Source organism: Variovorax sp. PAMC28562 (genome assembly GCF_014303735.1).
Lineage (GTDB): Bacteria > Pseudomonadota > Gammaproteobacteria > Burkholderiales > Burkholderiaceae_C > Variovorax.
The window spans coordinates 4,280,648-4,337,117 of record NZ_CP060296.1; the positions used below are offsets into that span (position 1 = coordinate 4,280,648).

At 63.6% G+C, this 56,470-nt stretch carries 54 protein-coding genes (2 of these 54 cut by a window edge); 17 read left to right on the plus strand and 37 right to left on the minus strand.

Going from position 1 to position 56,470, the window contains the following annotated elements:
* Positions 1-258: the end of a response regulator transcription factor gene (locus tag H7F36_RS20040; protein WP_187052423.1), read on the plus strand. The gene continues 636 nt to the left of window position 1, outside the view; 258 of the gene's 894 nt are visible here — the last part of the coding sequence; the start codon falls outside the window, past its left edge; its stop codon occupies positions 256-258.
* 17 nt (positions 259-275) lie between these two features.
* Here H7F36_RS20040 and H7F36_RS20045 read toward each other — a convergent pair whose 3' ends face one another.
* A complete protein-coding gene (locus H7F36_RS20045) occupies positions 276-1,184 on the minus strand; it encodes a LysR family transcriptional regulator (RefSeq protein ID WP_187052424.1) in 909 nt (302 codons plus the stop codon).
* A 114-nt stretch (positions 1,185-1,298) separates the two neighbouring features.
* On the opposite strand from H7F36_RS20045, the gene H7F36_RS20050 reads away from it, so the two are divergent.
* Entirely contained in the window at positions 1,299-1,622 is a 324-nt protein-coding gene (locus H7F36_RS20050; RefSeq protein WP_187052425.1) for an antibiotic biosynthesis monooxygenase family protein, read from the plus strand.
* A 72-nt stretch (positions 1,623-1,694) separates the two neighbouring features.
* Here H7F36_RS20050 and H7F36_RS20055 read toward each other — a convergent pair whose 3' ends face one another.
* On the minus strand, positions 1,695-1,901 hold the full coding sequence (locus H7F36_RS20055) for a hypothetical protein (protein ID WP_187052426.1): 207 nt from the start codon (positions 1,899-1,901) through the stop codon (positions 1,695-1,697).
* 124 nt (positions 1,902-2,025) lie between these two features.
* Between H7F36_RS20055 and H7F36_RS20060 the strand changes: the two genes are divergently transcribed.
* Together H7F36_RS20060 and H7F36_RS20065 are read left to right on the plus strand one after the other, a co-directional pair.
* Positions 2,026-3,093 carry a catalase family peroxidase gene (locus tag H7F36_RS20060; RefSeq protein ID WP_187052427.1) on the plus strand — a complete coding sequence of 356 codons (1,068 nt, stop codon included), beginning with the start codon at positions 2,026-2,028 and terminating at the stop codon, positions 3,091-3,093.
* Entirely contained in the window at positions 3,090-3,662 is a 573-nt protein-coding gene (locus H7F36_RS20065; protein WP_187052428.1) for a cytochrome b, read from the plus strand. The genes H7F36_RS20060 and H7F36_RS20065 overlap by 4 nt, the downstream gene beginning before the upstream one ends.
* A 146-nt stretch (positions 3,663-3,808) precedes the next feature.
* Here H7F36_RS20065 and H7F36_RS20070 read toward each other — a convergent pair whose 3' ends face one another.
* Positions 3,809-4,282 carry a surface-adhesin E family protein gene (locus H7F36_RS20070; RefSeq protein ID WP_261802414.1) on the minus strand — a complete coding sequence of 158 codons (474 nt, stop codon included), beginning with the start codon at positions 4,280-4,282 and terminating at the stop codon, positions 3,809-3,811.
* A 393-nt stretch (positions 4,283-4,675) separates the two neighbouring features.
* Between H7F36_RS20070 and H7F36_RS20075 the strand changes: the two genes are divergently transcribed.
* The 4 genes from H7F36_RS20075 to H7F36_RS20090 all read left to right on the plus strand — a co-directional run bounded on the left by H7F36_RS20075 (position 4,676) and on the right by H7F36_RS20090 (position 7,646).
* Complete coding sequence (locus H7F36_RS20075) at positions 4,676-5,281, plus strand: HD domain-containing protein (protein ID WP_187052429.1); 606 nt, start codon at positions 4,676-4,678, stop codon at positions 5,279-5,281.
* Positions 5,282-5,292: 11 nt separating this feature from the next.
* On the plus strand, positions 5,293-6,057 hold the full coding sequence (locus tag H7F36_RS20080; protein ID WP_187052430.1) for a class II aldolase/adducin family protein: 765 nt from the start codon (positions 5,293-5,295) through the stop codon (positions 6,055-6,057).
* Positions 6,058-6,163: 106 nt separating this feature from the next.
* A complete protein-coding gene (locus H7F36_RS20085) occupies positions 6,164-6,844 on the plus strand; it encodes a class I SAM-dependent methyltransferase (RefSeq protein WP_187052431.1) in 681 nt (226 codons plus the stop codon).
* 43 nt (positions 6,845-6,887) lie between these two features.
* Positions 6,888-7,646 (plus strand): ABC transporter substrate-binding protein, encoded by a 759-nt coding sequence (locus H7F36_RS20090; protein ID WP_187052432.1) that lies wholly within the window; start codon positions 6,888-6,890, stop codon positions 7,644-7,646.
* Positions 7,647-7,813: 167 nt separating this feature from the next.
* On the opposite strand, the gene H7F36_RS20095 is transcribed toward H7F36_RS20090, so the two are convergent.
* From H7F36_RS20095 to alaS, 3 genes are read right to left on the minus strand one after another with little or no spacing between them, the layout of a single operon-like run.
* On the minus strand, positions 7,814-9,067 hold the full coding sequence (locus H7F36_RS20095; RefSeq protein WP_187052433.1) for a D-amino acid dehydrogenase: 1,254 nt from the start codon (positions 9,065-9,067) through the stop codon (positions 7,814-7,816).
* A gap of 19 nt (positions 9,068-9,086) precedes the next feature.
* Positions 9,087-10,151 (minus strand): 2-dehydropantoate 2-reductase, encoded by a 1,065-nt coding sequence (locus H7F36_RS20100; protein ID WP_187052434.1) that lies wholly within the window; start codon positions 10,149-10,151, stop codon positions 9,087-9,089.
* Between the two features lie 14 nt (positions 10,152-10,165).
* On the minus strand, positions 10,166-12,817 hold the full coding sequence (gene alaS / locus H7F36_RS20105) for an alanine--tRNA ligase (protein ID WP_187052435.1): 2,652 nt from the start codon (positions 12,815-12,817) through the stop codon (positions 10,166-10,168).
* Between the two features lie 231 nt (positions 12,818-13,048).
* Between alaS and H7F36_RS20110 the strand changes: the two genes are divergently transcribed.
* From H7F36_RS20110 to H7F36_RS20130, 5 genes are read left to right on the plus strand one after another with little or no spacing between them, the layout of a single operon-like run.
* Positions 13,049-14,149, plus strand: coding sequence for an ABC transporter ATP-binding protein (locus H7F36_RS20110; protein ID WP_261802687.1), 1,101 nt, complete (start codon positions 13,049-13,051; stop codon positions 14,147-14,149).
* Positions 14,150-14,207: 58 nt separating this feature from the next.
* Positions 14,208-15,242, plus strand: a complete 1,035-nt coding sequence (locus tag H7F36_RS20115; RefSeq protein WP_187052437.1) for an ABC transporter substrate-binding protein — start codon at positions 14,208-14,210, stop codon at positions 15,240-15,242.
* A 28-nt stretch (positions 15,243-15,270) separates the two neighbouring features.
* Positions 15,271-16,533: an ABC transporter permease gene (locus tag H7F36_RS20120; RefSeq protein WP_187052438.1), complete on the plus strand. Its 1,263-nt coding sequence runs from the start codon at positions 15,271-15,273 to the stop codon at positions 16,531-16,533.
* 34 nt (positions 16,534-16,567) lie between these two features.
* Entirely contained in the window at positions 16,568-17,404 is an 837-nt protein-coding gene (locus H7F36_RS20125) for an ABC transporter permease (RefSeq protein ID WP_187052439.1), read from the plus strand.
* A 16-nt stretch (positions 17,405-17,420) separates the two neighbouring features.
* Positions 17,421-17,798 carry a DUF2784 domain-containing protein gene (locus H7F36_RS20130; protein ID WP_187052440.1) on the plus strand — a complete coding sequence of 126 codons (378 nt, stop codon included), beginning with the start codon at positions 17,421-17,423 and terminating at the stop codon, positions 17,796-17,798.
* A gap of 7 nt (positions 17,799-17,805) precedes the next feature.
* Here H7F36_RS20130 and H7F36_RS20135 read toward each other — a convergent pair whose 3' ends face one another.
* The 20 genes from H7F36_RS20135 to H7F36_RS20230 form a co-directional block, all read right to left on the minus strand.
* Positions 17,806-18,330 (minus strand): phosphoribosyltransferase, encoded by a 525-nt coding sequence (locus H7F36_RS20135; RefSeq protein WP_187052441.1) that lies wholly within the window; start codon positions 18,328-18,330, stop codon positions 17,806-17,808.
* Positions 18,331-18,348: 18 nt separating this feature from the next.
* Entirely contained in the window at positions 18,349-19,680 is a 1,332-nt protein-coding gene (locus H7F36_RS20140) for an adenylosuccinate synthase (RefSeq protein ID WP_187052442.1), read from the minus strand.
* 14 nt (positions 19,681-19,694) lie between these two features.
* The gene (locus H7F36_RS20145) at positions 19,695-20,846 is read right to left on the minus strand and encodes an ATP phosphoribosyltransferase regulatory subunit (protein ID WP_187052443.1); all 1,152 of its coding nucleotides are present in this window, start codon (positions 20,844-20,846) and stop codon (positions 19,695-19,697) included.
* Between the two features lie 84 nt (positions 20,847-20,930).
* Positions 20,931-21,119, minus strand: a complete 189-nt coding sequence (locus H7F36_RS20150) for a DUF2065 domain-containing protein (protein WP_187052444.1) — start codon at positions 21,117-21,119, stop codon at positions 20,931-20,933.
* Between the two features lie 56 nt (positions 21,120-21,175).
* A complete protein-coding gene (gene hflC / locus H7F36_RS20155; protein ID WP_187055116.1) occupies positions 21,176-22,084 on the minus strand; it encodes a protease modulator HflC in 909 nt (302 codons plus the stop codon).
* Positions 22,085-22,098: 14 nt separating this feature from the next.
* Positions 22,099-23,463, minus strand: a complete 1,365-nt coding sequence (gene hflK, locus H7F36_RS20160; RefSeq protein ID WP_187052445.1) for an FtsH protease activity modulator HflK — start codon at positions 23,461-23,463, stop codon at positions 22,099-22,101.
* A 75-nt stretch (positions 23,464-23,538) separates the two neighbouring features.
* Complete coding sequence (gene hflX / locus H7F36_RS20165; protein WP_187052446.1) at positions 23,539-24,711, minus strand: GTPase HflX; 1,173 nt, start codon at positions 24,709-24,711, stop codon at positions 23,539-23,541.
* A 49-nt stretch (positions 24,712-24,760) separates the two neighbouring features.
* Positions 24,761-25,006, minus strand: coding sequence for an RNA chaperone Hfq (hfq, locus tag H7F36_RS20170; RefSeq protein WP_261802415.1), 246 nt, complete (start codon positions 25,004-25,006; stop codon positions 24,761-24,763).
* 161 nt (positions 25,007-25,167) lie between these two features.
* Positions 25,168-26,514, minus strand: a complete 1,347-nt coding sequence (gene der, locus H7F36_RS20175; RefSeq protein WP_187052448.1) for a ribosome biogenesis GTPase Der — start codon at positions 26,512-26,514, stop codon at positions 25,168-25,170.
* A gap of 17 nt (positions 26,515-26,531) precedes the next feature.
* On the minus strand, positions 26,532-27,674 hold the full coding sequence (gene bamB / locus H7F36_RS20180) for an outer membrane protein assembly factor BamB (protein ID WP_187052449.1): 1,143 nt from the start codon (positions 27,672-27,674) through the stop codon (positions 26,532-26,534).
* Positions 27,671-28,360, minus strand: coding sequence for a YfgM family protein (locus H7F36_RS20185; RefSeq protein WP_187052450.1), 690 nt, complete (start codon positions 28,358-28,360; stop codon positions 27,671-27,673). The genes bamB and H7F36_RS20185 overlap by 4 nt, the downstream gene beginning before the upstream one ends.
* A gap of 6 nt (positions 28,361-28,366) precedes the next feature.
* Positions 28,367-29,665, minus strand: coding sequence for a histidine--tRNA ligase (gene hisS / locus H7F36_RS20190; RefSeq protein WP_187052451.1), 1,299 nt, complete (start codon positions 29,663-29,665; stop codon positions 28,367-28,369).
* Between the two features lie 13 nt (positions 29,666-29,678).
* Positions 29,679-30,950 carry a flavodoxin-dependent (E)-4-hydroxy-3-methylbut-2-enyl-diphosphate synthase gene (gene ispG / locus H7F36_RS20195; RefSeq protein WP_187052452.1) on the minus strand — a complete coding sequence of 424 codons (1,272 nt, stop codon included), beginning with the start codon at positions 30,948-30,950 and terminating at the stop codon, positions 29,679-29,681.
* On the minus strand, positions 30,947-31,885 hold the full coding sequence (locus H7F36_RS20200; RefSeq protein WP_187052453.1) for a RodZ domain-containing protein: 939 nt from the start codon (positions 31,883-31,885) through the stop codon (positions 30,947-30,949). The genes ispG and H7F36_RS20200 overlap by 4 nt, the downstream gene beginning before the upstream one ends.
* Positions 31,878-32,705 carry a type IV pilus biogenesis/stability protein PilW gene (pilW, locus tag H7F36_RS20205; protein ID WP_410003050.1) on the minus strand — a complete coding sequence of 276 codons (828 nt, stop codon included), beginning with the start codon at positions 32,703-32,705 and terminating at the stop codon, positions 31,878-31,880. The genes H7F36_RS20200 and pilW overlap by 8 nt, the downstream gene beginning before the upstream one ends.
* A gap of 22 nt (positions 32,706-32,727) precedes the next feature.
* On the minus strand, positions 32,728-33,954 hold the full coding sequence (rlmN, locus tag H7F36_RS20210; protein ID WP_261802416.1) for a 23S rRNA (adenine(2503)-C(2))-methyltransferase RlmN: 1,227 nt from the start codon (positions 33,952-33,954) through the stop codon (positions 32,728-32,730).
* Between the two features lie 21 nt (positions 33,955-33,975).
* Positions 33,976-34,401, minus strand: coding sequence for a nucleoside-diphosphate kinase (gene ndk, locus H7F36_RS20215; RefSeq protein WP_187052455.1), 426 nt, complete (start codon positions 34,399-34,401; stop codon positions 33,976-33,978).
* Positions 34,402-34,545: 144 nt separating this feature from the next.
* On the minus strand, positions 34,546-36,375 hold the full coding sequence (locus H7F36_RS20220; RefSeq protein ID WP_187052456.1) for a pseudouridine synthase: 1,830 nt from the start codon (positions 36,373-36,375) through the stop codon (positions 34,546-34,548).
* On the minus strand, positions 36,372-37,082 hold the full coding sequence (gene scpB / locus H7F36_RS20225; RefSeq protein ID WP_187052457.1) for an SMC-Scp complex subunit ScpB: 711 nt from the start codon (positions 37,080-37,082) through the stop codon (positions 36,372-36,374). The genes H7F36_RS20220 and scpB overlap by 4 nt, the downstream gene beginning before the upstream one ends.
* Before the next feature lie 128 nt (positions 37,083-37,210).
* The gene (locus tag H7F36_RS20230) at positions 37,211-38,254 is read right to left on the minus strand and encodes an RluA family pseudouridine synthase (RefSeq protein ID WP_410003094.1); all 1,044 of its coding nucleotides are present in this window, start codon (positions 38,252-38,254) and stop codon (positions 37,211-37,213) included.
* 23 nt (positions 38,255-38,277) lie between these two features.
* Here H7F36_RS20230 and H7F36_RS20235 point away from each other — a divergent pair, with 23 nt between their 5' ends.
* Positions 38,278-39,087, plus strand: a complete 810-nt coding sequence (locus H7F36_RS20235) for an outer membrane protein assembly factor BamD (protein ID WP_187052458.1) — start codon at positions 38,278-38,280, stop codon at positions 39,085-39,087.
* 61 nt (positions 39,088-39,148) lie between these two features.
* Here H7F36_RS20235 and H7F36_RS20240 read toward each other — a convergent pair whose 3' ends face one another.
* A complete protein-coding gene (locus H7F36_RS20240) occupies positions 39,149-41,224 on the minus strand; it encodes an ATP-dependent DNA helicase (protein WP_410003051.1) in 2,076 nt (691 codons plus the stop codon).
* Positions 41,224-41,430 carry a DUF465 domain-containing protein gene (locus H7F36_RS20245; protein WP_187052459.1) on the minus strand — a complete coding sequence of 69 codons (207 nt, stop codon included), beginning with the start codon at positions 41,428-41,430 and terminating at the stop codon, positions 41,224-41,226. The genes H7F36_RS20240 and H7F36_RS20245 overlap by 1 nt, the downstream gene beginning before the upstream one ends.
* A gap of 88 nt (positions 41,431-41,518) precedes the next feature.
* On the opposite strand from H7F36_RS20245, the gene H7F36_RS20250 reads away from it, so the two are divergent.
* On the plus strand, positions 41,519-42,283 hold the full coding sequence (locus H7F36_RS20250; RefSeq protein WP_187052460.1) for a PP2C family protein-serine/threonine phosphatase: 765 nt from the start codon (positions 41,519-41,521) through the stop codon (positions 42,281-42,283).
* Positions 42,284-42,340: 57 nt separating this feature from the next.
* Here the strand turns inward: H7F36_RS20250 and H7F36_RS20255 are convergent, their stop codons facing one another.
* The 8 genes from H7F36_RS20255 to H7F36_RS20290 all read right to left on the minus strand — a co-directional run bounded on the left by H7F36_RS20255 (position 42,341) and on the right by H7F36_RS20290 (position 53,172).
* Positions 42,341-43,000 (minus strand): hypothetical protein, encoded by a 660-nt coding sequence (locus H7F36_RS20255; RefSeq protein ID WP_187052461.1) that lies wholly within the window; start codon positions 42,998-43,000, stop codon positions 42,341-42,343.
* Positions 42,997-44,094, minus strand: a complete 1,098-nt coding sequence (gene zapE, locus H7F36_RS20260; protein ID WP_187052462.1) for a cell division protein ZapE — start codon at positions 44,092-44,094, stop codon at positions 42,997-42,999. The genes H7F36_RS20255 and zapE overlap by 4 nt, the downstream gene beginning before the upstream one ends.
* 4 nt (positions 44,095-44,098) lie before the next feature.
* Positions 44,099-45,532 carry a dihydrolipoyl dehydrogenase gene (gene lpdA / locus H7F36_RS20265; RefSeq protein WP_187052463.1) on the minus strand — a complete coding sequence of 478 codons (1,434 nt, stop codon included), beginning with the start codon at positions 45,530-45,532 and terminating at the stop codon, positions 44,099-44,101.
* Between the two features lie 14 nt (positions 45,533-45,546).
* Complete coding sequence (odhB, locus tag H7F36_RS20270; protein WP_187052464.1) at positions 45,547-46,824, minus strand: 2-oxoglutarate dehydrogenase complex dihydrolipoyllysine-residue succinyltransferase; 1,278 nt, start codon at positions 46,822-46,824, stop codon at positions 45,547-45,549.
* Positions 46,825-46,843: 19 nt separating this feature from the next.
* Complete coding sequence (locus H7F36_RS20275) at positions 46,844-49,720, minus strand: 2-oxoglutarate dehydrogenase E1 component (protein ID WP_187052465.1); 2,877 nt, start codon at positions 49,718-49,720, stop codon at positions 46,844-46,846.
* A gap of 165 nt (positions 49,721-49,885) precedes the next feature.
* Positions 49,886-51,796, minus strand: a complete 1,911-nt coding sequence (locus tag H7F36_RS20280; RefSeq protein WP_187052466.1) for a propionate--CoA ligase — start codon at positions 51,794-51,796, stop codon at positions 49,886-49,888.
* Positions 51,797-51,888: 92 nt separating this feature from the next.
* Positions 51,889-52,500 carry an isochorismatase family protein gene (locus tag H7F36_RS20285; protein WP_187052467.1) on the minus strand — a complete coding sequence of 204 codons (612 nt, stop codon included), beginning with the start codon at positions 52,498-52,500 and terminating at the stop codon, positions 51,889-51,891.
* Positions 52,501-52,524: 24 nt separating this feature from the next.
* Positions 52,525-53,172, minus strand: coding sequence for a TetR/AcrR family transcriptional regulator (locus H7F36_RS20290; RefSeq protein WP_187052468.1), 648 nt, complete (start codon positions 53,170-53,172; stop codon positions 52,525-52,527).
* Between the two features lie 131 nt (positions 53,173-53,303).
* Here H7F36_RS20290 and H7F36_RS20295 point away from each other — a divergent pair, with 131 nt between their 5' ends.
* Both H7F36_RS20295 and H7F36_RS20300 read left to right on the plus strand, forming a co-directional pair.
* On the plus strand, positions 53,304-54,944 hold the full coding sequence (locus tag H7F36_RS20295; RefSeq protein ID WP_187052469.1) for a 4-hydroxyphenylacetate 3-hydroxylase family protein: 1,641 nt from the start codon (positions 53,304-53,306) through the stop codon (positions 54,942-54,944).
* 10 nt (positions 54,945-54,954) lie between these two features.
* Positions 54,955-55,776 (plus strand): alpha/beta hydrolase, encoded by an 822-nt coding sequence (locus H7F36_RS20300; RefSeq protein ID WP_261802417.1) that lies wholly within the window; start codon positions 54,955-54,957, stop codon positions 55,774-55,776.
* A 5-nt stretch (positions 55,777-55,781) separates the two neighbouring features.
* Here H7F36_RS20300 and H7F36_RS20305 read toward each other — a convergent pair whose 3' ends face one another.
* Positions 55,782-56,470, minus strand: partial view of an SDR family oxidoreductase gene (locus tag H7F36_RS20305; protein WP_187052470.1) — the 3' portion only. 49 nt of this gene lie beyond the right edge of the window; the window shows 689 of its 738 coding nt (coding positions 50-738); the start codon falls outside the window, past its right edge — the gene reads right to left on this strand; it ends in the stop codon at positions 55,782-55,784.

Consider the following 56,470-nt stretch of genomic DNA (forward strand, 5'->3'; position numbering starts at 1 on the left):
CTGGGCGAAACCATGCTGCTGCTGGCCTTGCACAAAGAAGGCCCCGCCGCATTGGCGCGCCTCACCGAAGCCGCGCTCACGCCGCGCGAGACCGAGGTGCTGTCATGGCTCGCCAAGGGCAAGACCAACCGCGACATCGGAGACATCCTGGGCATGAGCCCGCGCACGGTGAACAAGCACCTGGAACACATCTTCGAGAAGCTGGGGGTGGAGACGCGTTCTGCTGCGGCGGCGTTGGCGAGTGGGCATCTGGTGTGATGCGAAATGAGGCGCCCTCAAGCAGTCTTGCGCTTGATGATCTGCGCCGATGATTTTGGCCGGCCGCGCTGCTTCTCCCGGATCAGGTCTGCCAATAGCTTTACTTTGGGCTGCGGCGAGTCCTTGCGCCAAATGAGCATGGTCCTCACCGTCCGGAAATCACCCTTGAGCTTGTGCTCCGAAAGCCTCGCGCGCTCGGTGTAGGTGTCCAACACGGCCGCCGGAATGAGCGCGACGCCCATGCCCGCTACGCAACACCCAAGGATGGCGTGGTAAGAGCCGACCTCGATGATCCGACGCGGCGCCATGTTGTCTCGAGCGCACCATGCTTCCAGTCGTTGACGATGTGGACAGTCGGGCTCGAAAACCAACAGCGTGCCGTTTCGGATGTCGTGAGCAGAGCGAATCGGCGGGTGACCGGCAGGACCAATGATGACCAGTTGCTCCGTACACACTGCAAGACTGTCCAACCGCGGATCGGAGACTGGTTCAGCGACCAGTGCTGCGTCGAGTTCCCCCGACAACACGCGGATCGTCAGCGGACGCGGCGCGCCCGTCCGAAGTTCTATCGACAGCTCCGGGTAGCGCTCGTGGATTTGCCCGAGAAGCGCCGGTAGACGGATGGCCGCTGTGCTTTCCATAGAGCCCAGATGAAGTACACCGCGCGGCATTTGTTCATGCATGGCACCACGCGCATCTTCGGCTAGCAAAAGCAGGCGGTTAGCGAATTCAAGAAGCACCTTGCCCTGCGGTGACAACTGGAGACGCCTGCCCTCCCGGCCGAAGAGTGCGACACCGAGGTCGTCTTCAAGATTCTTGATGCGCGTCGTGACATTAGACGGAACACGATGCAGGAGCGCGGCCGCCCGCGTGATACCGCCGGCCGTAGCGACGGCTTGGAAAACGCGCAAATCGGACAAGTCCATATTCTGAATTTGAGAATGAAATAGTTTTAATTATTCACTTTATAAGACAGCATCAGATTCCTAAACTGCGATCACTTCATTGCCGAAGTCTCACCGCTCCTTGAAAGACGCCCCATGATCCTGACCGTTTTCAGATCCAGACTGAACGCCGAATCCCAGAACGAATACCAACAATCTGCCGCACGGATGAGTGAACTCGCCAAGGGCATTGCCGGCTACATCTCGCACAAGGGATTCACCGCCGCAGATGGCGAACGTGTGACGATTGTTGAGTTTGATTCCGAGGAAGGCCTGCGGGCCTGGGCGACCCATCCCGAGCACGTGGAGGCCAAGAAAATGGGGCGGCAGGTGTTCTTCTCGGAGTACCGCGTGCAGGTTTGCAACGTCGTTCGGGACACCGCGAACAGAAAGCCCGCCACGCATCGCGTCGATGCTTGAATGCGAAAAGGATGTCGATGCGGATGCGATCGTTCGCAACGCGGAGCGATCCAGCGACAAGCCACGTCAACTTCAGGGGTCCTGGACCAAGGCGGCGATGCTGGCAGCCGTTGGCGTCGATTGCGCGATTTCCAATAACATGCTGCCCCGCCAGAAAAGGCCGCGATTATTGCGCAACGATCGGTCGGGCTGGAGCGGCGGCTTCTGGCCGATCAGCCACACGATGGCACGTCGATAGTCTGATTCAGAAGTCTTGCCCTCGACCACATCGTCCGTCATGACCGCCCGATGACCCGGCGGCACAAGGCGTCAGCCGACTCGGCTTGCCAGTAACCACCGACACGAACTATCGCGCTAACCGTTAGAGTTTTTAGCGAGGTTCACCTCGCACAACAAAGACTCGATGAACAACCAACAGCTCCCACCTGACCGATCCACCGGCTCGACCCCGCTTCGACTGGCGCTGATCGCCGCCGTCGTCGCAGTGATCGCAGCCGCGTTCGCCTACACCGCGGGCTGGCTTTCGCCCGACCGCGTCACGCAGACCAAAATCGTCGACAACCTCGCGCCACCCGGCGGTGCAGCATTGGGTTTCCGCCGCAATCATTCGAAAGGCATCTGCTTCACCGGCACCTTCGACTCCAATGGTGCAGGCGCTGCGTTGTCCAAGGCGCAGGTCCTTTCGCCCGGCAGCTTTCCGGTGACTGGCCGCTTCAATCTTGCAGTCGCCGACCCGAACACCGAAGACGCGACCTCGCGCGTGCGAGGCCTGAGTCTGCGCATTCAATCGCCAGACGGGCAGGAGTGGCGCTCCGCCATGATCGATGCGCCGTTTTTTCCGGTCGCGAGTCCGCAGGCTTTCTACGAGCTGCAGTTGGCACAACAGTCGAAGGCTCCGGGCGCGATGAAGAACTTTGTCGGCACGCATCCAGAGCTGGCAGTGTTCGGCCAATGGGCGGGCAGTGCGCCCTTCACAGGCTCCTATGCCGAGAACCCCTACAACAGCCTGAACAGCTTCATTTTTACCAACGCGCAGGGTCAAGATCAGGCGATACGCTGGTCGTTCATCCCAGCCGCGTCGGCAGTCGCCGTGCCGGTAGACGAGCTCAAGAAACGCGGCCCCGATTTTCTGGGCAAGGACATCACGGATCGCGTCGCGCAGTCGCCTCAACGCTGGAGCTTGATGGTCACCGCGGCCAACCCGGGCGACCCCACCGCAGACCCGAGCAAGGCCTGGCCTGACGACCGACGCAAGATCGACGTGGGCGCACTCGTCGTGCGCAAGATCGAGCCCGAAGCCGACGGCCCCTGCCGCGACATCAACTTCGATCCGGTCGTGCTGCCCGCGGGCATGCGCACTTCAGACGACCCGTTTCCGGCCGCGCGCTCCGCTGCTTACTCGGTGTCTTACAACCGCCGGACCGCCGAAGAAAGCAGCTATCCGCGCACCGCTTCGGGAGCCAAGCAATGATTGCCAACACGAGCCCGATCAAGCATCGATTCACGCCACTCCAGCGTGCACTGCACTGGCTGATGGCGATCTGCATCATCGCGATGCTCTTCATCGGTGTCGGCATGGTCTCGACGATCAAGCCGCAGTACCTCACGCTGGTGTCGATACACAAGCCACTGGGCATCGCCATCCTCGTGCTCGCACTCATCAGGCTGATCGTTCGCTGGCGTGACGGTGCGCCGCCGCTGCCGGTCGGCATGCCCGAGCCGATGAAGATTGCAGCGCGCCTGTCGCATGTCGTTTTCTACCTGCTGATGATCGCGATGCCGCTGATCGGCTGGGCGATGTTGTCGGCAGCCGACTATCCGGTGATCGTTGCCGGCCTGCATCTGCCGGCCATCGTGCCGCCGAACCCAGGCTTGCACAGCGTGTTGTGGAAGACGCACCAGTTCCTTGCGTTTGCCTTCTTCGCGCTGATCTTGGTCCATTTGGCTGCGGCACTGCTCCACAAGCTCGTGCGACGCGATGGCGTGTACGAGGCGATGGGGCCGTCCGGTGGATCAGTCGCTGCAAGTCGCGCTGATTGAGCGGTCGTAACTCGAGCCTGTTGAACCAGCTGAGAACCGTCTTCCCCGTGCGTCGCGCCACAGTGCTGGTCGGCGCCTTTCTGCTGGCCGAGCGGTCCAGTTTCGTTGTGAAGGCTGCCACCGAAGTCATGTAGCACCGCACCGCATCATCCAGCCTTCAACCGACACGCCGCCCGAACAATCCTGTTCACTGGATTCGGCTCCATGTCCCGAAACAACATCGGCCGCGGGTTGCCGCCGTAGTCGGCCACAGTGTGCGGCTCGCCTTGCCACAGCGGCTGCGCGTAGTACCTTGCCTGCACATAGGCTGCACGCCGCGCCTGGCAGTCGAAAACCACCTGCGACTCGTAAGACCGGTAAGGGATGTTGTCCCAATTGACGCGTTCCGCCGATCGATTGACTCGGACGTTCATGCGCTTGGACGTCGGACTGCTGTCGCCTTCGACGCCGATCGCCACCGGGTCGACCTGCACGGTGTTGGAGGCCGGATCACCCGGATTGCCCGCCACGGTGAACCACTCGATTCGCAAGGGTGTTTGCGCATGCACCACCGAGGCCGCCGCCGCTATCACCATCAGCACCACCACCACCACCGCCGCTCCCGCCAGCCACACCCTCATTTCGTCATCTCCGTTCTTTGTCGATGTACACGTTTTCGAACATCGCGCGTCAAGCCGCTCAAGACGCACTCCCAAGCCGCTGCAGCGCCTCCAGCGACCGCAGCTCGATGCGGCCGCAGCCTATAACCCGATCACTCGATCCTTCGGCAGCGCATTCAGTTCTTTCGACAGGGTCCGGGGATGCCGGCAACCATGGGGTGGCCTCCATCGCGGCGCGATGCGGCGCTGAAAGACGAGGTTTTACAGGCGACGGCATGGGCTAGAGCTGGAGATGTACCGGAGGCAGACCGGGGGTTTACCAGAGGTGATTATTGTCAAATTTTTGACAGTTGCACAACGGGTGCAGGGCTACAGTGGTCGCACGCCCTCAAACAACAACGGAAGACAGACACGATGAATGCAAGAGCGAACTTCGTCCGCATGCAGGACAGCACACGCGAAGACTGGCAAACGATCGGCGGTGAATTCATGCAGTTCGCAGGCGGCCTGCCGGAGCGGGTGGTCAAGCATCTGCAGATCCTGGAAGGCGACTACGGCGGCTTTCCGATCGACCGCTACACGCACTCGCTGCAGACCGCGACGCGCGCGCTGCGTGATGGCCGCGACGACGAGTACGTGGTGTGCGCGCTGCTGCACGACATCGGCGACACGCTCGGCGCCTTCAACCACCCAGACATCGCCGCCGCCATCCTCAAGCCCTTCGTGACCGAAGACAACCTCTGGATGGTGCAGCACCACGGCATCTTTCAGGGCCACTACTTCTTTCACCACATCGGACTCGATCGCAACATGCGCGACAACTTCCGCGAGAGTCCCCACTACGACCGCACGGCCGAGTTCTGCGAGCTCTACGACAACCCGGCCTTCGACGCCACCGCCGAGACACTGCCGATTGCAGAGTTCATGCCGATGCTGCAGCGCGTGATGGCGCAGCCACGGCAAAGCATCTACAAAGCGGCCGCAGTCAAGACCGCACCCGCCACCCCCGAAACCGTCTGAAGGAACACCCCATGAACGCCAGTACCCAAAACGTGAAGCAACTCGTCTCCGCCGAAGAATGGCAACTGCGTGTCGATCTCGCCGCCTGCTATCGCCTGGTCGCGCACTACGGCTGGAGCGACCTCGTGTTCACGCACATCACCGCGCGCATCCCCGGCCCGGAGCATCACTTTTTGATCAACCCGTACGGCCTCATGTTCGACGAGATCACCGCGTCGAGCCTGGTGAAGATCGACATGCAGTGCAACAAGGTGATCGATTCGCCCTACCCCGTGAACCCGGCCGGCTTCGTCATTCACAGCGCCGTGCACGAAGCGCGCGATGACATCGTCTGCGTCATGCACACGCACACGCGTGCGGGCGTCGGCGTCAGCGCGCAAAAGAACGGCATCCTGCCGATCAGCCAACAGTCGACCTTCGTCCTGAGCTCGCTGGCGTATCACAACTACGAAGGCGTGGCCTTCCGCGAAGAGGAAAAACCGCGCCTGCAGGCCGCCCTTGGCACTGCCAATTTCCTGATGCTGCGCAACCATGGGCTGCTGGTCTGCGGCAAGACAATCGCCGATGCGTTCTTGTCGATGTACACCTTCGAAAGCACCTGCCAGATCCAGATCGCGGCGCAGGCCGGCGGCGGCGAGCTGACGCAAGTGAATCCCAAGATCGTCGAAAGCGTGGGCCTGGCAATGAAGGTGCAGACCGGCGGCCTGGGTGGCACGTTCGTCTGGCCGTCGCTGATCCGCAAGCTCGACAAGCTGGACCCGACGTACAAGGACTAGCCCGGGAGGATCGACCGCGGCGTGCCCGAGCTGACCCGGGCACGCGCCAGAGCCCCGGCGCGCATACTCCGCACTTTGCGGGCCACTGCTGTGCGGCCCGGCTCACATGCCCGGTTATCAAGTCAAGCTGGAGCACATCGCCGTCGAGGGCGTCGACGACCTCGTCATTCGCTCGCTGCTCGACCGCCAACAATTCTCCGATCCGCAAGGCGAAGCGCACGACCTCGGGATCTCTTCCGCGACCTGGCCGCTCTTCGGGCTGCTCTGGCCTTCGGGCGCAGAGCTCGCGGCACGCATGGCACAGCGACCGGTGATCGCAGGCAACCGCATTCTTGAAATCGGATGCGGACTGGCACTGGCGAGCTTGGTCGGTCATCGACTCGGCAACGACATGACGGCCAGCGATTGCCATCCACTGGCCGCCGCGTTCTTGCTCGAAAACTTGCGCCTCAACAACCTGCCGCCGATGAAGTACCGGCATGGCGACTGGCGACTGGCGCCACCGCCTTCGACGCGCGCCCTGGTGCACGGCTTCTTCGATCTGATCATCGGCAGCGATCTGCTTTACGAACGGGACGACGATGCGCACTTGGCGGGCTTTATCGGCCGCCACGCCGCTGTCGGCGCCGAGGTGTGGATCGTCGACCCGAACCGCAGCAACCGCCCGGCCTTCAATCGTCAAATGGCGAACGAGGGGTTCTCGATGCAAGAAGAAAAGCTCGACCGGCTGGCGACGGCGCAAAGCGCTGCGTACAAGGGGCGCATGCTGACCTATCGGCGGGATTGAACGCTACGTTGTTGTGTGGCGGGCGACCGTAGACTTGTCTGCAATGACCCATACGATCTCTCCTGCGGTCGTCGCCGCCTTCGCACCCAACGGCACGCTGCGCGCATCGATCAACCTCGGCAACCCAATTCTTGCCAACAAGGACGCGAGCGGTGCACCGGTCGGCGTGTCGGTCGACTTGGCCCACGAGCTTGCGCGTCGGCTCGGTGTCGGCATCGAAGTGGTGCTGTTCGATAAGGCTGCAGCATCGGTAGAGGCCGTCAAGAACGAAAAGGCCGACATCGGCTTTTTCGCCATCGATCCCGCCCGCAGCGAAGGCTTGCGATTCACCGAGCCCTATGTGCTCATTGAAGGCAGCTACCTGGTGCCGGACGTGTCTTCGCTCACCGACAACGCCGAGGTCGATCGCACCGGACGGCGCATCGCCGTCGGCTCAGGCAGCGCCTACGACCTCTTCCTCACGCGCGAAATCAAGCAGGCCGAAATCGTTCGCATGGCCGGCGCTTCGGCGGTGCTTGCCGCACTGCGTGACGGCCAGGTCGAGGTCGCGGCCGGCATTCGGCAACTGCTTGAAGGCGAGGCGCGACGTGCGGCCGGCGTACGGATGCTGCCCGGCCGCTTCATGGTGATTCAGCAGGCGATGGGACTGCCGGCCGGTCGCGGCGCAGAAGCGCAAAGCGTGCTCGCCGCCTTCGTCGAAGAAATGAAAAGCACGGGCTTCGTTGCCGATGCGTTGAAGCGTCATCGCATTGAAGGGGCTGCGGTGGCGCCATCGCAGCCGGCGCCCGCCAAATCAATCTGAACTCGCAAGAAAGAACATATGACCACTCTCATCCAAACGAAGAGTCTGGGCGGCGCATTGCTCATCGCAGTACTGCTCGGCGCCTGCACCTGTGCTGGGGATCGTCAACGCGCGTTAGGTCGCACCAGCCCGACATCGGGGGGGAAGCCGCACCCGCTCCGACGCGATCAGCGATAACGCGCGACCGTCAGGCCTTCCATATCGATCTCCGGCTTGCGCCCGTCGATCAGATCCGCCATCACGCGGCCTGTACCCGCTGCCATGGTCCAGCCTAAGGTACCGTGGCCGGTCGCCAACATCAGGTTGTCGATGGACGTTGCACCGATGACGGGCGTGCCGTCCGGAGTCATGGGGCGCAAGCCGGTCCAGAAGGTCGCATCCTTGACGGGACCGCCGCGCGGGAACAGGTCGGTGACCACGTGTTCGAGCGTGTCACGCCGACCCTGATCGAGCGCGAGGTCGAAGCCAGACAACTGTGCCGTGCCGCCGACGCGGATGCGATCGCCCAGGCGCGTCACCGCGACCTTGAAGGTCTCGTCCATCACCGTCGATTCGGGTGCGCCACTGGCGTCGGTGATCGGCACGGTGATCGAGAAGCCCTTGACCGGGTACACCGGCAAGCCGATGCCGAGCGGCTTGAGCACGGCCGGTGAATAGCTGCCGAGCGCGACCACATAGCGATCGGCTTCGAAGGTGCCGGCATCGGTGCGCACGCCCGTGATACCGACGCCGTGACGTTCGATCGCCTGGATCGAAACGCCAAAGCGGAAGGTCGCGCCCGCCGCTTCGGCCAGCTTGGCCAGCGCCTGGGTGAACTTGAAGCAGTCGCCCGTTTCATCGCCCGGCAAACGCAGTCCGCCGACGAACTTTTCCTTAACGCCCGCGAGTGCCGGTTCGTATTGCACACAGCCATCGCGGTCGAGCACCTGGTACGGCACGCCGGATTTCTTCAGCACTTCGACGTCTTGCGCGGTGCCGTCGAGCTGGTGTTGCGTGCGGAACAATTGCAGCGTGCCCTGTGCACGATCGTCGTACTGGATGCCGGTGTCGGCGCGCAAGGCTTTGAGGCAATCGCGGCTGTACTCGGCCAGGCGCACCATGCGACCCTTGTTGATCTCGTAGCGTGCCTCGGTGCAGTTGCGCAGCATCGACAAGCCCCAGCGCCACATGGCGGGGTCGAGCATCGGCTTGATGACCAGCGGACTGTGCTGCATCAACATCCACTTGATGGCCTTGAGCGGCACGCCGGGACCAGCCCAAGGTGCCGAATAACCAGGAGAGACTTCGCCGGCATTGCCGAAGCTGGTCTCCATGGCCGGTGCGGGTTGGCGGTCGAGCACCGTGACTTCATGGCCGGCACGGGCCAGGTAATACGCGGTCGAGGTGCCGATCACACCGCTGCCCAGGATCAAGACTCGCATGCCAACCTTTGTTCGTTTCTTACAGATCCAGTGCGTCGTGCAATTGCTGTGCCGACCAGCGCTGCCGCATCGGAGACGCACCGGAAGACTGGCCCGCCTGCGCCGCCGCTTCCAGCAATGCGACCATCTTCGCATTGCGTGGCGCGCTTGTGTTCAGCGATTGGGCGAGCCGCACGACCTCGCCGCTCAGCGCATCGATCTCGGTGCGGCGGCCCAGCGCGAGGTCGTCGGCCATGCTGGAACGCGCCTTGGCATCGATCTTCAGCATGCGCGCGGCGACGATGCGAAACAGCCAGTCGGGCAAGCGGAGCAAGCCCGGCAAGCGATGGGCCGGCAAGGCAGCCACTTGCGCTGGCGCGATGCCCGCGCGCTGCAGCACCGACAGTGCCTCGTCGATCAACGCAGCGAAGCAGCGGCGATAACCGCGATCGAGCAGTTGGTCCCGCAGCGGCAAACCCGACAGCGCATTGACCGGGTTGTTGAGGTTGAGCAGCAGCTTGCCCCATTGCACGGGCAGCAGGTCGATGTGCAGATCGAGCGGCACACCCGCGCGTTCGAACACCGGCAACCAAGGTCTAAGCGCTGCATCGTCCTGCGCAGCAAGCCGGCCCGGCGTGCCGCGGTGGAATGCACCGGGGCCGATCTCTGCCACGTTGTACGGCACCATGCCGGGCAGCACGTTCAGATGCGGCGCAGCACGCGAGGCCACGGCCGCGTTGGAGATGCCGTTCTGCAACGAGAGGACCGGCGTGCCGGGCGGCAAGACGGCGCCGAGTTGCGCGGCAGCCTCGGCGGTCGCACCGCTCTTGACTGCGAGCAACACCAGGGCAGGTCGTGTATTCGCAGGCACCTCGGCGAGCAATCGCAAATCGGCGGCAGCAACGTGATGCTTCGCGCTATCGAGATCGGTCAATGACAGCCCATGCTGCGCGAGCGCCTGCAGCACGCGTGGCCGGCCGACGAAGGTCACTCGCACGCCCGCCGCCGCGAGACTGCCGCCAATGAAGCAGCCGATGGTTCCCGCGCCCATCACCAGCACCTCTGGCACTTCGCCGGGCACACCGTTGGCGAAGGCACCGGTCATGGCTTGCACCGTGTTCAGGCGCGTTCCGCCACCCAGGCGTGCACGGACCTCAAAGCCGCCGGCAATGCGGCTGCATCGGTGCCACCTGCCATCGCCATGTCGGCCTTGCCGCCGCCCTTGCCGCCCACTTGCTGAGCGACGAAATTGACCAGCTCTCCAGCCTTGATCTTGGTCACGCTGTCGGACGTGACGCCGGCCGCGATCTGCACTTTGCTGCCATCGACGGCAGCCAGCACGATCACCGCGCTCTTCAACTTGTCCTTGAGCTTGTCCATGGTGTCGCGCAAAGTCTTTGCATCGCCACCGTCGAGCTTGGCCACCAACAGCTTGATGCCGTTGACGTCGATCGCCTGCGCGATCAGCTCGTCGCCCTTGGACGAGGCGAGCTTGCCCTTGAGGGCTGTGACTTCCCGCTCCAGCGCCCGGGTCTGATCCAGCATTTGCGTGAGCCGGCTTTGCAGCTCGGCGGTCGGCGTCTTGAGCGTGGCGGCCACGCTGTGCACGGTCGATTCGAGGTCTTGCAGGTAGTGCAGCGCGTTAGCGCCGGTCACGGCTTCGATACGTCGCACGCCCGCGGCCACGCCGCCTTCGCTGACGATCTTGAACATGCCGATGTCGCCGGTGCGGCTCACGTGCGTGCCGCCGCACAGCTCGCGACTGGAGCCGATGTCGAGCACGCGAACCGACTCGCCGTACTTCTCGCCGAACAGCATCATGGCGCCGGTCTTCTGGGCCGATTCCATGTCCATCACGCGCGACTGCGTCGCAACGTTGGCAAGAATCTCGGCGTTGACCCGCTTCTCGATTTCGATCGTCTGCACGTGCGTGACCGCGCCGTTGTGCGCAAAGTCGAAGCGCGTCTTGTCGGCATCGACGAGCGAGCCCTTTTGCTGCACGTGCTCGCCGAGCACTTCGCGCAAGGCCTTGTGCATCAGGTGCGTCACGCTGTGATTGCGCATCGTTGCGGCACGGCGCTCGCCATCGACCGCCGCCTTGACCGCATCGCCGACCTTCAGCGTGCCCTGCGTTTGCGTGCCGTGATGACCGAACACGTCGGCCTTGATCTTCTGCGTGTCTTCGACGCCGAACTGCACGCCTTCGGCCGAGATGAAGCCCTGGTCGCCGACCTGGCCGCCGCTCTCGGAATAGAACGGCGTGGTGTCGAGCACGACGATGCCGGGCTGGCCCTCCTTGAGTTCGGACACGGGCGCGCCTTCAAAGTAGAGCGCCTGCACGATGGCCTGCTCTTCGAGGTGCTCGTAGCCGGTAAAGCTGTTGCTGGCGCCGCCGTATTCGACGTTGCGGTCCATCTTGAACTTGCCCGCCGCGCGGCCCTTGGCCTTCTGCTGTTCCATGGCGGCGTTGAAGCCGGCCTCGTCGACGGTGACGCCACGCTCGCGGCAGACGTCGGCCGACAGGTCGAGCGGGAAGCCGAAGGTGTCGTGCAGCTTGAAAGCCACGTCGCCGGGCAGCGTCTTGGCATCGCCACCTAGCGCCGCGTCGAGGATTTCCATGCCGTTGGCCAGCGTCTCGAAGAAACGCTCTTCTTCCTGCTTCAGCACAGCAGTGATGCGCTTCTCATCCGCCACAAGCTTCGGATAAGCCTCGCCCATCAATGCCACCAGATCGGGCACCAGCTTGTGGAAGAACGGCTTCTTCTGCCCCAACTTGTACCCGTGACGAATGGCGCGGCGAATGATGCGGCGCTGCACATAGCCACGCCCTTCGTTCGATGGGATCACGCCATCGGCCACCAGGAAAGCGGTCGCACGGATGTGGTCGGCGATGACGCGCAGGCTCTTGTTGCTCTCGTCGGTTTCGCCGGTCTCCCGTGCCGCGGCCTTGACGAGCCTGTCGAACAGGTCGATCTCGTAATTGTTGTGCACGTGCTGCAGGATGGCGGCCAGCCGCTCCAGGCCCATGCCGGTATCGACGCAGGGCGCGGGCAGCTTCTTAACCGAGCCGTCGGGCTGCATGTCGAACTGCATGAACACGTTGTTCCAGATCTCGATGTAGCGGTCGCCGTCTTCGTCCGGGCTGCCGGGCGGGCCGCCGGCGATTTCCGGGCCGTGATCGAAGAAGATTTCGCTGCACGGGCCGCAGGGACCGGTGTCGGCCATCATCCAGAAGTTGTCGGACATGTAGCGTCCGCCCTTGTTGTCGCCGATGCGCACCACGCGCTCGGGGGGCAGGCCGATCTCCTTGGTCCAGATGTCGTAGGCCTCGTCGTCCTCGATGTAGACGGTCGCCCAGAGCTTTTCGGCCGGCAGCTTGTAGACCTTGGTGAGCAGCTCGAAGGCCCATGTGAGCGACTCGCGCTTGAAGTAGTCGCCGAAGCTCCAGTTGCCCAGCATCTCGAAGAAGGTGTGGTGCCGTGCCGTGTAGCCGACGTTCTCCAGGTCGTTGTGCTTGCCGCCGGCCCGCAGGCAGGCCTGCACCGAGGCGGCGCGCACATACGAGCGCTTGTCTTCCCCGAGGAACACGTCCTTGAACTGGACCATGCCGGAGTTGGTGAACATGAGCGTCGGGTCGTTGCCCGGCACCAGCGAGCTCGACGGCACGACCGTGTGCCCCTTGGAGGCGAAGAAGTCGAGGAAGGTCTTGCGGATGTCGGCGACGGTGGCGCTGGCGGTGACGTTCGCCGCGCTGAAAGGAGATTGGGACATGGTGGTGGCTTTTCGCCGGCTTCGCGCAGGCGACTTGTTTCTTCGCAGTTTGGGGGCGTCCGTGAATCGTCGATGGGGTTCGTCGACCGGCCCGGAGGCTTCAATTTTAACGGTTCGGCAAGGCCCGACACACCCGCGGGGACAGATGCAGGCATCCGACTTGCTAGTCTGCTTGCCAGTGAGGCAAGGTCTGTTCATCATGGCGGGCAACTTCGCGACACCCCATTGAATATTCCAAAAACCGCCGAACCCCTAGTGCGCTTCCAGCGCGTCCAGAAGACCTACGACGGCGAGCATCTCGTGGTGCGCCAGCTCGACCTGGACATCCATCGCGGCGAGTTCCTGAGCCTGCTCGGCCCGTCGGGCTCGGGCAAGACGACCACGCTGATGATGCTGGCAGGCTTCGAGTCGCCGACTTCGGGCGACATCCTGCTGAACGGCCGGCAGATCACCGGTACGCCGCCGCACAAGCGGCACTTCGGCATGGTGTTCCAGAACTACGCGCTGTTCCCGCACCTGACGGTCGGGCAAAACGTCGCATATCCGCTCACGGTGCGCAAGGTGTCCAAGGACGATCAGACGACTCGGGTGAAGCGCGCGCTCGACATGGTGCAGCTCAAGGGCATGACCGATAGGCTGCCGGGCCAGCTCTCGGGTGGCCAGCAGCAACGTGTGGCGCTCGCGCGCGCGCTGGTCTTCGAGCCACAGTTGGTGCTGATGGACGAGCCGCTGGGCGCGCTCGACAAGCAGCTGCGCGAGCACATGCAACTCGAGCTGAAGGAAATCCATCGCCAGCTCGGCGTGACCTTCGTCTACGTGACGCACGACCAGGGCGAAGCATTGACCATGAGCGACCGCGTGGCGGTTTTCAACGAGGGCGTGATCCAGCAGCTCGACACCGTCGACCGGCTCTACGAAATGCCGGCCAACCGCTTCGTGGCAGGGTTCGTCGGTGACAACACTGTGCTCAAGGGAACGCTCCAGACCGCGGGAGAGCATGCCGTCATGGCGCTGCCGGATGGCCGCCTGCTCGGTGGGCTGAACGTCGGCGGCTCGGCTGCCGGCGCCGCTGTAGAGATGTGCATCCGGCCCGAGCGCGTGGTGCTGCACCCCGCAGGCTCGGCACCCAGTGAAAACACGCTTGCGGCCGAGGTGGCACGCGTCATCTACTACGGCGACCACTTGCGGCTGCTCTGCAACGTCGGCGCCGGGCAGGCCGAAGCCACCGTCAAGCTGCCGATGTCCGGGCTCATCGGCCTGACGCCACCGCAGGCTGGCGACAGCGTTTCGCTCGAATTGCCGGTCGTTCATACGCGTATCTACGCGGTGTAGCCGTGCTGTTCTGTTCTTATTCTTGTTTTTGCCCTGTCAACATAAAGGAAGACTCAGTATGAAAAAGACTTTTCTCGCTTGCACCGTTGCCTTGATGGCCGGCCTCGCCGCGTCGGCCTTCGCGCAGACGCAGATCACCGTGGTGAACTTCGGTGGCGCCAACGCCAACGCGCAGAAGAAGGCGTATTACGAGCCGATCGAGAAGGCTGGCATCAAGGTGGTGCCGGTCGAATACAACGGCGAGCAGGCCAAGATCAAGGCCATGGTCGAGACCAAGAAGGTCACCTGGGACGTGGTCGAGGTCGAGTCGCCCGACGTGGCGCGCGGCTGCGATGAAGGTCTGTTCGAGAAACTCGACTATTCCAAGATCGGCAACAAGGCCGACTTCCTGCCCTCGGCCGTGACCGACTGCGGTGTCGGCGTTTTCGTGTGGTCGACCGTGATGGCCTACAACGGCGAAAAGCTCAAGACCGCGCCCACCAGCTGGGCCGACTTCTGGGACGTGAAGAAGATCCCCGGCAAGCGCGGCATGCGCAAGGGCGCACGCTACAACCTCGAGTTCGCGCTGATGGCCGATGGCGTGAAGCCGGCCGATGTCTACAAGGTGCTGGCCACCAAGGACGGCGCGGAGCGCGCCTTCAAGAAGCTGACCGAGCTCAAGCCCAACATCCAGTGGTGGGAAGCCGGCGCGCAGCCACCCCAGTTCCTGGTGGCGGGGGACGTGGTGCTGACCACCGTGTACAACGGCCGCATCGACGCGGCCAACCGAGAAGGCCGCGACCTCAAGATCTACTGGCCGGGCGGCATCTACGACCTGGACTACTGGGTCATCCCCAAGGGCGCACCCAACAAGGAAGCCTCGCTCAAGTTCATCCAGTTCGCGATGAAGCCGGAGAACCAGGCCGTCTATTCGCAGGCCATTCCTTACGGCCCGACCAACACCAAGACGCTGGCTGCGCTCGACAAGAAGGTGCTCGCAGACCTGCCGACCTCGGCGTCCAACGCCAAGGAGGCGCTGCAGTTCAACGTGTCGTTCTGGGCCGACCAGGGCGAGGCGCTGGAGAAGCGCTTCGCATCGTGGGCGACACAGTAATCGCGCAAGCGACGCTGCCGTTTCTTAGATGACGATGAGCACGGCGGCGCTGGGCGGTGGCATCTCCGCGGAAGCGCCACCGGGCGACCTGCGGCATGCCCTGGCGCGCGCCGAGTCACGCCGAAAATGGCGCGCCTTTTCGCTCACGCTGCCACTGCTGATCTTTCTGTTGCTGACGCTGCTGGTGCCGATCGTGGCGCTGCTGCAGCGTGCTGTCCAAAACCCTGAAGTCGCGAACGCGCTGCCCCGCACGGTGCGCGCGCTCGACGGATGGGACCGCAAGGACGCACCTGCTGCGGCTGCCTATGCAGGTGTAGCAGCTGATTTAGCGGACCTGCCCGACAGCTCCGACGCCGGCGCCCTGGCGCGCCGCCTCAATACCGAAATCGCCGGCGCCCGTTCGCTGGTGATGGGCACTTTTCGCGCGTTGCCGATCGCCGGTACCCCGGACGAAGTCAAAGCCCGCCTGATCGAACTCGACCCGCGCTGGAGCGAGGCGCCATACTGGCAGGCGATCGCCAAGAACGGCTCGCGCTGGACGGCCGACTATCTGCTTGCCTCGGTCGACATGCGACGCGACGCTGACGGCAGCATCGAACGCATGCCGCCCGACCAGCGCGCCTTCACCGGCATCCTTCTGCGCACTTTCAACATCAGCGCGGTGGTGACTTTCTTCTGCCTGCTGCTGGCCTACCCGCTCGCCTGGTGGCTGGCGTCGCTGCCGGCGCGCAAGGCCAACGTGCTGATGATCCTGGTGCTGGTGCCGTTCTGGACATCCATCCTGGTTCGCGTGGCCGCGTGGATCGTGCTGCTGCAGTCCGAAGGGCTGGTCAACCGCGGGCTGATCGGCATCGGCCTCATCGACAACCCGCTGCCGCTGCTCTTCAACCGCACCGGCGTGATCATTTCGATGGTGCATATCCTGTTGCCCTTCATGATCCTGCCGCTCTACAGCGTGATGAAGAGCGTGCCGCCGACCTACGTGCGCGCGGCCATCTCGCTCGGCAGTCCGCCGCTGGCCGCGTTCTTCCGGGTGTACGTGCCGCAGACCTATCCGGGCATCGGTGCCGGTGCGCTGCTGGTCTTTATCCTGGCCATCGGGTACTACGTGACGCCGGCTTTGCTGGGCGGCGCGAGCGACCAGATGCTGAGTTACTACGTTGCGCGCTACACGAATGTCGAGGTCAACTGGGGCATGGCTTGCGCGCTCGGCTCGTTGCTGCTGATTGCCACGCTGGTGCTCTACGCGGTGTATAGGCGCATCGGCAAGGCCGATCTGAGCCTGGGCTGAAACAGCCAAGCCACCCGATACGCAAACGACGGCCATGTCCAAGTTCCTTGTCCTCTCGGTGTTTCCGGTGTTCCCGGCTTACGCCACCTTCGCCGACAAGCTCGGCTGGTGGGCGGTGCGCTGCTTCTGCGTGCTGGTGCTGGGTTTCCTGCTGGCGCCGATTCTGGTGGTGATTCCGCTGTCGTTCTCCGACAGTTCCTTCCTCGCCTACCCGATCCCGGCCTGGTCGCTCAAGTGGTATCGCAACCTGTTCGAGTCGTCCGAATGGGGACGCGCGGCCCGCAACAGCTTCATCGTCGCACCCGCGGCGACGGTGTTAGCCACTGCTTTGGGCACGCTGGCGGCAGTCGGCTTGTCGCGCACCGACTTCCGCTTCAAGGGCCTGTTGATGGCCGTGCTGATCTCGCCAATGGTGGTGCCCATCGTGGTGGTCGGCGTAGCGACGTACCTGTACTTCGCGCCCATCGGACTCGCCGACACTTACTTCGGATTGATCGTAGTGCACGCGGCGCTCGGTGCACCGTTCGTGCTGACCACCGTGCTCGCGACACTGGCCAGCTTCGACCACAACCTGGTGCGAGCCTCGCTCAGCCTGGGCGAAACGCCGTTCAACACGTTCTGGCGCATCACGCTGCCGATCATCGCGCCGGGCGTGATCTCCGGTGCGCTGTTCGCTTTCGCAACCTCGTTCGATGAAGTGGTGGTGACGCTGTTTCTTGCCGGACCCGATCAGGTCACGTTGCCGCGCCAGATGTTCACCGGTATCCGCGAGAACATCTCGCCGACCATCGCTGCAGTGGCGACGTTGCTGATCGTGTTCACCACCATTTTGCTGCTGGTGCTCGAGTGGTTGCGCGGGCGGCGCCGCTGAGAACGATGCGGGTGCCATGACCGCGCGCTGGCTGGCCGATGCCGTGCTGGTACTGCACGGCCTTTTCATCGTCTTCGTGCTGATGGGCGCGGCCGGCGTCGCGCGCTGGCCGCGGCTGGCCTGGGTGCACCTCGCGGCCGTTGCGTGGGCCGTGTACGTGGCGGCAGCAGGCCGCATCTGCCCGCTCACCCCGATCGAAAACGCCCTGCGCCGGGCGGCAGGAGAAGCCGGCTACGACGGCGGCTTCATCGAGCACTACCTGCTCGCCGCGATCTACCCGGACGGGCTGACGCGCGGCGTGCAGATCGGACTCGGCGTCTTCGTGCTGGCGCTCAATTTCGCGCTGTATGCGCGAACGCTTGCAGGGCGCCGACGCGCTTCGGACCGGCCCTAGGCCGGCCTTAGACCGACCACTTGGCCATCAGCTTTTCAGCACCCATCGAGTCGTAGTTCTCGAAGGGCTGATGGATCCACGGATTGGTCGGCAAGAACTCGACCGAATAGTCCGGCGTAAACGTCGACAACGCCTTGGTCCAGATCACTGCGCTGCGCAGCTCGGTGATGGGCGCGTAGTTGGTGCGCAGCATCTCCATGACGGCATGCAGCGTGTGGCCCGAGTCGGCCAGGTCGTCGACCAGCAGCACGCGTCCGGCGATCTCGCCCTTGGGCGTGGTGATGAAGCGCGCAATATCGAGATGGCCTTGCACCGTGCCGGCGTCGGCGCGATACGAACTGGTCGACATGATGGCCAGTGGCTTGTCGAAGATGCGCGACAGCACATCGCCGGGCCGCATGCCGCCGCGAGCGAGGCAAAGGATGGTGTCGAACTCCCACTCCGACTGGAAGATCTTGATCGCGAGCTTCTCGACCAGATTGTTGTACTCGTCGTAACTTACGTAGAGGTGCTTGCCGTCTTCGGTCAACATGGGAACGGTCTCCTGAGATCAGTCTGCGAGAAAAGGGTGCCGCATCATGATCGTGTGATCGCGATCCGGGCTGGTCGACACCATGTGAATCGGCACGCCGGTGACGTGTTCGATGCGCTGCAAATACAGACGCGCCGCGATGGGCAACTTGTCGTACTGCGTGACGCCGACCGTGCTTTCGCTCCAGCCTTCGAGTTTTTCGTAGATGGGCGTGCACTGTTCGATTTCGTCAGCGCCCATCGGCAGGATGTCGGTGTATTCGCCATCGAGCATGTAGCCGGTGCACAGCAACAACTCGTCGATCCCGTCGAGCACGTCGAGCTTGGTGATGCAAAGGCCTGAAAGTCCGTTGACTTGCGCCGATCGCTTGAGCAGCGCCGCGTCGAACCAGCCGCAACGACGGCTGCGGCCGGTCGTCACGCCTTTTTCTGCACCGACGGTGCTCAGGTGATAGCCCACGGTGCCGGGCGTTTCCCAGTCGAGCTCGGTCGGGAACGGGCCGCCGCCGACGCGCGTGCAGTAAGCCTTCGTGATGCCGAGCACGTAGTGCAGCATGCCGGGGCCGACCCCCGAACCCGCCGCCGCATTGCCGGCCACGCAATTGCTCGACGTCACGTAGGGATAGGTGCCGTGGTCGACATCGAGCAGCGTGCCTTGCGCGCCCTCGAACAACAGGTTGGCGCCGGCCTTGTGTGCATCGTTGAGCTCACGCGACACGTCGGCCATCATCGGCTTCAGCAGCACGGCATGGCGCATGGCTTCTTCGAACACCATGTCGTAATCGATGGCCGGCGCGCTGAGCACTTGAGTCAGCACATGGTTGTGAAGGTCGAGCAGCACACGCAGCTTCTGAGCGAAGCGCTCCGGGTGCTTCAGGTCCTGCACGCGCAAAGCGCGCCGTGCGATCTTGTCTTCATACGCCGGGCCGATGCCACGACCGGTGGTGCCGATCTTTTCGCTGCCGCCCTTCTCGCGATAGGTCTCGCGAGCGATGTCGAGCGCGGCGTGGAACGGAAGAATCAGCGGGCAAGCCTCGCTGATGCGAAGCCGCGAACGCACCTCGACGCCGGCCTTCTCCAGCCCTTCGATTTCCTCGAAGAGCTTGGCAGCCGACAGGACGACGCCGTTGCCGATGTAGCACTTGACGCCCGGCCGCATGATGCCGCTCGGGATCAGGTGCAGGGCGGTTTTCACGCCGTTGATGACGAGCGTGTGGCCCGCGTTGTGGCCGCCCTGGAAGCGAACCACGCCCTGGGCGCTCTCGGTCAGCCAGTCGACCAGCTTGCCCTTGCCCTCATCGCCCCATTGGGTGCCGACGACGACCACATTTCTTCCGGTGGTAACGCTCATTTGAATTTCCTGAATCAGATCACTTGCACACTCCATTGGCCGGCGCGCTCGACGAGCTCGCGGTCGCAATGGAATTCTTCGATTTCGCTGCCGTGTCCCGGCAGCACGCACACCACGGTTTCCCCGGTTTGGCGCAGATCGGCGATCGCCTTGCGAAGCCCCGATGCATCGCTCCATGGCGCACGGATGGCGGCGCGCAACGGACGCGTCGGCACCACGCCGACCAGCTCGCGCAGGTCGAGGCTGAAACCGACCGCCGGCCGGTTGCGCCCGAACACCGCGCCGACTTCGTCGTAGCGGCCGCCACGCACCAGGGCATCTGCTGCGCCCGGCACATAGATGCCGAAGCGCATGCCGCTGTAGTACGCATAGCCTCGCAGATCGGCCAGGTCGAAGCTCACCTCGGCGCCATCGAGCCGCGCTGCGAGTTCTCTCAGATTGGCCAGTGCCGGCAGCACGCCGGGGATGGCCCTCAATGCCTTCTCGGCTTCGTCGAGCACGCTGACATCGCCATAGAGCTGCACCAGTGCCGCAAGCCCTTCACGCGATGTCGTCGGAAATTTCTGCGTGAGCGAATTGAGCTCGCTCGCATCCTTGGCGGCCAGCGCCGCATGCACGCGACCGATGGTCGCCGCGTCGACCAGCACGCCAGCCAACAGTGCACGCACGATGCGCGCGTCGGCCATGTCGACGATGGCACCTTGCGGCACGCCAGCGGCATGGAGACAGTCGAGCGCCAGCAGCAAGGTTTCGGTGTCGGCTTCGAGGCCGGCATGGCCATAGATCTCGGCGCCGAACTGCAGCGGCTCGCGCGTGGCATGCGGCCTGTCCGGCTTGGTGTGCAGGACCGGGCCGCAGTAGCAAAGCCGTGCGACGCCTTCCCGGTTCAGCAGGTGGGCGTCGATGCGCGCGACTTGTGGCGTGGTGTCTGCGCGCAGCCCCATGCTGCGGCCGGAAAGCTGGTCGACGAGTTTGAAAGTCTGAAGATCGAGTGCCTCGCCGGTGCCGGACAGCAACGATTCGAGGTGCTCTAGCAACGGCGGCATTACCAACTCATAGCCGTAGCCGCGAGCGGTATCGAGCAGTTGGCGTCGAAGTTCTTCGATGTGGCGTGCCTCGGAAGGCAGTACATCGGCAATGTGATCCGGGAGGACCCAAGCGGACATGAGAAATGACGGGTGGGTTAAACCGGAATTCTAATTGCTGGGGCCGACGGCCCCTCGCTCAGATTGGCTGGGTAGAGCGGTCGGCTAACTCACCAGCCAAAGCAGCACGAGCCCAAGGACGATGCTGCAAAGGCCGAAGAAGCGCAGCTGGCCATCGCGCAACTGCAGCAGTTGACTGAAGGCGCGTCGCCAGCCGCCCGGCGAGACCAGAGGCAGGATGCCTTCGATCACCAGCACGAGGGCCAGCGCGCTCCAGAATGTTTCAGCGGTCACACGGGCCCCGCATCAACGCGGCACGTCAGCCAGCAACGCACATCATCAGCCGGCCATCAACGGCGCGGTGCCGCTGCGGGCGTCGTATTCGAGCCCGAACTCTGCATCGCCCTGAAGAAGTCGGACGACGGATCGAGCACCAGCACGTCGCTCTTCTTGTTGAAGCTCTGCTTGTACGCGTCGAGGCTGCGATAGAACTGCGCGAACTGCGGATCTTTGCCGAACGACTCGCTATAGGCCGCCGCAGCTTGTGCATCGCCCTCGCCCTTGATTTTCTGTGCATCGCGGTAAGCGTTGGCGACCGTGACCTCACGCTGGCGATCTGCATCGGCACGGATCTTTTCGCCTTCGGCAAAACCGGTCGAGCGCAGTTCGTTGGCGACCCGCTTGCGCTCGGCCTCCATGCGTCGATAGACCGACTCGGTAATGGCTTCGACATAGTCGACACGTGTGATGCGCACGTCGACGATGTCCACGCCCCACGGCTTCGCGCCCTTGACCACGGCGAGCACTTCGCGCTGAACGTCGGCCATCAGCGCTTCACGTCGTACCGAAATCAGGTCGCGCACAGTGCGCTTGTTGATGTTCTCTTGGAACGCGTTGCGCACCACGCGGTTGAGTTGCACTGCACCTGCGTTCTCATCGATTCCGACGTTTCGAATGTATTCCGACGCATCGCTGATGCGCCAGCGCACATACCAGTCGATAACGACTCGCTGCTTTTCAGCCGTCAGCATCGGTTCGGTTTCGAGGCTGGAGAGCATCAACAAACGCTTGTCAAGATACGAGACATTCTGGAACGGTGGCGGCAGCTTGAAGTTCAAGCCTGGCTCTTTGATGACCTGCTTGATCTGGCCGAGCGCATAGACAACCCCGAACTGGCGCTGGTCGACAACGAATAGCGTGGAGCTGAGCAACACGAGAACCACCAGGATGGTGGAAGCGATGAAACCGATTCTGTTCATGTTCATGCTCCGGCTCAACGCGCGTCACGGTCGCGGGAACGACCATCACGCGCTCGGGCTTCGCCGCCATTGGGAACGACGGGAATCACCGATGACTGCGGTGTCGCGGTGCCTGCCACATTGGGCGAGGCACCATCGGCGGGCGCAGGCACGGGGCTGACTCCGCTCGATGCCATGAGTTTGTCGAGAGGCAGGTAGAGCAAGTTGGAGCCCGATTTGGAGTCGACCAGAACCTTGGTCGTGTTGCTGTAGATCTGCTGCATCGCGTCGGTGTACATGCGGTCACGGGTGACCTGCGGAGCCTTCTGGTATTCGGTAAGCACGGCGCCGAAGCGTCCGGCGTCGCCCTGCGCCTGGGCGACGATTCGCGCCTTGTAGGCATCGGATTCTTCTTTCAGGCGCGACGCGGTACCGGTCGCGCGGGGAATGACGTCGTTGGCATACGCCTGGGCCTCGTTCTTGGCACGCTCCCTCTCCTGACCGGCCTTCAGCACATCATCGAACGCCGCCTGCACCTGCTCGGGAGGACGCACGCCGCCCTGCTGCAAATTGATCGCCACCACGTCGACGCCGACCTTGTAGCGGTCGAGGATGGTCTGCATCAGTATGCGCACGCGTGGCGAGATCTGGTCGCGCTCTTCGGCGAGCGCCGCGTCCATCTTCATCTTGCCGACGACTTCGCGAACGGCTGTTTCGGCAACCTGGACAACCGTGTCTGCCGGTGCCTTGCTCTCAAAAAGATACGCCTGCGCGTTACTCAAACGGTACTGCACCGCGAACTTGATTTCGACGATGTTCTCGTCCTCGGTCAACATCGCCGACTCACGCAAGCCAGTCGAACGCACGATGCTGTCGCGCCCCACGTCGACCGAACGGATCTGCGAGGTAACGACAAGCTCGTGACGCTGGATCGGGTACGGCAACCGCCAGTTGAAGCCTGCGCCCACCGTCTCCTTGAAGCGACCGAACTGGGTAATGACGGCCTGCTGGCCTTCGTTCACGATGAAGAAGCCGGTGCCGAGCCAGATAAGCACGGCAACCGCCGCCACCAAGCCGAGGCCGACGCCCGCGTTCTTCATGTCGGGGCGGAAGCCGCCGGGGGCACCGCCACCGTTGCCGCTGGGCCGGTTCTTGTCGCCACCGCCACCACGACCGCCGCCGAAGAGGCCGCCGAGCTTGCGATTGAAGTCACGCCACAACTCATCGAGGTCAGGGGGGCCCTGGTTCGGACCCTGGCCGCGCGGCCGATTGTTGTTGCCCGAAGGCGGTGGTGGCGGTGTACTTGGCGGATCGGCATCGGGCCGATTGGCGCCCGCGCGCTCGCCATTAGACGAGGGCTCGTCACCTCGCCCCCATTTTCCGTCGTTCAGGTTAAACATTCCCTGAAACCGGCTCCACACTGGCTTTGCATTCATTCGCTTCTGTTCTCTCGTCGGTGACGGGATTGTGCCCAATCAGTTTGCAGCATCGTGCAATTCAGCGTCGGACGCTAAGGTCATGGCCGCATCGGAAACCGAACCGGAGCGCAGCGCCAACTCGGCTCGCAATGCCGGCAGACCTTCACCCGTATGCGCGCTCAGGAAAATCCTGGGAATCCGTACTCCCTCTATTTCCATCTCGTCAATCAGATGCAGCGGTTGTCGTCCAGTTTCAAGGGCGTCGATCTTGTTGAACACAACCAATTGCGGAACGCTGTCGGCACCGATCTCTTTCAGCACCGTTTGGACCTCGGCCATTTGCTCGGGGTAATGGGGATTCGACGCGTCGACGACATGCAAAAGCAGATCGGCATCGATGGCCTCCTGCAGCGTCGCCTTGAAGGCATCGACCAGCCCGTGCGGCAGATCGCGGATGAAGCCGACGGTGTCGGAGATGGAAACCTGGTGACGCGCGTCGCCCAAGTAGAGTGACCGAGTTGTCGTGTCGAGCGTGGCGAAGAGCTGGTCTGCCGCATAGGCACGCGCCTTGACCAGCGCGTTGAACAGCGACGACTTGCCAGCATTGGTATAGCCGACCAGCGAGATATTGAAAATTTCGCGGCGCTCGCGCTGACGGCGCTGGGTTCCGCGTTGCTTTTGCACCTTGGCCAGGCGTTCGCGCGTGCGCTTGATCGACTCGCTGATCATGCGACGGTCGAGCTCGATCTGCTTTTCACCGGGGCCACCACGGACACCGGCACCGCCGGTCTGGCGCTCCAAGTGAGACCAGCGACGAACCAGTCGCGTGCTCAGGTATTGGAGGCGCGCAAGCTCGACCTGCAACTTGCCTTCGTGCGAGCGGGCGCGTTGAGCGAAGATTTCAAGGATCAGAAAGGTGCGGTCATACACCGCCATGTCGAGCGTTCGCTCCAGATTGCGCTGCTGCGCCGGACTCAGGCTCTGGTCGAAGATGACTTCACTGGCGCGATGCATCTCGGCCAGTTCTTTGATCTCTTCGGCTTTGCCGCTGCCGATGAACAATGCGGCGTCGGGGGCTTTGCGCTTGCACACCACACGTGCAATCGGGGTCAATCCGGCCGTTTGCGCGAGAAGGCCAAGTTCTTCAAGCTCTGCGTCGAAATGCGGCAACCCGAAGTCCACGCCGACGAGAACAGCGGCGCCTTCCTGGCGGGAAATCAGATCAGACAAGCGGAGTCAAATATGGAGAAAGGCGCGGCAGGCGAACCCGCCGCGCCGTTCAAGCGGCAACGTCGTCGTTCTCGGCAGCCGAGAAATTGACGGCGCGACCCGGCACGATGGTGGAAATAGCGTGCTTGTAGACCATCTGTGTCACCGTATTGCGCAGCAAAACGACGTACTGGTCGAACGATTCGATCTGGCCCTGCAGCTTGATGCCGTTGACCAGATAGATCGAAACCGGCACGTGCTCGCGACGCAGGGTGTTCAGAAAGGGGTCTTGAAGAAGCTGCCCTTTATTGCTCACGATATTCTCCGTGTTCAAGAGTTGTTGTTGGAAATCTCACCTTAACACAGGGTTTCTGCGCTGCAGCATTGGCATCCAAAACCCTCTGAAAATAACGGCACTCAAAATCCGGAACTTGAGGCGCTGTAGCGAGTCATCCGCGCTCTTTGGCATGCAATCCGTTACTTGCGATCTTTGTCGGCAAATGGGTTTGTCGACGTTTTGAACTCGATGCGCATCGGTGTCCCGACCAAATCGAATTCTTTTCGAATGCGTCCTTCGAGAAAGCGCTTGTACGCTTCGGTCACGTGTTCGAGCGAATTCCCGTGAATCACGATCACCGGTGGATTCATTCCGCCCTGGTGCGCGTAACGCATCTTCGGGCGGAACATTCCGGCACGTTGGGGCGACTGGAACTGCACCGCTTCGAGCAGCAAGCGTGTCAGCACGGGTGTCGACATCTTCCGGGTTGCCGATTTATGCGCCTGCGCAATCGACTGCCAGACCGGGCCCAGGCCTTGACGCTTGATCGCGGAGATGAAGTGCAGCGCCGCGAACTTCAAAAACGGCAACCGCGTTTCGATCTGCCGCTGAATCTGTTCTCGCTGATAGCTGTCGATCGATTCCCATTTGTTGATGGCGATGACCACCGCACGACCGCTCTCCAGAATGTAGCCGGCAATATGCGCGTCCTGGTCGGTCACGCCCTGTGATGCGTCGAGCAGCAGCAGCACGACGTTGGCCGATTCGATAGCCTGCAAGGTCTTCACGACCGAGAACTTCTCGATGGCCTCGAAGACCTTGCCCTTGCGACGCAGGCCGGCCGTATCGATCAGCTCGAACTTCTGGCCGTTGCGCTCGAAGGGCACGGTGATCGCGTCGCGCGTCGTGCCGGGCAAATCGAAAGCGACCAGACGCTCTTCGCCGAGCCAGGTGTTGATCAGGGTCGATTTGCCGACATTGGGACGCCCCGCCACGGCCAGCTTGATGGGCTTGTTCGGGTCGTCTTCGTCAGCGTCTTCCTCAGGGTCGACCAGATTCAGCGGCTCGAGTGCCAGCTCGACCAGATCGCGAATGCCCTGACCGTGCGCGGCCGAAATACCATGCACATCGCCCAGGCCCAGCTCGTAAAAGTCGACCAGCTTGGTGCCGTCCTGCATGCCTTCGGCTTTGTTGGCCACCAGCACCGTCGGCTTGCCCAGGCGCCGCAGTTCTTTCGCGATGTCATGGTCCTGCGCCGAGATGCCTTCGCGCGCGTCGACCACGAACACGACGACATCGGCTTCCGCGACGGCCTGCCGTGTCTGCTTGGCCATCTCCTTGAAGATGCCGCTGCCCGCGTCGGGTTCGAAGCCGCCGGTATCGATCACGATGAACTCGTGCTTGCCCTGGCGGCCGTTGCCGTAGTGGCGGTCGCGGGTCAGCCCGGCATAGTCCGCGACGATGGCGTCGCGCGTTTGCGTCAGGCGGTTGAAAAGGGTCGATTTTCCGACGTTGGGACGCCCGACCAGAGCAATGACGGGTTTCACAGCCGGGCTTTCAAAACTTATTCAGGCCGGTAGCCGTACACGCCGCCATTGCGGGTAACGACGACGACCGTGTTGCCGGCAAGGACCGGCGTGGCAGCGATGGCCGAACCATCGGTGGTCACGCGGTTGAGCGGCGAGCCGTCTTCGCGCGACAGGAAATGAACCAGGCCCGTGCTGTCGCCGACGACGACCGAGCGGCCGACCGAGAGGGGTGCTGTCAGATCGCGGTACTTCAGACGCTCGCTGACCCATCCGCGCTCGCCATCGGCACGACGCCAGGCCATCACGCTACCGTTCGATTCGGTGCCGTAGACGAAGCGGTCGTCACCGCTGAGGCCTTCGGCGCCGGACGCTGGCTTGCTCCAGATGAGCGTGCCGCGCTGCGAATCGACGCAGCCCACGCTGGCGTAGTAAGCACGCGCGCAAACGGTGTCGCCAACCCGGCTCACCGTGCCGGTCAGGTCGACCAGGCGCTCCACGTCGTTGGTGCCGCGCGGCGCCGCGATCGGCGATTCCCAGCGCGACGAACCATTGTTCGGATTGAGGCCGACGAGTCGCCCACCCACGCCGGTCACCAGGGTGTCGCCGACAGCGACCAGCACGCCGGGCTTCTTCAGCACGAGGTTTTCTGCGGTGCGCTGCTGCGACCAGAGACGGCGACCGGTTTGCCCATCCCAGGCGCTGGTGGTGCGATCAGCGGCTTGCACGAACACCCTACGTCCCGCGACCAGCGGTGCCGTGTATGACTCGGCACTGATGCGCTGCTTCCAGAGCACCTTGCCGTTTTCGAGCGCAACGAGTTCGTTGTTCCGAGTGACGACCGCGACGATAGTGCCGTCGCTGCCGACACCGGCCGTGAGAGGTGCACCGGCATTGCCACGCCAGGCTTCCTTGCCGGAACGCGAGTCGAGCATGACGACAGTGCCATCGGCACTGGCCACGACCAGCATGTCGCCGCTGACATCGGTCTGCAGCGGGAAGGTCACTGCCGGCAGTTTGGCGGTCCAGGCCTGGCGCACGCCGAGCACGGCGACGTTGGCCGGGAGTTCGGCCGGCTTCGGCTTGTCAGTGCCGGAGCAGGCAGCGAGCACGGCGATCGAGACGATCGCCGCACCTGCTCGCAGAGCGTGCTTCAGGGGCACGAGGCGCTTCAAATTCATGATGTGGTTTTGGCTGGGGTAACAGTGATGGTTGGCGCCAAGGTCTTCGGATCGACACCGACGGCATTCAGTTTGATTTCGATCAAGCGGCGATAGTCACCACGACCCTCGAACCCGGCCCATGCCTTGCGGTATTCGGTCTTCGCTTCTTCGCGTTTGCCCTGAGCCAGGTAGATGTCGCCCCTGCGATCGGCCACCAGGGGTTCGAATTCTTTCGGCATGCTGCCCGAGAGCTGTTTCAACGCGTCGTCGTATGCCTTGCTGTCGAGCAGCTCGGCCGACAGCCGCAGCTTGGCGATGGCTTGGTAACCAGGGTCGACGGCCTTGTCGGCGACCCATGCGAGCGCGGCACGCGACGCCTCGCCGTTGCCCTTTTCATGCAGCGTCTTGGCCGCGAGCAGCCCCGCTTGCTGGGCATAGGCGGTGCCTGCGAATTTCTCTTTCATGTCCGTCAGCGCGCGCTCGATGCGCGCCGTGTCGCCGGCCTGTGCGCCACGCTCCAGCTCGTCATAGAGAGCAGCGGCCTGAGCAGCTTTAGTGCGCTGCAAGTACTGCCAGCCGTTCCAGGCCATGAATGCGCCAGCCGCAATCAGCACGACCCAGGTGATGAGGCTGCCGTAGGTGGTCCAGAAATGCTTGAGCTGGTCGAGCTGTTCCTGTTCTTCGAGATCGAGTGGAGTTGCCATGCGCTGTCAGATGTAGAGAGCCCGAGATTGTAGGGTGGCGGCCCAGATGGCCACCTCGGCGAGCGGTCGTGCGGTCTGGGCACCGCTGCCATCTCGTAGTGCTTTGACCATGACTTCGCCGCGGGTCAGCTCGTCGGCACCGAAGATCAGCGCGTGCGAAGCGCCGCTGGCATCGGCCTTCTTGAACTGCGACTTGAAGCTGCCGAAGCCGTCGGCCGTGCCGGCATGCATCTGCACGGCAACGCCGGCCGCGCGCAGTTGCTGCAGCACCGGCATGGCTTGCGCGAGCGCTGCCGCATCCGGGATCACCGCATAAGCGTCTGGCACTGGCAAAGCGGTCGCACCGGCCTGCTCCTTCAGCAGCTCAAGCACGCGTTCAAGCCCCATGCCCCATCCCACGGCGGGCGTCGGCTTGCCACCGAGCACTTCGAACAGGCCGTCGTAGCGACCGCCGCCGCACAGGGTTCCCTGCGCGCCAAGTTCGGTGGTGATGAACTCGAACACCGTGTGACTGTAGTAATCCAGCCCGCGCACCAAGCGGGGGTTAATGGTCCATTCGACGCCGCAAGCGGTCAACAGGGACTGCACGGTTTCGAGATGGCGGCGCGACGCGTCGCCCAGATAGTCCAGCAGGCGCGGCGCGGCCTCGACCAGCGGCTGCATCGCCGGGTTCTTGGTGTCCAGGATGCGCAGCGGATTGGTCTCGAGGCGACGCTGCGCGTCGGCGTCGAGCATGTCGGCGTTCTGCTGAAAGTGGGTGATGAGCGCCGCGCGATGCGCCTGACGTTCCACCGGCACACCCAGGCTATTGAGTTCGACACGGATGTTGCGCAGCCCGAGCGTCTGGAACAGCTGGTGCGCCAGCAGCATCAGCTCGGCATCGACCTCCGGGCCCGAGAAGCCCAGTGCCTCCGCGCCGAGTTGGTAGAACTGGCGGTAGCGCCCGCGCTGCGGTCGCTCGTGCCGGAACATCGGGCCGGTGTACCAGAGCCGCTTGCCGCCGTCATAGGTCAGGTTGTGCTCGATGGCCGCACGCGCGACACCGGGCGTGTTCTCGGGGCGCAGCGTGAGCTGCTCGCCGTTGAGCCGGTCTTCGAAGGAATACATCTCCTTCTCGACGATGTCGGTGGTTTGCCCGGTGCCGCGCACGAAGAGCGCCGTGGGCTCGACGATCGGCGTGCGGATATTGCGATAGGCATAGCGCCCCATAAGTTCGCGCACCGTCTGCTCGAGCGCCTCCCATCGCGCCGATTCGGGCGGCAATATGTCGTTCATGCCTTTGACGGCATTCAATTTATCGGCCATGGATTCCGGAAGGTCAGGCGACGACGGCGTGCTCGCCACCAAAGCGCTTTTCAATGTAGTTTTCGACGAGCTGGTGAAACTCGTTGGCGATGTTGTCGCCGCGCAGTGTGAGTGCCTTTTCGCCGTCGATAAAAACGGGTGCGGCAGGTGCCTCGCCGTTGCCCGGCAAGCTGATGCCGATGTCCGCATGCTTGCTTTCGCCGGGCCCATTGACGATGCAGCCCATCACCGCCACCTTCATGTTTTCGACGCCCGGGTACTTGGTGCGCCACACCGGCATCTGTGCGCGAAGGTAGTCGTCGATTTGCTTGGCGAGCTCCTGGAACGTGGTGCTGGTGGTGCGGCCGCAACCGGGACACGCGGTCACGCTCGGCACGAACATGCGCAGGCCCAGCGCCTGCAGAATCTCGTTGGCGATCACGACTTCTTGTGTGCGTGCTTCACCGGGCTGCGGCGTGAGCGAAACGCGGATGGTGTCGCCGATGCCCTCTTGCAGCAGGATCGACAGGGCCGTCGCCGAAGCCACAGTGCCCTTGGTACCCATGCCGGCTTCGGTCAGGCCCAGATGCAGCGGGTAGTCGCAACGCTTTGCCAGTTCGCGGTAGACCGATATCAAATCTTGCACACCGCTGACCTTGCAACTCAGGATGACCTGATTGCCGTCCATGCCCATCGATTCAGCGAGCTTGGCGGAGTCGATGGCCGAGGTGATGAGCGCCTCGTACATGACCTGTTTGGCATCCCAGGGTGTGCCGCGCTGGCTGTTGATGTCCATCAAGCCCGACAGCAGTTCCTGGTCGAGACTGCCCCAGTTCACGCCGATGCGCACTGGCTTGTTCCAGCGCATCGCGGCATCGATCATCTGGCCGAACTGCCGATCGTGCTTGTCGCCCTTGCCCACGTTACCGGGATTGATGCGGTACTTGCTGAGTGCCTCGGCGCAGGCCGGATAGTCAGTGAGTAGACGGTGCCCGTTGTAGTGGAAGTCTCCGATCAACGGCACGTCGATGCCCATGCGGTCGAGCTGCTCGCGGATATACGGAACCTGGGCCGCCGCCTCGGGCGTGTTGACCGTGATGCGGACCATCTCGGAGCCTGCGATAGCGAGTTCCTTGACTTGGATCGCGGTACCGATGGCATCGACCGTGTCGGTGTTGGTCATTGACTGCACGCGCACCGGTGCGTCGCCACCGACCGTGACCGTGCGCGCACCCCAAACCACATTCGCCTGACGCGAACGCCGTGCCTTGGGCGCCGCTGACTCGATAGGAAAGGAATCGTTCATGATTTCACCTCGAAGCGTGCAACGCCGCCGCCCTTGGTCACAGGCCCCAAATCGAAAGCCTTGCCACGCACCTTCACATCGATGCCGGACGCGCGGCCGACGACGACGGTCAGCGGCAGACCGCCGGTGACCGAAACAGTCTCGCCGGTCTGCACGGTGCGGCGAAGCAACTGCTTGCCGTCGCCTTCAGTCACGGTCACCCAGGAGTCCGCGCGGGCGACGAAAACCAGGATGTCGCTGCCTGCAGCGACGGCTGCAGTCGTCACGGTAGCACTGCCGGCAGCACCGACTTGCGCTCCCGGGGACCCGACGGGGACGGTGGTCGCAGCCGTCGCGGGCTGCACCGCCGCCGGCATGGCGGGCTCGACCACGGTGCCGGGTGCGCTTGCGGAGACGGGAGCCGATTCGGTCTCGGCGGGAGTTTCGGCCGTACTGCGCGACGTGATGCGCGCGAAGGCCGAGCTCACCTGGTCGAATGCGGACTGGGGAAGCCAGAACAACGCAGCGGCACCGATGAGCAAGAGCGCGACGACTGCAAGCAACGCGCGTGAAGGCAACAAATTCGAGCCTCGTCCCGAGCGCGGCGCACCGGATCGGAAGCTACTGCTGATGGTGCGGTCGGCGTCGGCGAGCGCGGCGCGAGGCGAGCCGGGCATCTTCGCCAGCACCTTGACCGGATCGATCTTGAGCGCTCGCGCTACGCTGGCGGCAAGTGCGCGAGCGAAAGCCGGATCGGGCAAGGAGTCGATGTCATCGTCTTCGAGGGCCTGCAGCTTTTGCGCTGGCACCTTCAGCGCCGCAGCCACGACTTCGATGTGCAGGCCATGGGCTTCGCGCGCCTCGCGCAGCATGTCGCCAGCGCTCATGTTCGTGCTGTCGCCGACCACCAGCGGCGCCCCTTGTGAAGCGCCGAACTCACTGGCGCGTTCAATCATTGAAATTTCCGCGTTCGTACGCAATGGCCTCCCGCGACTGAGAGAAGCGGCGCTGCAACTGGCTGGCGAGTTGGGCCAGTGCTTCGCGATTATTCAGGCGGCGTTCGATCTTGATGCCGAGCCAGAGTGATTCGGCATTGGCGGACGGGCTGTTGTTGACGCGCCGGATGTAGAACTGGGCGCGTGTCATGTCGTCGCGCTGGAACAGCAAGGTGGCCAGATTGAAGCCGATCACCGGGTTGCCGGGATCGATTTCATAAGCCTGCGTGAGGCTGCGCTCGGCATCGGCACGGTCGCCTGCCTTGATCTGGCACACGCCCTGCGTCATGAGCGTCTTGGCACGATCTGGGTAGCCCGGAATTGCCAGAGCCTGCCCAAACTGCTGCATGGCATCGCCGTTGCGGCCTTGCTGACACAGCAGCCAGCCGTAGTTGTGCAGCGTGTTCGGTTCGCGCGGATTGAGTGCGATGGCGCGGCGGAAGCTGTCTTCGGCCAGGCCGGCATCGTCGAGCCGCATGTAGACAAGGCCTCGCAAGTTGTAGGCCTCCGCGTAGGTGGGGTCGGCCGTCAGGGACTGCTTGATTTCGTCGAGCGCCACCGTGGTCTGCCCGGCTTCGAAGTAGCCGATGGCGAGTTCAAGCCGCAAGCGGGCTCGCTTGCGGCCATTGCCTTCGTCGGAGTCGGTCAGCAACTGCGCGCCATTGCCGGCCGTGCTCGCAACCGGGCCCGTGCCCTTGGCGGCGCATCCGGCCAGCGCGATGCCGGTGACCAGGCAAAGAAGGAAGCGCGCCAACAGCGGTTGCGCGGACGAACGCGTCATCGAAAAAGCCATGTTCATCGCTTCAGTGCTCCTGAATGTTCGGTGTGTTCGAAGTCGTCGACATCTTCGCGGTGTTCGAACTGGGCCGCGCCTCGCGGACCGGGTGCAAAACGATGGTTCGGCCCGAGGTGGAAGCGGCACCACTCGCACGCCGTTCGGCCATGCGCTCGACAGCCCGCGTGCGGTCTTTGACATCGCCGGCCAGCTGTCCGCATGCCGCGTCGATGTCGTCACCGCGCGTCTTGCGGATGGTCGTCACCAGCCCGGCTGCACTCAGCGTCTTCGCAAAAGCCAGCACTCGGGCCTGCGGCGACCGCAGCAAACCAGACGCGGGAAACGGGTTGAAAGGAATCAAATTGAACTTGCACGAAATGCCGTGCTGGCGAACCAGCGCGACCAGTTGCTCGGCATGCTCGGGTTGGTCGTTGACGCCGTCGAGCATGCAGTACTCGAAGGTGATGAAGTCGCGCGGCGCGTGCGCCAGATAGCGCTTGCATGCTTCGAGCAATTCGACGATCGGGTACTTGCGATTCAGCGGCACCAGGTCGTCGCGCAGTGCGTCGGTCGGCGCATGAAGCGACACCGCAAGCGCGACCGGACAGTCGGTACCGAGCCGGTCGATCATCGGCACCACGCCAGAGGTTGAGACGGTGACACGGCGACGAGACAAGCCGTAGGCGTTGTCGTCAAGCATCGTGCGCAGGGCCGGAACCAGCGCGGTGTAGTTCTGCAGCGGCTCGCCCATGCCCATCATCACGACGTTCGAGATGACACGGCCTTCCTGGCCCGGATCGCGCTTCAAATGTTTGCGCAAAAAATGCTCGGCAAACCAAAGCTGCGCAACGATTTCGCCGGTCGTCAGATTGCGGCTGAAGCCTTGGTGGCCGGTCGAACAAAAGCGGCAGCCGACGGCGCACCCCGCCTGGGAAGACACGCACAAAGTGCCGCGATCGTCTTCGGGAATGAACACCGCCTCGACCGCATTGCCGTCGCCCACGTCGAACAGCCACTTGATGGTGCCGTCAGCGGACTCGTGCTGCGTGGTGACCGGGAGCGCTTCGATGCGCGCGGTGGTCGCCAGCTTTTCGCGCAGCGACTTCGCGAGATCGGTCATCTGCGAAAAGTCGCTGGCGCCGCGCTGATGGATCCAGCGGAAAAGCTGGGTCGCGCGGAAACGTTTTTCACCCAGCCGCTCGCAGAACGCGGCCAACCCCTCCAGATCGAACTCGAGAAGGTTGGCGGTCGTCATTGCGTCAGTCGGGCAGGCACCTCAACGTGCGTAGACGTTGAGGCCGGCGAAGAAGAAAGCGATTTCGTTCTTAGCGGTTTCAGGTGCGTCGGAGCCGTGCACTGCATTGGCATCGATGCTGTCGGCGAAGTCGGCGCGGATGGTGCCAGCAGCTGCCTTCTTGGGATCGGTCGCGCCCATCAGGTCGCGGTTCTTGGCAATGGCGTCTTCGCCTTCGAGCGCTTGCACGAACACCGGGCCGGAAATCATGAATTCGACCAAGTCCTTGAAGAACGGGCGTGCGCTGTGCACGGCATAGAACTGCTCGGCTTCATTGCGCGACAGATGCACGAGCTTGGCAGCGACGACCTTGAGGCCGGCGGCTTCGAATCGAGAAACGATCTTGCCGATGACGTTCTTGGCGACGGCGTCGGGCTTGATGATGGAGAGAGTGCGTTCGATGGCCATTTTGAGATGCTTCCTGCTTGATTTTGAGACGATTCGTCAGCGCCGCACCCAATCGGTTGCCGCCTTGACAAAGCCTCTGATTTTAACCGGCCGGGCCGAACGACCCATGACCGATCCATGAAAAACCGCGGGGCGGCGGTGCTTTCAGCGACCGCGACGGCGACCCCCGCCGCCGCCTGCATTGCCGCCACCACCGCCACCACCGTAGCCGCCACCCGATCCACCGCCGCGCCGCGGCGCCTGGCGTTGCTCCTTGCGCTGCCTTGAAAAGCTGTCGGCGCCGATGTAGCCGACCGACGTCTTCATCGGATCGGGCTGATTGGCACCGCTTGGTGGACGGTCTTCGCCCTTGAAGCCGGGCTGACTGTCGCCGCGGTTGTTTCCACCGCCGCCGCCCTGGCCACCACGGCGAGGACCGCCGGACGGCCCGCCATTTCCGCCACCACCGCCTCCGCCACCACCTCGATTTGCGCCGCGTCCGCGGTCGCCGCGCGGCGCTTGCCCGTCGCCGAGCGGACTAGGGATGGGGCCTCCACGCGAGTCGTCGCGCGGACCACCGGCGTTGCGATCATTTCGGTTGCCGCGAGCGTTCTTGTTCCGGCTGTTGCGACCGCCACCTTCAGGCCCCTGGCCTCGCGGGCCTTGACCTTGACCTTGACCTTGTCCTTGCCCGAAGCCGGGTCGTGGCGCGCGCTCGGCACCGCCGGCACCCCCGCCTGCGGCGTCGAACAGCGAGCGGATATCTTTCTCGTCGAGCTCCATCCACGCGCCGCGCTTCAGGCCGCGCGGCAGCAGCATGGCGCCGTAACGAATGCGGATCAATCGGCTGACCGCGTGGCCGACAGATTCGAACAGGCGACGCACTTCCCGGTTGCGGCCTTCTGAAATCGTGACGCGGTACCAAAGGTTGGAGCCTTCGCCGCCGCCGTCTTCGATGCTGCCGAACTGCGCCATGCCGTCGTCCAACCGCACGCCTTCGAGCAGCTTCTGGCGCTCTTCCTTGTTGATCGCACCGAGCACGCGCACCGCGTACTCACGCTCCAGGCCAAAGCGCGGATGCATCAGCTGATTCGCCAGCTCGCCAGAGCTCGTGAAAAGCAACAAACCTTCGGTATTCAGATCGAGCCGCCCGACCGACTGCCACTTGCCTTGTTGCAGACGCGGCAGCTTGCGGAACACCGTCGGACGGTTTTGGGGATCGTCGTGCGTCACCACTTCACCGATCGGCTTGTGATACGCGATGACGCGCGCGGGCGGTGGCGCGATGCGATAACGAATCGGCTTGCCGTTGATCTTGACCTGATCGCCGTGCTGAATACGCTGGCCGATATGCGCGGGCTCGGCGTTGACAGAGATCCGACCCTGCAGGATCAGCGCTTCCATCTCAAGACGCGAACCGAGGCCAGCCTGGGCCAACACCTTGTGCAGCTTGGGGGAGTCTGCTTCGGGCAGCAGCACGCGCTTGAGCGCCGGCACCTCGGGGCTGTCTTCGTCGGCGTCGAACTGGCCTGAGACGACGTCGGCAAAGCGGATCGGCTGCGGCGGCGGTGCATTGCGCTGCTCCCGGTCAGCAGCCTTGCGGGCGCGATCGAGGTCGTCGTCTTCATCGTCGTCCTCGTCTTCTTCTTCGTCGTCGTCCTGATCGAAGTCCTCGTTGCGCGCGGGGGGCTCGGGCTGGCCGACGGTTGGCCCGGCGGTTACAGCGGCCACGATTGCGGGCGGCGCTGCGGTGTCCGAGGCCATGTCCGCAACAGGCGGCAAGGCGTCCGACTGTGACGGCCCGATTTTGGCCGGGGTCTCGTCTGCGATCGGCTCCGCCGACTCCACTGCCTTCGGCCGACGCGGACGGCGTTTCTTCGGCGGTGGATCGGCCTGATCAATGTCAGCAAGCACAGCGGGCTTCGCGCCCACTTCGTCTTCAGCGGCAGGACCGGCCGGCAGCATTGCCGCGTCGTCGGAGTCGGAGGGGCTCATGGTGCAGTTCCGGAAGGGGCAGCGGTGGTGTCGACAGGCTCGGCTGCGGCATCGACGGGGGGGATGGTTGAGACGTGTGCTTCGGCTTCGACGGCAACTTCAACTGCGACTTCTGCAGCCGGGTCGTCCATCGGCAACGAGGCCTGGTCGGACTCGCCGAGTTGCTCCAGCGCATCGACCAAAGAGCCTTGCTGCATCGGCGAGCCGATCACCGGCAACTGATCGAGCGACTCGAGCCCGAGGTCGTCGAGAAACTGGCGCGTGGTCGCAAAGAGCGCCGGGCGTCCGACTGTTTCGCGATGCCCGATCACCTCGACCCAGTTGCGGTCTTCGAGCTGCTTCAGGATCAGCGAGTTGATGGTGACGCCGCGGATGTCTTCCATGTCGCCGCGCGTGACAGGCTGGCGGTAGGCAATGATGGCCAGGGTTTCGAGCACGGCACGCGTGTAACGTGGCGGCTTCTCGGGATGCAACCGGTCGAGGTGGTCGCGCATCTCCGGCCGGCTCTGAAAGCGCCAGCCGGAGCCGACGCTCACGAGCTCCAGGCCGCGTTGCGCCCAGTCTTCCTGCAATTCGACGAGCAGCGTCTTGATGGTGTCGGCACCGAGTTCGTCGCCGAACAGCACGCGAAGGTCGCGAACCGGCAGCGGCTGGGCCGAACAGATCAATGCGGTTTCGAGAATGCGCTTGGCATCCGCCGTATTCATGGTTCGCGTTATCCGGGAAAAGGCGCTTTGGGGGCGCTTCGTTTCATTGGGATGGAAAGTGGCGCTGCCGGCACGCGGGCGTTGGCAGCGCAGGGCCGGATCATTGCCCGGCGAGGCCCTGAGGGCCGTCAGGCACGATTGTAGTCCAGCCCCCAGGCTAGCAAGCCTGCGGCCAGATCGGCCGGCACCGGCGCATTGAACGACATCGGCGCCTGTGTCATCGGGTGCACGAAAGCAAGCCGGAACGCATGCAATGCCTGCCGCGAAAGCCCCGCTGCTGCCGCGCCGCCATACAGCGTGTCGCCCACCAGCGGATGCCCAAGAGACGCCATGTGCACGCGGATCTGGTGTGTGCGGCCGGTTTCCAACGTGCAACGCACGCTGCAGCCATGCGCATTGCTGTCGAGCCGCTCGACCAGCGTGCGCGCCGCCTTGCCTGGATGCCGTTCCAGATCGACGATGGCCATCCGGAGACGGTTGCGCGGATCGCGTCCGATCGGCGCATCGACCTGCCGCGCCGCACCGCCTTCCCACGGCTTGTGCCCCATCGCGAGGTACTGGCGCTTGACCTCGCGCGCGGCGATCAGCTCGACCAGCGCATCCATCGTGGCGCGCGTACGAGCGACCATCATCAGGCCGCTCGTGTCCTTGTCGAGCCGGTGCACGATGCCGGCGCGCGGCAGTAGAACCGCTTTGGGATCGAGCGCCAGCAAGCCGTTCAAGAGGGTGCCGCTCCAGTTGCCTGGCGCAGGATGCACCACCAAACCAGCGGGCTTGTTGATGACGCGCAGATGCTCGTCTTCGAACACGACGTCGATCGCCATCGCCTCGGGTCGAAAGGCCTGGCTCTGAGGTGTCGGTCGCAACTCGATCTGGCCGGCCTGGCCCGCGCGGACCGTCGTCGACGTCTTGGTCACCGTCCGCCCTTGCAGGGTCACCAGTCCGCCGTCGATCATTTGCTGTAAATAGCTGCGCGAGAACTCGGGCACCAGCGTTGCCAAAGCTCGATCGAGCCGCTGCCCGTGCTCGTCGACGCCGATCGTGAAGCCACGCAATTCGCTCGCTTCGGCGATGTCAGCCAGGTCGCCTGGCTCGCTCGGGTCGCCGCCCTCCTCTGACGCCGATGCACTAGGGAGATTGACGAAGGGGTCGGTCGATATAATTGAAGGCAACTGTTTCACGAAAGCCGTATGTGATGTTTCGCGCCAAATTATCGATGGTCCCCGCGTGGCTCGCGCTTTGCGCCGCAGCGTGGCTTGTCGCCGGCTGCTCGTCCACCAAAGAAGACAAGACCGCCAACTGGAGCCCAAACAAGATTTACTCAGAAGCCAAGGACGAGGCCGATGGCGGCTCGTACGACAAGGCCATCCCGTTGTACGAAAAGCTCGAGGGCCGCGCCGCGGGCACCCCGCTAGCGCAGCAAGCAGAACTGGACAAGGCCTACGCGCAATACAAGTCCGGCGAAAGGCCGGCAGCCATCGCCACCGTCGATCGCTTCATCAAGCTCCATCCGGCAAGCCCCGCACTCGACTACGCGTTCTACCTCAAGGGCGTGATCAACTTCAACGACGACCTCGGCCTGTTCTCTTTTGCAACCCGTCAAGACTTGTCCGAGCGCGACCAGAAGGCCGCCAAGGAATCGTTCCAGGCCTTCAAGGAACTGGTAACGCGTTTCCCGGCATCACGCTACACACCCGACGCCCGCCAGCGCATGAACTACATCGTGAACTCGCTCGCGCAATACGAAGTTCACGTAGCCCGCTACTACTACCAGCGCGGTGCCTACCTGGCCGCCATCAACCGTGCACAGCTGGCACTGGCTGACTACCGCGAGGTGCCGGCGCTCGAAGAGGCGCTCTACATCATGGTGAAGTCGTACGAGGCCCTCGGCATGAAGGAACTGCGCGACGACGCGCAACGCGTGCTGGCCACCAATTATCCGAAGAGCGAGTTCATGGCGACGGGGTTCCGGAAGAACGACGACCCGTGGTGGAAGGTCTGGTAATCCACATCGACTGGACCAAGACCAACTGCCGCCGGCCTGTCTGCACCAAGCCCCTGAATACCTAGGCTCGGAGCTCGGTCAACGCCGCATCGAACTCTTCAGCGCTTTCGATACGCCGCATCGGCGGCAGCGCGGCGACGAGGCGACGCCCGTAGCCCATGGTGGCGAGACGGGCATCGCAGATCACCAGCACGCCGCGATCGGATTCGCGCCGGATCAATCGACCGGCACCCTGTTTGAGCGCCACGGCCGCCTCGGGCAATGAATAGTCGCCGAAGGCGTTGCGACCCTGGGCCTCTAGCCGTTGCGAGCGGGCTTCGACCAGTGGATCGTTCGGCGGCGGAAACGGCAGCTTGTCGATCACGACCAGCTGCAGCACATCGCCTGGCGCATCGAAACCCTCCCAGAATGACGCCGACGCGACCAGCACGCAGCCCGCGCGACCGGCACCGGCGCCTTCCCTGAAACGCTCCATCAGCACGCGCTTGGGCAACTCGCCTTGCGCCAACACTTCGGGACGGATCGCCGGATCGATCGGCTCAAGTTCGAGCCGCAGCGTGTCTGCGATGGTTCGCAGTGCGCGCAGGGTCGTCGTCAGTACCAACGTTCTTCCGCCCAGCGCCGCCGCACCGCGGGCTGCGAGGCGGGCCACTTCGGCACCATGCGCCGGATCGGCCGGCTTCGGAAAAGTGCGCGGCACGTAGAGAGCTGCCTGGCGCGCGTAGTCGAACGGACTTTGAACGCGCAACACTTCGGCGGACTCCAGACCGCACGGCTCGGTGAACCAGCGCAGCTTGGGGTCGTCGCCCAGAGTGGCCGAAGTAAAGACCCATGCACGGCCTCGTTCGCCGCCCTCCTTAGGCTGGGGGGCGCCAGCCCTGTCCACAGCACAGGAGCCATCCATTGCTTCGTCGGCTTCTCGGGCGCTAACCTGCTCGATCTTCAGAACCCGGCCGCGCATGGCCTCGGCGATGTCGAGCGGCGACTCGACCAGTCGCAGCTGTGTGCCGACATCCAGCCAGCGCACGGAGTCGGTCGCACAGGGCGTCGCGAAGCGTGCAGCCCGCTCGGCAAGCTGCGCAGCGCGGTCATGCAAGCGGACGAAGTCGGGCGCGATTTCGCTGACCGTGGCCAGGTTCTCGGCAGCATCTTCGAATGCGTGCTGCAGCATGTCGAGCGCGGCCTGCCACCCTTCGGCTGGCACGGTGTCTGGCGACGGACCGGCCCAGCGCAATTTGGTCCCTGGCCATTGCTTCCCGACCACCAGCCTAAGCTCGCGCGCTCCGCGCTCCAGTGCTGCGGCGAGTTGCTGCCAGTCGACTAAGCCGCGTGCGTGTTGCAGCCCGGCAGCCAGCAGGTCACGCGAGAAGTCGAGTGCCTGCCCGCTGCCAAGCTGCGCGCCCAGAAACTGAACGCCGATTTCGTTGAGTTGATGCGCCTCGTCGAACACCACCACCCGCACGCTCGGCAGTAGCTCGGCCATGCCGGATTCGCGCACCGCGAGATCGGCAAAAAAGAGATGGTGGTTGATGACGACCACGTCGGCTGCAAGCGCCTCGCGCCTCGCCAGGTTCACATGGCACGGTTTGAATTGCGGGCACTGCGCGCCGAGGCAGTTCTCGCGCGTCGACGTCACCAATGGGATGAGAGGCGAACGTTCGTCGAGACCCGGTAGCTCGGCAAGATCACCGGTGCGCGTCGACTTGGACCACTGCTCGATCTTTGCCAGCGTGCGCACGGTGCCGCGCTCGGGCAGCGATGCGTCATGCCGCGCCAGATCGAGCCGGTGCAGGCACACGTAGCTGCCGCGCCCTTTAAGAAGAGCCGTGCGAACGGGCAGGCCGAGCGCTTCAACCAGGCGCGGCAGATCGCGGCCGAACAACTGGTCTTGCAACGTCTTGGTGGCGGTCGACAGCAGCACACGCTCACCGCTCAGCAGTGCCGGGACGAGGTAAGAAAAGGTCTTGCCGACACCGGTGCCCGCCTCGACGACCAGCACGCCGCCATGCTCGATGGTGCGGGCGACGGCGAGCGCCATCTGCGTTTGCCCGTCGCGTTCGCGAAACTGTTCGGCGGCACGCGACAACACACCGTCATGCGCGAACGCGTCGCGCACCTCCGACTGGAGTGCGCCCATCAGGCAGGCTCTTGTGGCGCGATGTCCCGAGCGACGCGGTCGATCCTGTCGCGCAGTGCAAGCCGACGCTTCTTCAGCCGACGCAGCAACAGGTCGTCCTGCGGCGGCGCTACCTCGACGAGGCGATCGATGGTGGCGTCAAGATCGGCGTGCTCGATGCGCAGGTCGATCAGCTGGCGAGAAAGGGAGTGAAGATTGGTGTCCAACGGAGTAAATGCGGACCGGGTCAGGCGGGCTCCAGCGGCCGCGGTGCATGATCGCCCGATAATACGTCCACACATCTCCTCTGCACCCATGATTCGAGGTTTCCGACTCGCTGCCGCCACCGGTCTCCACAAGGGCGACCGGCCGTATCAACAAGACCAGGTTCTGATGCTGTCGCACGCCCGTACGCAGGGTTGCGTGCTGGGGGTCGTCGCCGATGGCATGGGCGGTCGCAGCGGTGGCCGCAAGGCATCCGACCAGGTGATGATGACGGCGCGCCAGCTCTTTGCGCGCTACCGTCCGGAGCACGACGAACCGGGCAACATCCTGCGACGCCTGCTCGACGACGCGCATACCGTCATCAAGCTGACCGCGCTTTCAAGCGAGCAGGAACCTCACAGCACAGTGGCCGCGTTCTTGATGAACCCGCACGGCGACTGTGCATGGATTCATGCGGGCGATTCGCGCATCTATCACTTCCAGCGCGGCCGGCTTATCAAGCGCACGCGGGATCACTCGTATGTTCAGGTGCTGATCGACCGGGGCGAGATCACCGAGCAAGAAGCCAACATTCACCCGCAGGGCAACATCCTGCTCGGTTGCCTCGGCATGACGGCCACGCCGCCGCCGATCGAAACCCATTTCATTCCGCAACTGCAACCCGGCGACGTGCTGATGGCCTGCAGCGACGGCTTGTGGCACTACTTCACCCCGGAAGAAATGGGTGCGGTGCTGTCGGAGCAGTCGCCGCGCGAAGCGGTCGAACTGCTGGTAAACGAAGCCCGCAAGCGGGCGCGCGGCACAGGTGACAACCTTTCGCTGGCGGTACTCAAGCTCGAGCCTCTGCCGAAGTAATCACCGGGCCGGCTGCGGTCCGGCCAAGGTGGCGCGCCCGCCTCGGGCTTGTGACGATCAGGGCGGCGGCGGCGACGGCAGCGATGCCGAGCGCGGCTTGGTGCGGTCGGCGTTGCGCTTCTCGACCTCGGCACGGTGTGCCTCGGCCTTCCTTGCCTTGTCGTCGAACTGCTGCTGTTCGACCGGCGCCTGCGCACGCGACTTGGCAGTCTTCGCGAGATGCTCGGCGTTCGCTTTTTGCCTGTTCTCGAATTGCTCGCGCTTGGCGGCTTCGCCCGCAACGGCAGCCTCGCGACCGGTTGTGTGATCGGCCGCCCGTTGCTCGCGGTCAGCCTGTGACTTGAGTGCTTTGTCGCGTTGCTCCCCGGCCTCTTGCGCGCGCTGCGGTGCAGACTTGTCGTCGAGCCGGTCAAGGGCGGCAGCACCGCGACGCTTGCGCTCGGCATCGTTGATGATCGCTTCTTGCCGCTTGATGTTGTCCAGAGCACCGCGCTTGCCCCTGCGACTGTCTTCGAGACAACCCTCGACCGCGAACTTCTTGAAGCAGGCAAACCGCTCCTCCTCGAACTTCTTGTCGACAGCGGCGCGCTCGGCAGTGAGTCGTGAGCGCTCTGCCGCCATGTCGGTGTTGCCGGCCGTCGCGACCGACTGCGCCCAAAGCGGCGAAGACGCAACTGCGGCAGCCGCCATCAAAAGCGAGGTGAATATCTTCTTCATGTGAGCCCGGTATCGACATTGCGCCGCTCGAGCGCTAAAAATTCGGCCGACTGCATCTCGTTGAGCCGCGAGACCGTGCGTGGGAACTCGTGCGCCAGCGGGCCTTCGGTGTACAACGCCTCGGGCGCGACCTGTGCCGACATGATGAGCTTGACCCGTCGATCGTAGAACACGTCGACCAGCCAGGTGAAACGACGTGCTTCAGAGGCTCGGCTCACCGACATCTGCGGCACGTCCGACAGCAGCACCGTATGGAACTGCGCTGCGATCTCAAGGTAGTCGTTTTGCGAGCGCGGTCCGCCGCACAACGTCTTGAAGTCGAACCACACCACGCCGCCGGCGCGCCGCCTCGCATGGATTTCGCGCGACTCGATGTGGAGCACCGGATTGTCGTCCGGCGTTTCCGCCAACCGATTGAAAGCGTCCCGCATTTCCTGATCGGCGGCAGCCCCATTGGGCGTGAGGTACATGCGCAACTGGTGCAGGGTGCGGGTCCGGTAGTCGGTGCCGTTGTCGACACCGATGACTTCCAGCTGCTCCTTCAACAATTCGATGGCCGGAAGAATTCGATCGCGGTGCAAGCCGTTCGGGTACAGGTCGTCCGGCTTGAAATTGGAAGTCGTGACAAAGCCGACGCCGTTATTGAACAGCGCAGCGAGCAGCCGATGCAGGATCATGGCGTCGGTGATGTCCGCTACATGGAACTCGTCGAAACAAATCAGCTTGTAGCGCTTGGACATGCGCAGGCCGAGTTCGTCCAGCGGGTTGACCGTGCCTTGCAGGTCGGCCAGCTCGCGGTGCACTTCGCGCATGAACTCGTGAAAGTGCAGGCGCGTCTTGCGCCGCAGCGGCACGGCGTTGAAGAACAAGTCCATCAAGAACGACTTGCCGCGACCGACGCCGCCGTACATGTAGACGCCGCGCGGAATCTCCGGCCGGTTGATGAACTTCTTGAGCGCGTTCGAGCGTTGCGCCTTGTAATCGGCCCACTCGTTGACGCAGCGATCCAGCGCCTCAACGGCACGCAGTTGCGCCGGGTCGCTATGGAAGCCCCGCTTTGCGAGCTCCGCCTCGTAAGCCTGCTTGACGCTCAAGAGATCAGAAGTTGAGCGTGCGTTTTTCGACCGCCAGCGCCGCTTCCTTCGTGGCTTCCGACAGCGACGGATGCGCGTGGCAGATGCGCGCGATGTCTTCGCTGCTCGCCTTGAACTCCATCGCGACAACGGCTTCGGAGATCAGCTCGCTGACTTGCGGGCCCACCATGTGCACGCCGAGGATCTCGTCGGTGGTCGCATCCGCAAGGAACTTGACCATGCCGGTGGTGTCGCCCAGCGCACGTGCGCGGCCGTTCGCCAGGAACGGGAAGGTGCCGGCCTTGTAAGCCCGGCCTTCTGCCTTGAGCTGTTGCTCGGTTTGCCCGACCCACGCAATTTCCGGATGTGTGTAGATAACCCACGGCACGGTGTTGAAGTTGACGTGCCCATGCTGGCCGGCAATGCGCTCGGCCACGGCCACGCCCTCTTCTTCGGCCTTGTGCGCCAGCATCGGGCCGCGCACGACGTCGCCGACCGCCCAGACGTTCGTCAGGTTGGTCTTGCACTCGTCGTCGACCACCACCGCACCGCGCTCGTCGAGCTTGAGGCCGACTGCTTCGGGGTTGAGGCCGATGGTGTTGGCGACGCGGCCGATCGAGATGATCAGCTTGTCGACGTCGAGCGTCTGCGCTTCGCCCTTGGCGTTGGTCCAGCCGATGGAGACGCCTTTCTTGCCAGTCTTGATCTCACCGACCTTGACGCCGAGTTCGATTTTCAGGCCCTGCTTGTCGAACGCCTTTTTCGCTTCCTTGGCGATCTGCTCGTCGACCGCGCCGAGGAAAGTCGGCAGGCCTTCCAGCACGGTGACTTCGGCACCCAGGCGGCGCCAGACGGAACCCATCTCCAGACCGATCACGCCGGCACCGATCAGCGCCAGCTTCTTCGGCACCGCGCCGACACGCAAGGCGCCGTCGTTCGACAAGATGTTCTCTTCGTCGAACGGCGCACCCGGCAGAGCGCGGGCATTGGAGCCCGTCGCCACGACGATGTGCTTGCCGCTGATCGTCTCTTCGCCGGCTGCACCGGCGACCTTCATCTCATAGCCAACGTTATCCGTCTTGACGAACGAAGCGCGGCCATGGAACGAGGTGATCTTGTTCTTCTTGAACAGGTACGTGATGCCGTCGTTGTTCTGCTTCACGACGTGGTCCTTGCGGGCCATCATCTTGCCGATGTCGAGCGAGAGGCCCGACACGTTGATGCCATGGTCGGCAAAGGTATGACCGGCCTGCTCGTAGTGCTCCGAAGACTGCAGCAATGCCTTCGAGGGAATGCAGCCGACGTTGGTGCAGGTGCCACCCAACGCAGGACCACCGTTCGCGTTCTTCCACTCGTCGACGCACGCGACATTTAAGCCGAGCTGCGCCGCACGGATGGCAGCGATGTAGCCACCAGGGCCGCCGCCGATGACGATCACGTCGAATTGTTTGTTTGCCATCTGTGTCTTCGCCCTCAGATGTCGAACAAGAGGCGCGATGGATCTTCCAGCGCTTCCTTCATGGCGACCAGGCCCAGCACGGCTTCACGGCCGTCGATGATGCGGTGGTCGTAGCTCATGGCGAGGTAGTTCATTGGGCGGATGACGATCTGCCCGTTCTCGACCACCGCGCGGTCCTTGGTGGCGTGTACGCCCAGGATGGCCGACTGCGGCGGGTTGATGATGGGCGTCGACAGCATGGAACCGAAGGTGCCTCCGTTGCTGATCGAGAAGGTGCCACCGGTCATTTCTTCGATGCCCAGCTTGCCGTCCTTGGCCTTCTGGCCGTACTCGGCGATCTTCTTCTCGATGTCGGCAAAGCTCATCTGGTCGGCGTTGCGCAAGATCGGCACCACCAGACCGCGCGGCGAACCGACGGCGATACCGATGTCGAAGTAGCCGTGGTAAAGGATGTCGTTGCCGTCGACCGACGCGTTGATGACCGGGTACTTCTTGAGCGCGTGCACTGCCGCCTTCACGAAGAAGCTCATGAAGCCGATCTTGACGCCGTGCTCCTTGCTGAACGCATCCTGGAACTTCTTGCGCATCTCCATGACCGGGGCCATGTTGACTTCGTTGAAGGTCGTCAAGATGGCGTTGGTCGATTGCGATTGCAGCAAGCGCTCGGCGATGCGGGCGCGCAGGCGGCTCATCGGCACGCGCTGCTCCGGGCGGTCGCCCAGGTCAGGCGCGGCAGTGGGCGAAGCGACTTGCGTCAGCAACGGCTTGGCGGCGGGGGCCGGAGCGGCGGCGGGTGCCTGCGCCTTGGCAGCGGTGGCACCCGAGGCGACGGCGCCGAGCACGTCGCCCTTGGTAACGCGGCCGTCCTTGCCGGAGCCGGCCACGTCGCTGGTCTTCAGGTTGTTGTCGGCCAGCAACTTTGCTGCGGCTGGCATGGCGACATCGGACTTCGGGCCGCCCGTCACGGCGGCTGTTGCAGCGGCAGGCGCCGGTGCAGCAACCGCCGGAGCGGGCGCGGCCTCAGGCGCAGCAGCCGCGGCGCCTGCCTTGCCTTCGGTGTCGATCCGCGCGATCAATTGCTCTGCGAGGACGGTGGCGCCATCGGGTTGCAAGATTTCCACCAGCACGCCCGCCGACGGCGCGGGCACTTCGAGCACGACCTTGTCGGTCTCGATCTCGATCAGGATTTCATCGACGGCAACGGCATCACCGGCTTTTTTCTTCCAGGTGAGCATGGTGGCTTCAGACACCGATTCGGACAGCTGGGGGACTTTGACTTCTACGATGGACATTTTGAATTTTCGGTTCTAGTTATTTGGTCAGCACGAAGCCCTTGAGCTTGCCGAACGCGCCGTCGACAAGCGCTTTTTGTTGTTCCTGATGGAGGTGCGAGTAGCCGACCGCCGGCGACGCCGAAGCGGCACGACCGGAGTAGCCGAGCTTCTGACCCTCGTGCATGTTCTCGTGGATATAGTGCTGCACAAAGAACCATGCGCCCTGGTTTTGCGGCTCGTCCTGCGCCCACACCACATCGGCAAGATTGGGGTACTTCTTCAGCTCGGTGCCGAAAGCCTTGTGCGGGAACGGATACAGCTGTTCGACGCGGATGATCGCGACGTCGTCGGCACCCCGCTCTTCGCGCTTCTTGGCCAGGTCGTAGTACACCTTGCCAGAACATGCGATCACGCGCTTGACCTTGTCGGCCTTGAGGTCGCGACTGTCGGGGATGACCGTCTGGAAAGCGCCCTTGGTGAACTCGGACAAGGGCGAGGTCGCGTCCTTGTTACGCAGCAGCGACTTGGGCGTCATGATGATCAGCGGCTTGCGCAAGTTGCGCACCATCTGACGACGCAGGATGTGGAAAATCTGGCTGGCAGTGGTGGGCTGCACCACTTGCATGTTGGTGTCGGCCGACAGCTGCATGAAGCGTTCGAGGCGCGCCGAACTGTGCTCCGGACCCTGGCCTTCGTAGCCGTGCGGCAGCATCAGCGTGATGCCGTTGACGCGACCCCACTTCACTTCGCCGGAAGCGATGAACTGGTCGATCACCACCTGGGCGCCATTGGCGAAGTCGCCGAACTGCGCTTCCCAGATCACGAAGGTATTGGGGTCGTTCGACGCATAGCCGTACTCGAAAGCCAGCACGGCTTCTTCGGACAGGATCGAGTCGATCACGAGGAACGGGGCCTGGTTCTCGGCCACGTTCTGCAGCGGCGTGTAGGTGCCGACGTCGAACTTTTCGCGGTTCTGGTCGTGCAGCACGGCATGACGGTGCGTGAAGGTGCCGCGGCCCGAGTCTTCGCCCGAAAGCCGAATCGGATAACCGCTCGCCACCAGCGAAGCAAAGGCCATGTGCTCGCCCATGCCCCAGTCGACATTCATGTCGCCGCGACCCATGGCTGCGCGGTCGTCCAGCACCTTCTTCACCAGCGGATGCACGGTGAAGCCGGCTGGCACGGTCGTAATCTTCTCCGCAAGGCGCTTCCATTCCGAACTCGGAATGGCGGTGTCGCCGGCGTCGGTCCACTTCTTGTTGAGGTAAGGACTCCAGTCGACAGCGTATTTGCTCTTGAAGTTGGTCAACACCGGGTCGACCGTGTTCTTGCCTTCGTCGAAAGCGGCGCGCTGCGCCTTCACCATGTCGTCGCCGAGGGTTGCTCCGAGCCCTTGCGCGGCGAGGCGGTCGGCGTAGAGCTTCCGCGTGCCGGGATGCTGGGCGATCTTCTTGTACATCAGCGGCTGGGTGAGCGACGGCGTGTCCTGCTCGTTGTGGCCCAGCTTGCGGAAACAGATGATGTCGACCACGACGTCCTTCTGGAACTCCATGCGGAAGTCCAGCGCGAACTGGGTCGCCAGCACCACGGCTTCAGGGTCGTCGCCGTTCACGTGCAACACCGGCGCTTCGATCATCTTGACGATGTCCGAGCAATACAGCGTCGAGCGGCTGTCGCGCGGGTCGCTGGTGGTGAAACCGATCTGGTTGTTGATGACGATATGCACCGTACCGCCGGTGTGATAGCCGCGTGTTTCAGCGAGCGCCAGCGTTTCCATCACGACACCCTGGCCGGCAAAAGCGGCGTCGCCGTGCACGATGATCGGCAGCACCTGCTTGCCGAGCGGATCGCCGCGACGGTCCATGCGGGCGCGCACCGAGCCTTCGACCACCGGATTCACGATTTCGAGGTGCGACGGATTGAAGGCCAGACTCAAATGGACCGGGCCGCCGGGCGTGGTCACGTCCGAGCTGAAGCCCTGGTGGTACTTGACGTCGCCGCTGGTCAGTTCTTCAGGAGCGGTGTGGTCGAACTCGGCGAACAAGTCGGCCGGCATCTTGCCAAGCGAATTGACCAGCACGTTGAGGCGGCCACGGTGCGCCATGCCGATGACGATTTCCTGCACGCCCTGCACGCCGGCCTGGTTGATCAGCTCGTCCATCGAGACGATGAAGCTCTCGCCGCCTTCCAGCGAAAAACGCTTTTGACCGACGTATTTGGTGTGCAAGAAACGTTCGAGGCCTTCGGCCGCGGTCAGGCGATTCAGCACGTGCTTCTTCTGCTCGACCGTCAGCTGCGGGTTGGTGCGCGCGCTCTCGAGCTTCTGTTGCCACCAGCGCTTGTGGTTCTGGTCGGTCGTGTACATGTACTCGGCGCCGATGGTGCCGCAGTACGTTTCACGCAAGGCGTTGAGCAGGTCGCGCAAAGACATGGTGTCTTTGCCGAAAAATGTGTTGCTGGTGTTGAAAACCGTTTCGAGGTCGGCGTCGGCAAAGCCGTAGAACGACGGCTCGAGTTCCGGAATGGCCGGGCGCTCGGTGCGCTTGAGCGGATCGAGGTCGGCCCAGCGTGCGCCGACATTGCGGTACGCGGCGATGAGCTGCTGCACCGCTGTGCGCTTGCGACCGAGTTCGGAGTCGGCACCGCTGGCCTGCACCACGCGGGTCGTGCCCTGCTTGGCGCGTTCGGCAAAAGCGTTGACGACCGGGAGGTGCGCCACGTCCTTAGCGTTGCTGCCATCGGCTGCTGGCACGTGCTGCAAGGCGTCGAAATACGAACGCCAGTTGTCGGGCACGCTGCCTGGATTGGAGAGGTAGTTTTCGTACATCTCTTCGACATAGGGCGCATTGCCGCCGAAAAGATAGGTGTTGCCTTGATAGGCTTGATATGCCGAGGGCGTCGAAGAATCGCTCATGATCCGCTGACCTTCGCTTCCCTGAAGGAAGCACTAGCTGGTTAAGAAACCTTCCGCGACACGGCTTGACCGATTGGCGGATGCGACTGTGGCTGGGGAAGGGCCTGAGTACCCTGACATTGTGCCACTACGACCATGTGACACCCGTTTGCGCCAAAGCGACCCTCAGGCGACGATGAGTTGCTTGATCTTTTGCAGCGTGGCCGGGTCGTCGATGGTCGTCAGGTCGCCGGGGTCGCGGCCTTCGCACACCGCCTGGATGGCCCGGCGCAGCAATTTGCCGCTGCGCGTCTTGGGCAGCCCGGTGACGAAGCGGACGCGCGATGGTCGCGCCAGCGCGCCGAGCTGGTCGGCCACCCTCTTCATGATCTCGCCTTCGAGCTTCAGTGCCACATCGGCATCGGTCACCGCATCGCCTGCCTTCGGCACGACGAAGGCCATCGCGACTTGGCCTTTGAGCGCATCGGCGACGCCCACCACCGCCACCTCGGCCACGTTGGCGTGCCCCGAAATGCTTTCTTCGATCTCGCGTGTACCGAGCCGATGCCCGGCCACGTTGATCACGTCGTCGGTGCGACCGAGGATAAAGAAGTAGCCGTCGGCATCCCGAATGCCCCAGTCGAAGGTCGAATAAACCAGCTTGCCCGGCACGCTCTTCCAGTACGTCTGCACGAAGCGCGCGTCGTCCTTCCAGATGGTCTGCATGAAGCCGGGCGGCGTCGGGCTTTCGATGACGACCACGCCCTTCTCGTTGGGCGCGGTGAGCTCTTCGCCGGTCGACTCGTGCAGGATCTTGACTTTGTAGCCATACATCGGCACTCCGGGGCTGCCGAACTTGCTCGGCTTGGCCTCGACGCCATTGGCGATCGTGATGATCGGCCAGCCCGATTCGGTTTGCCAGTAGTTGTCGATGATGGGCACGCCAAGGCCGTCGCTGATCCAGCGGGCCGTGGGCTCATCGAGCGGCTCGCCAGCCAGGAACAGCGCGCGCAGGCTGGAAAGGTCGTACCTTTTCAGCAGCGCCGGGTCTTGCTTCTTGAGCACACGCACAGCGGTGGGCGCGCTGAACATCACCGTCACCTTGTATTTTTCAACCAGCCGCCACCAGATGCCGCCGTCGGGCTGCTGGTCGATGCCCTGCGTGGGCAGGCCTTCATACAGGATCGTCGCCATGCCGGCGATGAGTGGGCCGTAGACGATGTAGCTATGGCCGACGACCCAGCCGATGTCGCTGGTCGAGAAATACGTTTCGCCGGCACGGCCGTCGAAGATGTGCTTCATGCTGGCGGCCAGCGCCACGGCATAGCCGCCGGTGTCGCGCTGCACGCCTTTGGGTTTGCCGGTGGTGCCGCTGGTGTAGATGGTGTAGCTGATGTCGGTCGACGCCAGCCAGGCGCACGGCACCACCGCATCTCGGTGCGAGGCCGCCATGTCGCTGTCCAGGTGATCGCGCCCCGCGACAAGCTCCATCGGCGCCAAACCGCGGTCGGTCAACAGCACGGCGGCCGGCTTGTACTTCGACAGGCGAATCGCTTCGTCGAGCAGCGGCTTGTACGGCACCACCTTGCTGCCACGCGAACCGGCGTCGGCGCTTATCACGACCTTCGGCTCGGCGTCCTCGATTCGCGTGGCCAGGGAACCGCTGGCAAAGCCACCGAACACCACGCAATGGACGGCGCCGATGCGGGCGCAGGCCAACATCGCGAATGCCGCTTCCGGAATCATCGGCATGTAGATCAGGACGCGGTCGCCCTTGCCGACGCCCAGCGCCATCAGGCTGGCGGCGGTGCGCTGCACTTCAGCGTGCAGCTCGTTGAAGCTGAAAGTCTTTTCGACGCCCGTTTCGGTAGAGACGAAGATCAATGCAGCCTGATCGCCACGCGTCGCCAGATGCCGATCGACCGCGTTGTGGCACAGGTTGGTCGTACCGCCGACGAACCAGTTGGCGAACGGTGGGTTGCTCGCATCGAGGATCTGCTTAGGCGGCGTCTGCCAGTCGATCAACTGGGCTTGCTCGGCCCAGAAACCGTCAGGATCTTCGATGGAACGGGCGTGGAAATCCTCGTAGCGGCTCATCTGGTTTTGTCTCCTTCAAGTTCTGTATCGCAAGGCCGACCTGGACAAAGCTTTCGACTTGCGTTCCCGCAATCTGCAGAGATCGCCGGGACCTAGCGAATCAGTGCCTGCAAGTCGCGAAAGGCCGGATGCTCCGCCGTGCGCAGCCACTCGAATCCGACCATCTCCGTCGTGACGAGTTCCGCTCCGGCACCAGCCAGGCGGTCGAAGGCGGCATCGCGGTTGCGCTCGGTGCGCGAGCTGCAGGCATCGGTGACGACCCACACTTCGAACTCGTCTTCGAGCAAGTCGAGCGCTGTTTGCAGCAAGCAAACGTGCGCCTCGCAACCGGCGATAACGATGGTGCCGCGCTCGTCGACCGGCGCTGCCGGTTTCTGCAGGTGTTTGGGCAGGCTGCGTGCATTGCCGCGTTGCGCCTGAGGTTGCGGTTCGGTCGGCCGCAACCAGTCGCCCAGCCCTTCTTCGACACCGCTGAAATGCATTTTGGCCAGTGTGCGCTGACACAACGCGCGGATGTCCGGCAGGTTCTCGCCGAGCTTCGACGGGTTCTGCTCGGTGCCCCAAACGGGGACTTCGACCAGTTGCGCCATCTTGCCTAGTCGAACAGCGTTCTTGGCGACCGCTTCCGACTCGAATATCGCCGGCATGAGTCGCGCCTGGTAATCGACCAGCACAAGTTGGGAAAGCGAGGCATCGAGCAGCATGGGCGGGTCTTAGTGAAAGTGAAGCTAAACCGTACCACCGATCTGATCGCGCCGGTCTGCCACCACGCACCGGGCAACCAGTTGTGCCACGTAGGTTTTAAACAGCAGTTCTGCGGACTGGCGAAACATCCGGATGCGCCCGGTGTGCTGCATCAGCAGCAGGCCGACGCCTTGCGCAAAAAGTGCGGTGTTCTCTTGAAGTGCGCGCCTCGCATCCAGACCCATTGCCAGCAATGCGTCCTCGCATGGGCGCAGGGCGTCGTAGAGGCGGTCGTTTAACTCGTGATCGAGCTCGCTGGTGAGGCCGCGCGGGCGCATGCCGTGCACCAGGTAGAAGCCCAGGTCCAGGTCACGTGGGTTTGCGGCATAGAAATCGAACCAGGCCAGCGCCTTGGACAACAGCGTCTTCTCCGGTTTCGCTTTGAACACGCGCGCATCGGCGACAACCGCTTGCAGCCGCGTCAACGACTCGTCGAGCAATGCGGCATACACCGCCTCCTTGCTCTCGAAGTACGAGTAGATAGCGCCGGGGGTGTAGCCGGCGCGCTTGGCGATCTCGCGAATGCTGGCGCCTTCAATGCCCGCTTCGGAGAACACCGAACGCGCAGCATCGAGCACCAGTGCCCGGCGTGCGTCGGTGAGTGTTTGCTGACGCTGGAGCTTGGCATGCATGCTTCGAATATAGCGCCACCCTGCACACGCCTTCATCTATTCGAGCAGTTGAACAAAAAATTGAACAGTGTTCAAATTCACGATCGAGAAAGTCTTTGAGCTTTCACAACCTTCAAGCAACTGGAGAGACCATGAATGCTGCCCTTCCCGTCGCCAACCTGATGTCCGGCGACGAATATCGCGACTCGTTGCGGCGCTACAAGCCCACCGTATTCGTCGACGGACGCCGCGTCGAGAGCGTGGCCGACGAAGCCGCATTCCAGCCCGGCATCAATGCCATCGCGCTGACTTACGACTACGCGTTGAAGCCGCAGTACGAGTCGCTGATGACGGCCATTCAGCACTCCAGCGGCAAGCGAGTAAATCGCCTGTCGCACATCAATACCGGCTCGGGTGACCTGCTCAACAAGCTCGAAGCCGTGCGGCTCGTCTGCCAGGAAACCGGCTGCGCGCAGCGCTACCTGACGCACGATGCGCTGAACGCGATTGGCCAAGTGTCGGCCCGCATCGACGACGCGCGCGGCACGACCGAGAACACCGCCCGATTTACCGAGTATCTGCACCGCATCCAGGACCAGGATTTGACGCTCGGCGTCGCGATGACCGACGCCAAAGGCGACCGCAGCAAGCGCCCGCACGAACAATCGAACATCGACAGCTACCTGCACATCGTCGAGCGCAATGCGCTGCGCAACGGCGTGCGCGGCATCGTGATCTCGGGCACCAAGGCCATCGTGACCGGCGCGCCCTACGTGCACGAACTGCTGGTCATGCCATGCCGCAACATGAGCCGCGAAGACGCGGATTTCGCGGTGTGCTGCGCCGTGCCGCTCGACGCACCGGGCTTGACCATCGTGGCACGCCCGGCCGGTCGGCCAGGCGAAAAGCTCGAGCATGGCGATGCGCTGTTCAGCCGCAAATTCGGCCAGAGCACCGGCGTGTGTATGTTCGATCGCGTCTTCGTGCCATGGGACAACGTGTTCTATGCCGGCGAGTGGGAGCACACCGGCCACCTGACCTACAGTTACGCCACCCATCACCGCCACAGCTGCATCGGTGCGCGCGCCGGCTTCGGCGATTTGCTGATCGGCGCCGGCGCGCTGATGTGCGAGGCCAATGGCTTCGACCCCGGCAAGGAGACGCACCTGCGCGAGCAGATGGTCGAACTCATCACCATCACCGAGAGCTTTTTTGCCTGCGGCGTGGCGGCCAGCGTGTACGGCAAGGCCGACGAGCACTGCAACATCTTCATGCCCGACCCGGTGTTCAGCAACATCGGCAAACTGCTGCTGGCCACCAAAATTTACGACATGCACCGCATCGCGCACTACGTGAGCGGTGGACTGATCGTCACGCTGCCCGGACCTGACGAAGACCACAACCCGGAGACTGCGGCACGCCTGTCGGAGGTGCTGCGCGCCAGTCCCGACGTGCCATACGAACAGCGCATCGAAACCGCACGCTTTATCGAAGACCTGACTGCCGGCTATCAAGGGGGTTGGTACAGCGTGATCAGCCTGCACGGCGGCGGCTCACCGGCCGCGATGAAGCAGGAGATCTATCGCAACTACCCCATCGGCTCCAAGGTCGAACTGGTCGAGAGGTTGCTCGATCGCGGCGTAGCACACGACCCGGACCGCGCCATCACGAAGAACCGGCAACCCGGCAAATGCTGCGACACCGGCTGCACGACGCCGGGACAAGCCGTCATGGTCGATCTGCCGGCACCGCGGTCAGTGCGACTGCCGCCGACAACGCCGTCCCCGGTCTAGGCAACAACGGATGCCATCTTTCGTCCATGGGCGCCGCGGTTCGAGGCTCGCGGCGTTGGCGGCGGCGGCAGCGCTGGCTTCCTTGCTTGCGTCAGGCTGCACCGGCCTGCGCCCGGCCAAGGCGCCGATCGACACCTTCGTCGACAAGAGCACCTGCACGGCACGCGCCGACACCTTGCTGATCATGTTGCCCGGCGCCTATTCGCATCCCGACGAGTTCGTGCGTGAGAACTTCGTGAGCGCGGTGCGGGAGCGGCAACTCGCTGTCGACATCGTGCGCGTCGATGCGCACCTGGGTTACTACAACAAGGGCGCCGTCATCGAGCGCCTGCAGCAAGACGTGATCGCACCTGCGCGGGCGCGGGGCTACAAGGCGATATGGATCGTCGGCATTTCCATCGGAGGGCTGGGTGGGCTGATCTATGCCAACGCACATCCGGTCGACGTGACGGGGCTGGTCGTGTTGGCGCCCTATCTCGGCGATCGCGTGCAGAGCTTGGATGTCGCCAACGCCGGCGGACTCGTGCGATGGCAAGGGCCGCTCACCGACCCCGTCGGCGACGACCGAGCCGGCGGCGAAAGAGCGCAGCGGGAGACGGCACTGTGGCAATGGCTGAAGGCTTACGCGCGCCGGCCGCTGCCGGTCGATCACCCGCCGCTCTACCTGGGCTATGGCCTCGACGATCGGTTCGCCTTCAGCCATCGACTGCTCGCGGCCGCCTTGCCGCCGGAGCGTGTGTTCACCACTGCAGGCGGGCACGACTGGCCAGAATGGACGCGGCTCTGGCGCGCGGTGCTGCCGACGCTGCCGCTGCCGAGTTGCAATGGCTGAGGCAACTAACTTTGCGCCGTCGGCCGGACAATGATCTCGCCGACATCGACATCGGCAGGCTGCTCTATCGCGAATGCGATGGCACGGGCAATTGCACCCGGCGGTATCCCCAGCTTTTCCATCGTGGACTGCGTCTGGGCTTTCAGCTCCGGGCTCGTCATGGAATCCGCGAAGCCGGTGCGGGTCATGCCCGGCGAGATCACCGTTACCCGCAACGCAGTGCCCGCTTCTTGCCGCAAACCTTCCGAGATCGCTCGCACCGCGAACTTGGTGCCCGCATAGACCGCCATGCCTGGGACGATGCGGTGCGCCGCCGTGGACGCGACGTTGACGAAGTGACCTGCCCCCTGCTTGCGAAAGGTGGGCAAGGCGGCCGCGATGCCATAGAGCACGCCCTTGATGTTGATGTCGATCATGGCGTCCCAGTCGTCGACGCGCAGGTCGTCGAGCGGTGATATAGGACCGATCCCCGCGTTGTTGACCAGCACGTCGAGCCTTCCGAAATGCGAGATCGCCATCTCGACGATGCGCGACACGTCCTCCCGTCGAGCGACGTCGACTTGCGCATGGATCGCTTTGCCACCGGCGCTCTCGATGCGCGCGGAAAGCGCCGCCAGCCTTTCAATGCCCCGCGCTGCAAGTACGAGCTTCGCCCCACGCGCTGCCAGCAGCAGCGCGGTTGCTTCGCCGATGC

Coding starts and splice junctions, on each gene's coding strand:
- bamB (WP_187052449.1), bottom strand. CDS start 27,674: ATGAATTTGAAGCGCCTCGTGCCCCTGAAGCACGCTCTGCGAGCAGGT.
- H7F36_RS20090 (WP_187052432.1), top strand. CDS start 6,888: ATGACCCATACGATCTCTCCTGCGGTCGTCGCCGCCTTCGCACCCAAC.
- H7F36_RS20130 (WP_187052440.1), top strand. CDS start 17,421: ATGACCGCGCGCTGGCTGGCCGATGCCGTGCTGGTACTGCACGGCCTT.
- H7F36_RS20050 (WP_187052425.1), top strand. CDS start 1,299: ATGATCCTGACCGTTTTCAGATCCAGACTGAACGCCGAATCCCAGAAC.
- hflK (WP_187052445.1), bottom strand. CDS start 23,463: ATGTTTAACCTGAACGACGGAAAATGGGGGCGAGGTGACGAGCCCTCG.
- H7F36_RS20120 (WP_187052438.1), top strand. CDS start 15,271: ATGACGATGAGCACGGCGGCGCTGGGCGGTGGCATCTCCGCGGAAGCG.
- H7F36_RS20235 (WP_187052458.1), top strand. CDS start 38,278: ATGTTTCGCGCCAAATTATCGATGGTCCCCGCGTGGCTCGCGCTTTGC.
- H7F36_RS20045 (WP_187052424.1), bottom strand. CDS start 1,184: ATGGACTTGTCCGATTTGCGCGTTTTCCAAGCCGTCGCTACGGCCGGC.
- H7F36_RS20055 (WP_187052426.1), bottom strand. CDS start 1,901: ATGACGGACGATGTGGTCGAGGGCAAGACTTCTGAATCAGACTATCGA.
- H7F36_RS20070 (WP_261802414.1), bottom strand. CDS start 4,282: ATGAGGGTGTGGCTGGCGGGAGCGGCGGTGGTGGTGGTGGTGCTGATG.
- H7F36_RS20290 (WP_187052468.1), bottom strand. CDS start 53,172: ATGCATGCCAAGCTCCAGCGTCAGCAAACACTCACCGACGCACGCCGG.
- H7F36_RS20100 (WP_187052434.1), bottom strand. CDS start 10,151: ATGACCGGTGCCTTCGCCAACGGTGTGCCCGGCGAAGTGCCAGAGGTG.
- H7F36_RS20095 (WP_187052433.1), bottom strand. CDS start 9,067: ATGCGAGTCTTGATCCTGGGCAGCGGTGTGATCGGCACCTCGACCGCG.
- rlmN (WP_261802416.1), bottom strand. CDS start 33,954: ATGACGACCGCCAACCTTCTCGAGTTCGATCTGGAGGGGTTGGCCGCG.
- H7F36_RS20200 (WP_187052453.1), bottom strand. CDS start 31,885: ATGATTGAACGCGCCAGTGAGTTCGGCGCTTCACAAGGGGCGCCGCTG.
- H7F36_RS20255 (WP_187052461.1), bottom strand. CDS start 43,000: ATGAAGAAGATATTCACCTCGCTTTTGATGGCGGCTGCCGCAGTTGCG.
- pilW (WP_410003050.1), bottom strand. CDS start 32,705: ATGACGCGTTCGTCCGCGCAACCGCTGTTGGCGCGCTTCCTTCTTTGC.
- hisS (WP_187052451.1), bottom strand. CDS start 29,665: ATGGCCGATAAATTGAATGCCGTCAAAGGCATGAACGACATATTGCCG.
- H7F36_RS20075 (WP_187052429.1), top strand. CDS start 4,676: ATGAATGCAAGAGCGAACTTCGTCCGCATGCAGGACAGCACACGCGAA.
- H7F36_RS20220 (WP_187052456.1), bottom strand. CDS start 36,375: ATGAGCCCCTCCGACTCCGACGACGCGGCAATGCTGCCGGCCGGTCCT.
- H7F36_RS20250 (WP_187052460.1), top strand. CDS start 41,519: ATGATTCGAGGTTTCCGACTCGCTGCCGCCACCGGTCTCCACAAGGGC.
- H7F36_RS20065 (WP_187052428.1), top strand. CDS start 3,090: ATGATTGCCAACACGAGCCCGATCAAGCATCGATTCACGCCACTCCAG.
- H7F36_RS20240 (WP_410003051.1), bottom strand. CDS start 41,224: ATGGGCGCACTCCAGTCGGAGGTGCGCGACGCGTTCGCGCATGACGGT.
- H7F36_RS20115 (WP_187052437.1), top strand. CDS start 14,208: ATGAAAAAGACTTTTCTCGCTTGCACCGTTGCCTTGATGGCCGGCCTC.
- H7F36_RS20135 (WP_187052441.1), bottom strand. CDS start 18,330: ATGTTGACCGAAGACGGCAAGCACCTCTACGTAAGTTACGACGAGTAC.
- hflC (WP_187055116.1), bottom strand. CDS start 22,084: ATGAACAGAATCGGTTTCATCGCTTCCACCATCCTGGTGGTTCTCGTG.
- H7F36_RS20295 (WP_187052469.1), top strand. CDS start 53,304: ATGAATGCTGCCCTTCCCGTCGCCAACCTGATGTCCGGCGACGAATAT.
- H7F36_RS20300 (WP_261802417.1), top strand. CDS start 54,955: ATGCCATCTTTCGTCCATGGGCGCCGCGGTTCGAGGCTCGCGGCGTTG.
- H7F36_RS20060 (WP_187052427.1), top strand. CDS start 2,026: ATGAACAACCAACAGCTCCCACCTGACCGATCCACCGGCTCGACCCCG.
- lpdA (WP_187052463.1), bottom strand. CDS start 45,532: ATGGCAAACAAACAATTCGACGTGATCGTCATCGGCGGCGGCCCTGGT.
- odhB (WP_187052464.1), bottom strand. CDS start 46,824: ATGTCCATCGTAGAAGTCAAAGTCCCCCAGCTGTCCGAATCGGTGTCT.
- H7F36_RS20140 (WP_187052442.1), bottom strand. CDS start 19,680: ATGAGCGTTACCACCGGAAGAAATGTGGTCGTCGTCGGCACCCAATGG.
- ispG (WP_187052452.1), bottom strand. CDS start 30,950: ATGAACGATTCCTTTCCTATCGAGTCAGCGGCGCCCAAGGCACGGCGT.
- H7F36_RS20085 (WP_187052431.1), top strand. CDS start 6,164: ATGCCCGGTTATCAAGTCAAGCTGGAGCACATCGCCGTCGAGGGCGTC.
- H7F36_RS20125 (WP_187052439.1), top strand. CDS start 16,568: ATGTCCAAGTTCCTTGTCCTCTCGGTGTTTCCGGTGTTCCCGGCTTAC.
- H7F36_RS20080 (WP_187052430.1), top strand. CDS start 5,293: ATGAACGCCAGTACCCAAAACGTGAAGCAACTCGTCTCCGCCGAAGAA.
- H7F36_RS20285 (WP_187052467.1), bottom strand. CDS start 52,500: ATGCTGCTCGATGCCTCGCTTTCCCAACTTGTGCTGGTCGATTACCAG.
- alaS (WP_187052435.1), bottom strand. CDS start 12,817: ATGTCCCAATCTCCTTTCAGCGCGGCGAACGTCACCGCCAGCGCCACC.
- H7F36_RS20275 (WP_187052465.1), bottom strand. CDS start 49,720: ATGAGCGATTCTTCGACGCCCTCGGCATATCAAGCCTATCAAGGCAAC.
- ndk (WP_187052455.1), bottom strand. CDS start 34,401: ATGGCCATCGAACGCACTCTCTCCATCATCAAGCCCGACGCCGTCGCC.
- H7F36_RS20280 (WP_187052466.1), bottom strand. CDS start 51,796: ATGAGCCGCTACGAGGATTTCCACGCCCGTTCCATCGAAGATCCTGAC.
- H7F36_RS20185 (WP_187052450.1), bottom strand. CDS start 28,360: ATGGCAACTCCACTCGATCTCGAAGAACAGGAACAGCTCGACCAGCTC.
- H7F36_RS20145 (WP_187052443.1), bottom strand. CDS start 20,846: ATGTCCGCTTGGGTCCTCCCGGATCACATTGCCGATGTACTGCCTTCC.
- scpB (WP_187052457.1), bottom strand. CDS start 37,082: ATGAATACGGCGGATGCCAAGCGCATTCTCGAAACCGCATTGATCTGT.